The following is a 57,671-nucleotide window of genomic DNA, read 5'->3' as shown; positions in this document are numbered from 1 at the left end:
CACCGACGTGGACGACCCCCTGCTCGAGCGGGCCGAGGCGACCGGAACCGACTGGCGGTCACTCGGCGAGCGCGAGATCGAGCTGTTCCGCTCCGACATGGAGGCGCTGCGCATCCTGCCGCCCCGCGAGTACGTCGGGGTCACCGAGACCATCGGGGAGATCGCCGAACTGATCACCCGGCTGGCCGAGCGGGGGGCCACGTACGAGATCGACGGGGACGTCTACTTCTCGGTCGCCTCGGCGCCCAAGTTCGGCGCGGTCTCCGGCTACTCCGAGGAGACCATGCTGGAGCTGTTCGGCGAGCGCGGGGGCGACCCCGGCAGGGAGGGCAAGCGCCATCCGCTCGACTGGCTGCTGTGGCGGGCGGAACGGCCGGGAGAGCCGTCCTGGGAGTCGCCGTTCGGCCGCGGCAGGCCCGGCTGGCACATCGAGTGCACCGCCATCGCCCTGCGCAACCTGGGCAGCGGCTTCGACGTCGCCGGCGGCGGCTCGGACCTGATCTTCCCCCACCACGAGATGGGCGCCTGCGAGGGCCACGTGGCCACCGGCGAGTGGCCGTTCGCGCGGGCGTACGTCCACGCGGGCATGGTCGGCCTGGACGGCGAGAAGATGTCGAAGTCCAAGGGCAACCTCGTGTTCGTCTCCCGGCTGCGGCAGACGACCGACCCCATGGCCGTGCGGTTGGCCCTGCTGGCGCACCACTACCGCGCGGACTGGGAGTGGACGCCGGACCAGCTCGCCGCGGCCGAGGAGAGGCTGGCGCGGTGGCGGGCGGCGGTGGCGCGTCCGGCGGGCCCCGCGGGCGCGCCGGTGCTGGCGGCGGTGCGCGAGCGCCTCGCCGACGACCTCGACGCCCCGGGAGCGCTCGCGGCGATCGACGCCTGGGCGGCGGAGGAGGGCGACGACGCCTCCGCTCCGGCACTGGTGCGCGACGTCGCCGACGCGCTCCTCGGTGTCGCCCTCTGAAGCGCGTTCCCTGAAGGGCGCCTTCTGAAGGGCGCCCTTCGGACCGTTCTTCCCGAAACCCGCTACGGCGCGGGGACCAGGTCGCGGGCGTCCGGGCGGTCGACGAAGACGCCGGTGGTCACCGCGCCGGCGCGGAGGGCGGAGCCGGCGAAGTTCGCCTCGACCGCGCGGCGCTCCGCCGCGCTGGGGTTGGCGTTGGTGCAGCTCACCGGGGCGCTGTGACCGGACATCAGGTCGGTGCACAGGCCGGTGCGCCGGTCGGGCAGCCCGAGGATGTGGCCGATCTCATGGGTGGCGATGCGCAGGGGGTAGTAGCCCTCGGCGGTGGCCTCCCTGCCCATCCAGATGGTGCCCCGGCCCAGCCCGGTGACGCTCGTGCGGGGCCAGCCGTCGTCGGCGAGCACCACGAAGTCGGCGGGCGTGCCCGCGACGAGCCGGACGTTGGTGACGGCGGCGTTCCAGACCTGCGCGGCCTGGTCCATCACGGTGCGGAACTCGGCGGCCCGGCTCGCGTCGTACCGCAGCACGCGTACGGCGGCCGCCGCCGATTCGCCGGCCGGCGCGGCCGCCCGGGCCGGCGACACCGTGAACAGCACGGCCAGTCCCAGGAGCAGGGCCGAGACGGTCCGGACGACCCTTGCCGTTCGCATCGGGGACATGTGCATCGGGGTCTCCTCGGTCGGGGGACGACCACCGCGAGGCGCACCGGGAGCGTCGACGCGCATTCTCGGGTGGGGCTCCCGCCAACGTACGTTCGGCGGGCACGGCGGGGGACAGGCCAGTTTTCCCCTACTTCGGTGATATGGGAGGCTTCGCTATCCGAGCGGCACCCGCGGCGCCAGCCAGGGGAACACGACGTACCACAGCGCGGCCACGGCGACGCCGGTCAGCAGCAGCACGACGGCCAGCCGGAGCGCGGTGCCTCCGGGCAGCCGCCGCCAGAGGAATCTGTACACGCCCGATCTCCCTCACTCAGCTTCGGCGTTCCTCGCGGCGGACGAGCACGCTCTGGACGACCAGGCGCTGCGCCGCGGAGAACTTGGGGTGGCAGGTGGTCATGGTCATGAGCGCGGTGGTCGGCCGCCGCCCGGGGTGCCCGGGGACGGGGTCGACGACGTCGACGTCGCCGGGGTCCACGACCTCCTTGCGCGTCACCTGGTAGGTGTAGCGGGCGTCCCGCGCGTCCACCACGATGTCGTCGCCTGGCCGCAGCTGGTCGATCCGGTTGAACGGGGCGGCGTAGGTGGTGCGGTGCCCGGAGAGCACGAAGTTGCCCACCTGACCGGGCAGCGCCGAGCCGGGGAAGTGGCCGGGGCCCTTGCGCAGCTCCGCCGGGCCGACGCCCTCGACGACGGCGAACCGGTAGTGCGCGCCCAGCCGCGGGATGCGCAGCAGCGCCAGGGCGTCGCCGAGCCGCACCGCACCCACGCCCGGGCCCGCATGCGCGTCATGCCTGGCGAAGACCTCGCCGAGCCGTCGCTGCAGGTCGCGCTGCTCCCGCTCGGTTTCCGCGCCGGTGCCCCACAGCAGGTACGCGTAGAACAGCAGCAGGACGAGCCCCGCGGGCAGGCACAGCTCGCCGATGACCCACGTGACCGCTCTCACAGCTCCGTCGTCTTCTCCGCGCACGCGACCGAGTATGGCCTTCACGCGCCTTACGGCGACGGACTCACGGAGGGCGTTGGTGAACTCTTTGGCACGCCTGTTCTGCCGCGGTCAACGAAGCGAAAACCTGGACGATCCTTCGGTAAGCACCGTGCGGCGTGACGGAGCGGCACTTCGCCGGGCGCATAGAACAGTCGAGCAGCGAAGTTTCGCTGGCAATCCGGGCAAAACGCTCAATTGATTGAGCGGCCGTTATCGGGAGTTCAAAGTGGCGCGAACCAAAATACCTATTTTCCTGGCGGCGGCGGTCGCCGGCGGCTTGGCCCTCGGGATGCCCGGGGCCGCGGCGGCGCAGTCTGTCGGCTTCACCGTGCTGCCGTCGGGCGACGGCGTCTATCCGCCGAGGCCCATCAAGGTGGAGAACGTCGTGGATCCGGGTGTGCGGCCGGTCGTCCAGAACAACGAGCAGACGGAGCCGCAGACCGTCTGCGAGGGCAACAACTGCAACAACAACGGCTGGTTCTGGCCGCAGCAGAATTGGCAGGGCTGGAACTGGCCGCAGGCCTACACGACCAACGACACCAAGACCGGCAACGCGCAGCCCATCGTCGCCCCCGGCGGCGCGGGCGCGGGTGGTCCCGGCGGGGTCATGCCGGTGCAGAACGCGGTGCAGAGCGCCCAGGGAGCGCCCGAGGGGGCCGCCGAGGAGGCCGAGCCCACCGAGGAGGAGTCGGAGGAGGTCCCCGAGGAGGAGACCACCGAGGATGAGACCTCCGAGGAGGAGGCGCCGCCCGGCATGGGCCCCGAGGAGAACATGGGCGGGGGCGGTCCCGCACCGGAAGCGGCCGGCCCGGCGGGCGGCGGTCAGCTGCCGTTCACGGGCGCGCCGGCGGGCGTGGCCGCCGTGGGCGCGGGCCTGCTGGCCGTCGCCCTGGGCTGCACCCTCGTCTCCGCGCGACGCCGCCGGTCGAGCGGTGCCGAGTAGGAGGAATCGCCGGTTGGCCGTCGTCGGCCTGCCGTCGCTCGCCCTCGGCCTCGTGCTGGCCGGGGGCTGGGCGGCCCACCTCGGGCTGAGCGTGCGCGACCATCTGGAGGCGACGCGGGCCGCCCTGCTCCGGCTGCGGCCGGGCGGCATCGGGTCGGCCCGCTCCGTCGCCGCGACGCTCGCCGAGGCCCGCGCGCACGCGGCGGAGGCGCGGCGGCTGACCGGCGGTCCCTACTGGGCGATGCTCACCCACCTTCCGGTGGTGGGCGACGGCGCGGCGACGACCCGGGGGCTGGCCGCGTCCGTCGCGGACATCACCGACGTGCTCGCCGGGGTGGAGCGCACGGCCACGCCGTTCCTGTCCGCGAGCGCCAAGGCGCCGGGGGACCTGCGGGGCGCGCTGGCCGCCCTCGATGCGATGGCGCCGGTGCTGCGCGACGGCGCCGCCCGCGTGGAGTCGGCGAGGTCCCGCGTGATGGGCACTCCGGCGTCGACGGGGCTGGCGGCCCTGGACGGGGCGCGCGACACCGTGATCCGCGAGGCGGGACGGTTGCACGGCATGCTGAGCCAGGGGGCGGAGGCCGCCGCGCTGCTGCCGCCCATGCTGGGCCGCGACGGTCCCCGCCGCTACTTCCTCGCGTTCGAGACCAACGCCGAGGCCCGCGGCACCGGCGGCCTCGTCGGCGCGTTCGGCATCCTCAAGGCGGACGGCGGCGGGGTGTCCGTCGCGCGGCTGTCGGCCAACACCGGCATGGCGGCGAGCGCGAAGCCCGTCGTCGACCTCGGCCAGGGGTTCGTCTCGCGGTACGGGCGGGGCGCGACCACGACGCTGTCGGTGTCCAACCTGTCCCCGCACTTCCCCTACGCCGCGGCCACCTGGACCGGGCTGTGGCGCCGGCAGACCGGTCAGGAGCTGGACGGGGCCATCGCGACCGACCCGGTCGGCCTCTCCTACATCCTGGGGGCCATCGGGCCGGTGAAGCTGCCCGGCGGTGAGACGGTGACGGCCGGCAACGTCGTCGATCTGACGGAGCGGGAGGCCTACGCCCGCTACACGGACCCCGCGGAGCGCAAGAAGTACCTCATCAGGATCGCCGGCGCGGTCAGCGAGGCGCTGACCGGCCGGCTGGGGGAGCCCACGCGGTTGCTGCCCGCCTTCGCGCGCATGGTGAGCGAGCGCCGGCTGACCGTCTGGAGCCGGGCCGAGGACGAGCAGCGCCGTCTCGCGGCGACCCCGATCGGCGGGGTGCTGCCCGAGCGGCGCGAGCCGTACGCCGGGCTGGTGGTCAACAACTCGGCCGGCACCAAGCTCGACTACTACCTGGACCGCTCGCTCACCTACGAGCTCGGCCCGTGCCGCCCGGACGGGATGCGCACCTCGCGGGTGCGGGTCCGGCTGACCAACGACGTGCCGCGCGGGCCGCTGCCCGCGTACGTCACCGGCCGGCTCGACGACCCGCGGCGTCCCCACGCCCCCGGCTCCAACGTGCTGTGGGTGTCGCTGTACGCCGGGCTCGGGGCGAAGGCGACGGCGGTCCGGCTCGACGGCCGGCCGATCTCGTTCTACTCGGAGACCGAGCGGTCGCACCCCGTCTACTCCAAGGTGCTGGAGTTCGCGCCCGGCCAGTCGAGGACGCTGGAGTTCGACCTGCTCGAACCGTACTCGGCGGCGGCCCCCGTGGTCCCGGTGCAGCCGCTCGTCCGCCCGCAGCGGACGCTGGTGACGGCCGACGCCAGGGGTTGCGGGCCCTCCTGAGCCGCGCCTCCTGAGACCACCAGTGGGGTAACCGACAGGAACCGTAAAAGCCCGGCGTGCCGCGAACGGCGGCGCGCCGGGCTCGGCCTAGCGTCCCGCACATGGAGCGTACGCATCCGCCGGAGGGCTCGGGGACCTTCCGCATCCTGTTCGTGTGCACGGGCAACATCTGCAGGTCGGCCATGGCCGAGCGGCTCACCCTGGCCGCGCTCGGGCCGGGCTCGCCGATCCTCGTGGGCAGTGCGGGCACCCACGCCCGGGCGGGACTGCCCATGGCCGAGCGGGCGTGCGGGGTGCTGCTGCGGCTCGGCGGCGATCCCGAGGGCTTCGCCTCACGCCCGCTCACCGCCGAGGCGGTGGCCGCCGCCGATCTCGTGCTGGCGGCCTCGTCCGAGCACCGCGCCGCGGCGGTGGCCCTGCATCCCGTCACGGCCGCGCGCGCGTTCACCATCGTCGAGTTCGGCGCGCTGGCTCGCGCGGTTCCGCCCGGCAGGGTGCTGGGCCACGGCGATCCCGTACGCCGGGCGCGGGCCCTGCTGGAGGAGACCGGAGTGCTGCGCGGGCTGGTCCGGGTGGAGCGGCCCGACATCGCGGACCCCTACGGAGGCTCCCGCAGGGCCTACCGGGAGGCGGCCCGCCGCATCGCGGATGCGCTCGCCGTCCCGATCCGCCTGCTGACGCACGCGCCGGCCTGACCCCGCCGGTCGCCTGGCCGCGGTGCGCGAACGCGTGGGGCCGCGTCACACGACGCGGCCCCACGCACGTGGTTTCGTACCGCTACACCGGCACGGGCGCCTGAGGCTGCGGCGTCTGCGACGCGGCCTCCTGGTCCGCCGAGTCGTACCCGTATCCGTACCCGTAGCCGTAGTAGGAGCCCTGCTTGGCGGGCACGAAGTTCAACACGGTGCCGACGAGGCGGGCGTTGATCGACGACATCAGCTCACCGGCCCGGAGCACCTGCTCGCGCCGGGTCTTGCCGTGCCGCACGACGAGCAGCGCGCCGTCGCAGATCGCGCCGAGGGCGGCGGCGTCGGTGACGGGCAGCAGCGGCGGCGCGTCGATGATCACCATGTCGTACTCCTCGGTGAGCTGGGCCAGCACCGCGCGCATGCCCCGCGAGCCGAGCAGCTCGCTGGGGTTCGGCGGGATCTGGCCGCTGGGCAGCACGGAAAGGCCCGGCTGCCCCCACGTCTGGATGACGTCGTGCAGCCGCGCCCGCTCGATGAGCACGTCGGTGAGGCCGGTGCCGCCCTCGATGCCGAGGTAGCGGGGGATGCTGGGGCGCCGCAGGTCGGCGTCGACCAGGACCACCCGCCAGCCCGCCTGGGCCATGGTGATCGCGAGGTTGGCGGACGTGGACGACTTGCCCTCGCCCGGCAGGCAACTGGTCACGACGAGCGACTTGGGCTGCCTGTCCACGCCGATGAACTGGAGGTTCGTCCGCAACGACCGGAACGCCTCCGCCCGCGACGACCGGCCCTGGTCACGCAGGATCAGCGGATGGCGCCGAGCGTCCCGCTCGTAACCGATGACCCCGAGGATCGAACTCCTGGCGACCTGCTGCAGCGTCTCGGCGGTCTTGACGGTGGTGTCGAGGCGGTCGCGCAGGACGAGGCCCGTGACGGCCGCGAACAGCGCGATCAGCGCGCCGAGCGCCATGTTGGTCAAGGGCTGCGGGGCGACCGGCTCCTTGGGGACCTCGGCCTCGTCGACCACCGTGACCCGGATCGTGGGCGGGCTCTTCGGCGTGGGCCGCTCGATCCGGTCGATCAGCCCGGCGAACGCGGCGCCCAGCGCGTTCGCCCGGGCGGCCGCCCGCACCGGGACGCTGTCGGCGACCGTGGCCCGCAGCAGCGTGGTGTCGGGGATGGCGTCGGCCGTGATCCTGGCCTGCAGGTCGGCGACGTCCTCCCCGCGGGCGATCCGGCCGACCACCTGGCGGCTGGTCAGCAGGGTGGCGTACGACTGGACCCGCTGCTGGGACAGCGCCCCCGCCTGGAGCGCGGTCGACAGTCCGCCCTCCCTGGCGTCGGCGGACACCAGCATCGTGATCGACGCGAGGTACCTGGGCGGCGTGTTGACGGTCACGACGTGGGCGGTTCCCACACCCGCGAGCACGGCAAGCAGCAGGAGCGGCCAGTATCTGCGCATCAGCCGCGCGTAATAGAGCAGTTCCATCGGTGTCAGCCCCTTACAGGGATAGAGGTCCGGGGACGGGCCGGCGGATAGACCGGAACGCGCTGCGGCAGCACGACGGCGACGCAGGCGGCGGCGACGCCGCCGATCGCCGCCGCGGCCGGCGCGATCCAGCCCAGCGTCATCGCCAGGTCGACCAGGCCGGCGGCGGCCGCGAGCGCGGCGAGCGCGAGGGCCGTGAGCCGCTTGCCGAGACCGAGCCGGTGCAGCCGGTGTGAAAGGTGGTCGGAGCCGCCCTGCAGCAGCGGCCGGCCCGCCCTGCGCCTCGACAGCAGCACGATCCCGGTGTCGACGGTCGCGACGAAGGTCGGCAGGAGCAGGCCCGCGACCGCCGTTCCGGTCCCGGTGCCGGTGATGATCAGTGCCGCCGAGGACGCCAGCACGAATCCGATGAACAGCGAACCGGCGTCGCCCATGAAGATCCGCGCCGGCGCCCAGTTGTACAGCAGGAACCCCAGGGCGGCGGGGGACAGGGCGGCCAGCAGCAGGCCGATCTCCGGGCGCCCGGACACGAAGGCGGCGGCGGCCAGGAGCGCGGTGCTGACCACGGTGACGGCGCCCAGCGCGCCGTCCATGTTGTCGAGCAGGTTGAACGAGTTGGTCACCACGACGATCCACAGCAGGGTGATCGGCGCGTCCGGCCAGGCTCCGGTCACCGGCGCCACGACTCCGCTCGTCACGGCCACCCCCGCCGCCAGCGCCTGTACGGCCAGCCGGGTCGGCGGGGGGAGCGGCGCGACGTCGTCGATCAGCCCGAGCAGGGCCATGGCCACGGCGCCGACGAGGATGCCGGCGATCCGCTGGCCGGCCGCGCCGGCGAGCGCCGCCGGGGGGACGACGGTGCACAGCATGATGGCGATCCCGCCCAGGTAGGGCGTCGGCCGCCGGTGCGACTTGTGCCCACCGGGCCTGTCGGTGAGTCCCCAGCGCAGCGCGAGGCGCCGCAGCACGGGGGTCGCCGCCGCGCAGCCGGCGAAGGCGCTGATCGCGGTGACCAGGGCGGTGGTGCCGTTCACCGGCCCGGGGCCGCGAGTTCGGCGCGGGCGTCGGCGATGGTCTCCAGCAGGATGTCGTCCAGCGACAGGGTCGGCGTCCACCCGGTCAGCGCGCGCAGCCTGCCGGTGTCGGGAACCCGGCGCGTCATGTCCTCGAAGCCCGTGCCGTACGCCTCGGCGTACGGCACGAGATCGACGCCGGACGTGCTCCCGGTGAGCTCGACGATCAACTTGGCCAGCTCCAGGATGCTCACCTCGTCGCTGGAGCCGACGTTGAACGTCCCGCCGACCGCGCGCTCGTCGTCCAGCAGCAGGAGAAGGGCCCGCACGACGTCGCGTACGTGCGCGAAGCAGCGGGTCTGCGTGCCGTCCCCGTGCACGGTGAGCGGCACGCCCGTCAGCGCCTGCCGGACGAGCCGGGGTATGACCATGCCGTACGCCGGGCTCTGCCGTGGCCCCACCGTGTTGAACAGCCGGACGACGACCGTCGGCAGGCCGCGCTCGCCGTGGTAGGCGTTGGCCAGGATCTCCTCCACCGCCTTCGCCGTGCTGTAGGCCCAGCGGACGACGCCCGGGCTGCCGAGGATCCGGTCGGACCACTCGGGGAGCGGGCCGGCCGAGTTCTTCCCGTAGATCTCGCTCGTGCTGGTCACCAGGATCTTCCGCCGGTAGCGGTGTGCCGCGCCGATGACGATCTCGGAACCGCGGATGTTGGTGGTGAGCGAGCGCAACGGTCGTTCGACGATCAGCTTCACCCCCACGGCGGCGGCAAGGTGGACCACCACGTCGCACTCGTGCACGAGTTCGTCCACCACGAGTTCGTCCAGGACCGAGCCCTGGACCACGCGCAGCCGCGGGTCGCCCGCGTGGTGTGCGAGGTTGGCCGGGCGGCCGGTCGACATGTCGTCCAGGACGACGACCGAGTCGCCGCGGGCGAGCAGGGCATCGGTCAGGTGGGATCCGACGAAGCCGCTCCCGCCCGTGATCAGATAGGTGTTCCCGCTTGACGTGGTCAAGGCCTTCTCCCAGCAAGTGGAGGTTGACAGGATCGCAATAGGACTTCGTGCGCAAAGGTGGTAGGTCAGGCGCCCGAGGCGCCGGACGTCTTCTCGAACCAGGTCACGGTGAGGCGGAGGCCCTCCTCCAGCGGCACCGGCCGGATTCCCGGGAACCGGTCGAGCAGCAGGCGGGCCGACGCCTGCGACTCGCGGATGTCGCCCGCGCGGGGCGGCAGGAACTCCGCCTCGACCGGCCGGCCGAGGACGGCGGCCAGGGCGTCCTTGAGCTGGAGCAGTGACACGCGCGTGCCGAAGGCCAGGTTGACGGGCGTGGCGCCGGTGACCCGGCGGACGGCGGCGTCGGCGATGACGTCCACCACCGAGCCCACGTAGGTGAAGTCACGCGCCTGCCGCCCGTCGCCGTGGATCGGGACCGGCCGCCCCGCCAGTGCGGCGCCGACGAACGCCGGGATCACCGCGGCGTACGCGTGCCCGGCCGGCTGGAGCGGGCCGTACACGTTGAAGAACCGGAACGGCAGCACCGGCAGGCCGTAGCTGGCGGCGTACGCCAGCGCGTACGCCTCGGTGGCGAGCTTGCTCGCGCCGTACGGGCTCAGCGGCCGGGCCGGCAGGTCCTCGTGCTTGTACGCCTCGGTGCTGTCGCCGTACACCGAGGAGGACGACGCCAGGATCACGTGCGGGCGGGTGGCCCGGCACGCCTCGAGCACGTGCAGCGTCCCCGTCGCGTTGACGGCGTGCGAGGCGAGCGGGTCCTTCACCGACCGGGGCACCGAGGGCCGCGCGGCGAGGTGGATCACGTGCGTCGCGCGGGGCACGAGCTCGGCCAGCAGGTCCCGGTCGAGGATGCTTCCGGTCACGAGATCCGCCCCGACGTCGGCGAGGTTGGCCGCGTCCCCGCTGCTCAGGTCGTCCAGCACGGTGACGCTCTCGACCTCGGCCCGGGTGGTCAGCGTCCGGCAGAGGTTGGCGCCGATGAACCCGGCGCCTCCGGTGACGAGGACTCTCATGCGATGCTCCTTGGGAACGACGGGCTGGACGCGGCGTACAGCGACCGGTAGAGCGCCTCGGTGTCGGCCACCAGGCGCTCGACCGCGAAGGACTCCGTCGTCCAGCGGCGGGCGGACTCGCCCATGCGGCGGGCGAGCATCGGGTCGGTCAGCAGCCGGAAGACGTGCTCGGCCAGCTCGTCCGCGTCCGGGGCGGCCAGCAGGCCGGTGTCCCCGTGCTGGACGACCTCCTCGACGCTGCCCACGCGGGTGGCGACGACGGGAGTGCCTGCCATGCCGGCCTCGATCAACGTCAGCGGCGTGCCCTCGTTGTCGGAGGTGAGCAGGACGACGTCGGCCGCCGCGTAGACGGCCTCGACGTCCGCCCGCCACCCCAGCAGGTGGAAGGCGCCCGGTGCGGCGGCGGCGGCCCGCTCCACCTCGTCCGTGAGCTCGCCGCCGCCGCAGACGACGAACCGGCAGGCGGGCAGGCGGGAGAGCACGGCCCGCGCCACCGCGAGGAACCGGTCGGGCCGCTTCACCCCGGTCAGCCGGCCGACGAAGGCGACGACCGGCGCGTCCGGGGGAAGGCCGAGCTCCGCGCGGGCGGCCTCCCGGCCGGGCACCCGGCCCAGCCGTACACCCGGCGGGATCACGACGTACTGCCCGGGCCGGCCGATCCCGGCCGCGAGGAGGTCGTCGCGCACGTTGGCGCCCACCGTCACCAGCCGGTCGGTCATGGTGGCCAGCCGCCGCTCCGCCCACACGTAGAGGCGGCGCTTGGCCGGCGAGAAGTAGCCGTTCAGCAGATGCCCGTGGAAGACGTGCACGGTTCGCCCCCCACCCCAGGCCGAGCCGGCCCGGGCGAGGCGGGCGGCCACCCGGCCGAGCGCGCCCGCCTTGGCCGTGCGGGTGTGCACGATGTGCGGCCGGAAGGCGCGCATCTCCGCGGCCAGTCGCAGCAGCGCGCGGCAGTCGTCGCCGGGCCGGATCGAGCGGCCCAGGCCGGGGACGCGGTGCACCCGCGCCGCCGTCTCGCTGAGCCGGTCGCCCTCGGTCTCCTCGACCTGCCCGGTGTAGAGGCGGTGGTCGAACTCCTCGGTGTTCAGCCGTTCGCACAGCCCCAGGATCTGGGTCGCCGGGCCGCCTATGTTCATGCGCGCGATGATTTCCATGACCCGAATTCGGCCGTCCGGTCTCACCACGGGCTCTTCGGTGATGAGCCTGTTCACGTCGGAGAAGCTAACCCGCGATTTGAGCTTTCCGCCGACACCGTCACGGCGGCGGCGAAGCCTTTTCGCATTCCCTACCGAGGCATGATCGAGGACCTCGGGGGCGCTTCGACGGAAAAGTAAAGCGACGGTCCGAACCGGGGGCCTGTACAAAAGAGTGGCAAGGAGTCCACCGGCCGCCCGCGCCGTGGCCCCGGCGTCGCGCCCGTGCTCGTCAGGCTTGCCCCCATGGCCAAGACAGCGCCCGCCACACTGCTGCCACGGGCGGGGGACACCGCCCCTCTCCGGGAGCGCGACGGAAGGCCGGGTCGTCTCGGCAGATGGCTGCCGGCGGCGACGGCGACCGTGTTCACGGCAGGCGTGGCGGTGTTCTACGGAGTGTCCGCGCGGGACCTGCTCGTCTTCGCGGCCTATCTCATCGCCTGCGTGGCGCTGCCGGGGACGCTGCTGGTGCGTGCCCTTTATCGGGGCCGCCGCACGCTGGCCGAGGAGATCGCGCTGGGCGTCGCGCTCGGCTACGTCGCCGAGGTCGTCGTCTACGCCGCCGCCCGGGCCGCCGGGGCGCCGCTGCTCGTCCTGGCGTGGCCGGCCGCCACCTACGCGGCCGTCGCCGTGTCCGCGCGGCTGCGCCGTCGCGTGTCACACGCGCCGAGGACGCGCGCGCCGCTGTGGTGGTCGTGGGCGCTGTCGCTCGCCGTCGTGGTCCTGGTCGCCTGGAGCGCGGTCACCTTCTACCGGCAGGCGGCGCTCACCTGGCCGCTCATGGCGGCCGCCAACGTCGACCTGCCGTACCACCTGGCGCTGATAGGCGAGCTGAAGCACCACATGCCGCCCACCGTGCCCATGGTCGCGGGCGAGCCGCTGCTCTACCACTGGTTCGTGTACGCGCACTTCGCGGCGGCGAGCTGGGTGACCGGGATCGAGCCGGTGGTGCTGCTGTTCCGCCTCGGCATGCTCCCCGTGCTCGCCGCGCTCGTCGTCCTGCTCACGATGATCGCGCGGCGCGTCACCGGTTCCCGGGCCGGAGCGCTCGCCGCCCTCGCCGGCACGTTCTTCGTCGCGGCCCCGAGCCTGTATCTGGGCGCGTCCACAGGGGTGTTCACCTGGCGGGTCCTGTCGTGGACGAGCCCGTCGCAGACGTTCGGGGCGCTGCTGTTCGCGCCCGTCGTCCTGCTGGTGGCCGATCTTCTGGAACGTCGCGGGGGCGTCGGCCGGTGGGTCCTGCTGGGCGCCTTCCTCGTCGGGGTCATGGGTGCCAAGGCCACGCAACTGCCGCTGCTCGCCGCCGGGCTGACGGCGGTGGGCGCGATGGAGGCGGTCAGGCGGCGCCGCCTTCCTGCGGCGCTGCTCGGCGCGGCGGCGATGACCGGGGCGTGCCTGCTCTACGCGCAGTTCGTGCTGTTCGGCGGCGCGCGCAACGGGATGGTCGTGGATCCGCTCTCACTCATGCGCTTCACGTGGGGAGAGCTGACCGGGCGGCCGGGGAGCGGCACGGCGCCGCTCGGGGGCGCGCTCCTGTACGCGCTGTGCTGGACGGTCGTCTGGTTCGGGGCCGCCGGGCTGATGCGCCGGTCGCGGGCGCCGATGGGTCAGGGACCGTTGCTGCTGACCGGCATGGGGGTGTCGGGCCTGGGGGCGGTGGTCGTGTTCGGGCACTGCCAGATGAGCCAGATCTACTTCCTGGCAGGCGCGATCCCCTACCTGGCGATCGTCGCGGTCCGCGGGCTGTCCGAGGTGCGGGCGAGGGCGGGGCTGACGAAGACGGCGGTGGCGGTGGCCGTCGGCACCGGGGTGCTGGTGGAGGTCCTGCTCCGGGTCGTCTTCGGCGTCGTGGTCCCGCTGGAGCCCGGCCGTCCGGAGGTCCTCCTCTTCCGGCCGTACGCCGCGCTGGCGGTCGCCGTCGCGTCGGCCGCCCTCGTGCTCCTCGTCAGGGGATGGGGCCGCGCGCGGGTCTGGGCCTTCGTGGTCTTCATGGTCAGCGCCGTCGGCCTGCCCGGCGCGTGGATCGCGCGGGCCGTCCCGTACGGCGGGGGCGGGGGCGCGGGCGCCGCCGCCCACCGGGCCGGGGCCTCCGCCGAGGCGGTCCCCGCCGGGACCGTGGCGGCGGCCCGGTGGCTGCGGGCGCACTCGGACCCCGGAGACCTGATCGCGACGAACGCTCACTGCCGGTGGGGATACCGGAACCCCTGCGACAGCCGTCATCTCTGGCTGGCCGCGCTGGCCGAACGGCGGGTGCTGGTCGAGGGCTGGACGTACACGTCGTCGAACATGGCGCGCTGGCGTCCTGGTCTGCAGGTGCAGAGCATGCCGTTCTGGGATCCCGAGCGGCTGCGGGACAACGACGCCGCGTTCCTCACCCCCTCCCCGGCCGCGAGCAGGCGCCTGCGCGACCGTTACGGCGTGCGCTGGCTCGTCTTCGAAGGGCTGGGCGGAAATCCCGGGGGCGCGCCCGCATATCGCGCCGGCGACTACATGATCTACCGTGTCGGGTGAATTCCCGGACGCCGTTGCCCGCTTGTTTTCCTCAGATATTCCAGTGGCGCTCCGGTCGTCGAATAAAGCGCCCGCGTATCCTTCGACCATGAATATTCGCGTCGTCGCCAGAAATGCCGCCCGCCCCTCTTATCTCCCCGTGATGACGCGGAAGATATGGTCTCGGCTGAGCCATGGGCACGACCGGGAGAGGAAGGCCGCGCGCGCCTGGGCGGCGAAACACGCCGAGGACATGGATGCCTGGGGGAACGGCGTCGACCCGGTCCTGTGGCGGGAGGGCAAGGAGTTCGCCGAGTCCCTCGCGGACCTCGCCCGGTCGCGCATGGAGGCGCTCGCCGCGGCGGGGGTGAACCTGGGCGGCGCGGGCGGAATGGAACTGCTCTACCTGCTGACCAGGGCCGTCCGGCCCGCGCTCGCTCTGGAGACGGGGGTGGCGGCCGGCTGGTCCACCGCCGCGATGCTGGCCGCGATGCGGGTCAACGGAGCCGGCCGGCTGATGTCCAGCGATTTCCCGTTCTTCCGGCTCGCCAATCCGGAGCGCTATATCGGATATGTCGTGCCGAACGATCTGAAAAGCCGGTGGACCTTGCGGATAAAGGGCGACCGCCGCAATCTCGAGGAATTCCTGTCCCCGGACACGATGGTCGATCTCGTCCACTACGACTCGGACAAGACCAGGCACGGGCGGGAGTTCTTCCTCCGGCGGGTGCGGTCCCACCTGACCGGCAGGCACGTGCTCGTGATGGACGACATCCAGGACAACCTGGTCTTCCGGGAGTACGCCGAGCGGCAGCCGCTCTTCCGCGTCTTCGCGTACGAGGGCAAGTACATCGGCGTCACGGGCTCGGGGCTGCGGGCCGTCGAGCGCCGCTAGCACCCCGATGGAACGCCTTTCGAGGGGATCGAGCGCGATGCGCGGTGTCCATGTCTGTGAAGTGATCAAGACGCTCGACGTCGGAGGCGCGGAGGTGCTCCTCGTCGAGCGGCTGCTGGCCGCCTCGCGGCAGGCGCACCGCTACACGGTCGTGTGCCTGACGGCCTCCACCGCAGAGCTGACCGAGCGGCTCAGGTCGGCGGGGATCGAGGTCGTCGACCTCACCGCCTGCCCGCGCCCGTTGCGGCTGGCGCGCCTGCTCCACGAGGTCAGGCGCCTGCGGCCGGACGTCGTGAACCTGCACTCGCCGCTGCCCGGGGCGCTGCTGCGGCCGGTGTCGCGGCTGTGGCGGCCGCGGCCGGTCCTGGTCTCGACGGTGCACAACGTGCGCTACCGCCCGGTGACCATGCTGCTCGACCGGCTGACCGGGTGGCTGGACAGCCGGACCGTCGCGGTCTCGCCCCAGGTCGCCCGGGCGCGCACCGGCAGGCGCGGTCGCGCCCCGGCCACGTGCGTGCACGGGGTGCGTGTGGCGGAGCAGCGGCAGCGGGCCGCGCTGGCCGCCGTCACCCGGCGGGAGTGGGGTGTCCCCGACGACGCCTTCCTCGTCGTGAACGTCGCGAACTTCCGGCCGCAGAAGAACCACGGGCTGCTGGTCGACGCCGCCGCCAGGGTCGTCGCGGCCGAGCCGCGCGCCGTCTTCCTGCTCGCCGGGTCCGGCCCGGAACTGGAGCCGACGGGCCGCCGCATCGCCGCGCTCGGGCTCGACGCCGCCGTCCGGATCGCCGGGCACGTGCCCGACGCGGGTCGGCTGATCGCCGCCGCCGACCTGCTCGTCCTCAGCTCCTCCTGGGAGGGGCTGCCGGTCGTCGTCATGGAGGCGCTGGCCGCGGGGGTTCCCGTGGTGTCCACCGCCGTCGGGGGCGTGCCCGACCTGATCGAGACCGGGCGCAACGGCATCCTCACCCCGCCGGGCAGCGCGGACGCGCTCGCCGAGGGCATCCTGCGGGCGATGCGGCCCGCCACGCTGGCCCGGCTCAGGGCGGGCGCCCGGGCGAGCGCCGACCTGGTGGACATCAGGCGGGCCGCGGAGTGGTTCGACGCGCTGTACGCCGAGGCGTGTTCGACGGACGCGGGGTGACGCCGGTGGAATACATCGTCGTCATCGCCGCCGCGGTGCTGCTCGTCGTCGTCGTGCACGCCAGCCTCACGCCGCAGGTGGCGTGGCGAGCGCTGCCCGTGCTGCTCGCCGCCTTCGCCGTACGGCTGGCCGTCCACATCCTGCTGATGCGGTCGGGCCTGGGATACGGCGGGGACAACTACTCCTACGAGGCGAGAGCGCTCGGCATCGTCGAGCTCTGGCACCGGAACGGCGTGCACTACGTCACCTCCGACGAACTGGGCTCGGTCTACGGTGTGGCGGTCCCATGCCACGTCTTCGCGCTGATCATGTATCTGTGCGGCGGGAAGGCGCCCCTGGCCTGCACCTCGGTCGTGGCGTTGCTCGGCTGCGCGCTGTGCGTCGTCCTGTACAGGTTCGCCCGGCTCCTCGGCGCGGACGAGCGGGCGGCGTTCCGGCTCCTCGTGCTCACGGCGTTCCTGCCGGGGTTCCTGCTGCACACCTCCGACATGTTCAAGGACGGCTTCAACGCGTTCCTCGTGGTGGCGTGCCTGGGCCTCGCCGTGTCGAACCTGCGCCGCTTCGACGCACTCAAGATCGTCGCGCTCGGACCGCTGCTCTGGGCGCTGTGGAACGTGCGTCCCTACATGGTGTTCATGTGCAGCCTGCCGCTGCTCGCCGGGGTCTTCCGGGTCAAACGCGCGCTGTCGGGCCGGAGCATCGTCGTCTTCGCCGTCGTGCTGATCCCGGTCCTCGTCCTGCTGCAGGGCCTCGACCAGAGCGGCGGGCCGCTCGGCACGATGCAGGCGCAACTCGACCGCGGGCAGTCGGAGCACACCCGGCTCGCCAACGCCGAGGGCGGGTCGGGCGTCGTCTTCGACGACGGCGGCAACGCGTGGAACGACCTGGGACCGAAGCTGGCCTACACGCTGCTGTCGCCCTTCCCGTGGGCGAGCGGGAGCATGGCACTCCAGCTCGGCAAGATCGACACGCTGATCTGGTACTGGCTGCTCTTCTGCGCCGTCCAGGGAGCGCGCCGTCTGTGGCGCCACGACCGCAGGATGCTCCTGATCCTGCTGCTGTTCCTGGTGCCCGCCTCCATCGCGTACGCGACGACCATGTCGAACATCGGCCTGATCTTCCGGCAGCGCATCCCGATCGTGATGGTGACGAGCCTGCTCTCGGCGATCGCGTGGAGCAGGACGCGGCCGTACGCCGGGCCACCGGAGGAGCGCGCCGCCGGTCCCGAAGCTTCCGGCTCACTCGTACGCGGAACGTGAGGTCGTCCGATGGCACCGACAGACGAAGGCAAAGTGCGGCGCGTCGTGCTCTTCATCGGGCACCTCGGGCTCGGAGGCGCCCAGCGGCAACTGTGCCTGCTCGCGGAGCGGCTGCGGGACAGGGGGGTGGAGGTCCACGTGTTCGTCATGTCCAGGGGCGGCCCGCACGCCGAGGACCTGCGCGCGGCCGGGATCGACGTGCACTGCCTGGGCTTCTCCCGCAATCCGAAGGGGATCGTCCCGCCGCCGGGCAACCTGCGGGCGTTCGCCCGCCTGGTCGGGCTGCTGCGGGATCTCCGGCCCGAGGTCCTGCACGGCTACCTGTGGGAGTGCTACCTGCTGGGGACTCCCGCGGCCCGGCTGGCGCGGGTGCCGGTGGTCGTCACCGCCCGGCGCACCCAGGGCTACCTGCGGCCGAAGAAGCCGTGGACGGCCGCGATCGAGCGGGTGGTGAACCGGATGAGCGACCACATCGTGGCCAACTCGGCGGTGATCGCCCAGGGCACGCGCGAGGTCGAGGCCGTTCCCGGCCGCAAGGTGAGCGTGATCTACAACGGGCTCCCGCCCTCGGCCTTCGACCGGGTCGAGCCCGAGCCCGTCGACACCGCGCTGCCCGTGGTCGTGTGCGTCGCCCGCCTCAGCGAGAACAAGGGGCAGCGCTTCCTCGTCGAGGCCGCCGCGCTGCTCGCCCGCCGGGGCCGCCCCTGCACCTTCGTGCTCGCCGGGGACGGCCCGGAGCGCGAGCGGCTCGAGCGGCAGGCCGCCGAGGCGGGTGTCGACGTCCGTTTCCTCGGCTTCCGCCAGGACACCGCGGCGCTGCTGGCCCGCGCCGACGTGGTGGCCCTGCCCTCGACGGCGGAGGGCCTGAGCAACGCGGTCATGGAGGCGATGGCGGCGGGCAGGCCGATCGTCGCCACCGCGGTCGGAGGCACGCCGGAACTGCTGCAGGACCGGGGCGTCCTGGTGCCCGCCCGGGCGCCGCGCGCCCTGGCGGACGGCATCGCCCGGCTGGTCGACGATCCGGCGCTCGCGGCCTCGCTGGGCGCGTCGGCCCGGGCCTGGGCGTGGCGGAACCTCGACATGGAGACCGTGACCGACGAGCACCTCGACCTGTACCAGCGGCTGCTCACGGCCCGCCGGGGGAGCTAGGGCGTGCGGAGTTTCCTGCAGACCATGGCCAGCCAGGCGTTCCCGCTGGCCATGGCCGCCGTGGCGGGCGTCTTCCTCACCCGCGGCCTGCAGCCCGAGGGGCGGGGCGTCTACGCGACCGTCACCACGACCGCGGGGATCGCCACGGTCGTGGGGCATCTGTCGGTCGGGAGGTCGCAGATGGCGCTGTGGCCGGTCCTCGACCGCCACCGGCCCCTCGTCGGCAACGCCATGGTCCTCGGGCTGGTCCTCGGCGCCGCCGCCGGCGCGGCGACCTTCTGCGTGGTGACCGTCCTGGGCCTGCCGGTCGTCCCGCAGCTCATGGTGATGGCCCTGCTCGCCGTGCCGTTCGGTGTCGCGGCGGTCAACCTGAAGGGCGTCCTGCTGCTCCAGTCCCGGGTCGGGCTCGCCAACAGATCCACCGTTCTGTCCGCGGTGGTGCTGTACGTCCCGATCCTGCTGCTCGCGGTCACGGGGACGCTCACGCTGACGGCGGTGGTCGCCTGCTGGGCCGTCTCCACGGTCCTCCCCTTCGCGCTTTTCGTCCGGCCGCTCGGGCTGCCGGCGCGAGGGGAGGCGGCGCTCGCCCGCCGGCAGCTCGCGCTGTCGGGCCGCTATCACCTGGGCGCGGTCGCGTTCCATCTCCTGCTCACCGTCGACGTGCTGCTCCTGAACGTCTGGGTGACGCCGGCCGAGGTGGGCCTGTACACCGTCGCGACGTCGCTCCTGTCCCTGTCGAGGGTGCCCACCGACGCGCTGGCGCAGATCGTGGTCGCCCGCCAGGCGGTCAGGGACGAGGCCGAGGCCCAGGCCGTCACGGCCCGGACCGTCCGGCTGAACCTCATGCTCGGGTCGGCCGCCGTCTGCTCGCTGGCGTGCGTCGCGCCCCTGCTGATCCCCACCCTGTACGGCGCGGCCTTCTCGGGGAGCCTGACGCCGCTGCTCGCCCTCGCCCCCGGCACGGTGGCCTGGTCGCTGCTGCGGCCGGTGGAGCAGTACCTGGTGCGGCTGGGCCGTCCGATGACGATGACCGCCGTCGCCGCGTGCGCCCTCGCGTCGAACGTCGCGCTGAACGCCGTGCTCATACCGCTGTGGGGAGCGACCGGCGCGGCCCTCGCCTCGACCCTGAGCTACGGCGCCATGGCGGCGGTGGAGGTCGGGTGGTTCGCCAGGGCCGCCGGACTCGGCGCCGGGGATCTGCTGCCGCGCGCCGCCGATGTGCGATGGGTCGCGGCCTCGCTGCGCGGCCGCGGGCGCGCGGCCCGCGATCTGGCGAGCGCGCGCAGATCCGCGTAGGGAGACGGCCCGCGCGTATCGACGGCGGGCGCGGAAATCACCGGAGAGGATGACGTGAGGATTCTGCATATCTCATACCGGATGCCTCCGGAACCGGGAGGCAAGGAACGCCACACCGCGCGTGTCGCCCAGGAGCAGGCGCTTCGGGGGCACCGGGTGCTGGTGGCCCTCCGGCACGGAGGGGTCCCGCCGGGCGTCGCGGCGGTGACGCCGCCGCGCAGCCGCGTGACCCGCGCCGTCGCCAGGAAATCGGATCCCCTCGCGTTCGCCATGGACTGCGCCCGCGCGCTCCCACGCCTGGGGCCGCTGGACGTCGTGCACCTGCACGGGGACCACCGTGAGGCGCTCTTCCTCGGCCCGGTCGCCCGGCGGCTGGGGGTTCCGCTGCTGGTCACCGTGCACGGCGCGCTGGCGATGCGGCATCGCGCGATCATGCCGTGGGCCTTCCGCCACGTCGCCGGGTTCACCGCGCTGGGCACCCGGCCCACGGCCGACCTGCGCAGCGCCGGCGTCCCCGCGCACGCGATCCTCACGATCTCCAGCGGGGTGGACCTGCCCCGGCTCGAGGCATTCCGGTCGCGGGCCACCCCGGAGCCCGGACTGATCGTCAGCGTGGGCAGCCTCGTCCCGGTGAAGAACCACGCCCTGACGATCGAAGCGTTCCGCCGACTGCGCGCCGTACGGCCGGGGGCGCGCCTCGTCATCGTGGGCGAGGGGCCCGAGCGCGCCCGCCTCGAACGTCTGGCGGGCGCGGAGCGGGGCGTCGAGTTCACCGGGCACCTTCCCGGCGACGAGGTCTACGGGCTGGTGAGCCGGGCGCAGGTGTTCGTGCTCTCCTCACGCAGGCTCTCCTCCGTCGGGGAGGGGGTGCCCACGGCCGCGCTGGAGGCGCTCGCCCTGGGCGCCGCCGTCGTCGTCTCCTCCGACGCCACGCTGGACCCGGTGGTGGCCGATCGTGAGGCCTACCGCGTCTTCCGCAGCGGATCGGCCGACGATCTCCTCACCTGCCTGCTGTCGGTGCTGGACGGGGACGAGGCCCGCGCCCGGATGACCGGGCGCGCCAGGGCGGCCGTCGCCCGCCTCGACTGGCCGCTTGTGGCGGCCCGTATCGAGGACTGGTACGGATCACCGTGATCGCGTGACCGATCGCGGGCGGCCCCGGTGACCTTTCCGATCTTTCGCCGGGCCGGGGACCAGATACGAATACCTCTCCAGCATCGGCGCCCGCGCGGTGACGTGCTGCGGCCGGCCGGTCCTGCGGACGAGCGGGGCCGGCGCGTACGGCGCCGCGGGCCGCCGCCCCGGAAGCGAGTGCGGCACCGAGAGCGGCACCGAACTCCCGTACGCCCGGTCGGCCCCGTAGCGCACGGCCCGGCGGGCGGCGGCCTGTGTCTGGGCGGGATCGAACAGCACGTCCACCCAGTAGTTGGAGGCGCGGTAGGTGGCGGCCGGGAACGTGTTCGTCGCGGCGTAGGTGTAGACCCCGTTGCCCCCGGACGCGGTGCTGGACGGAGCGGTGAGCGGCCCGCGGCTGTACTGGGTGGTGAAGTAGTCCCGGTCCAGCGCGTAGAACCCGCTCGGTGTGAAGTACGACGCGATGTACGTGGTGCCCGGCGTGATGTTCACGGGTGTGGAGAAGAGGGCCTGTTGCCACCCGGACGGCGTCTCGTTGGTGAACGTCACGCTCGCCAGAAGCTGGCCGTCGGTCGTCCACAGGCTGCCGACATGGACACCCGTGTTCTGGGTGCTCTTGTAGAAGCGGATCCCCCGGATGGCGCCCGAGACGGAGGACTGGAACTTGACGCCGAGCGTGACCGCCTTGGTGTCGGGCTGGGCGATGACCGCCGGTGTCGCCGACTCGTCCCACAGCGTGGTCGCCTGCGAGTAGACCACGTCGACCCAGGCGTTGCTGGCGCGATAGGTGCTGGTCGGGAACGTGCTCGTCTTGCTGTAGGTGTAGAGCCCGTTGCCGCCGTCCGTGCCGTCCGCCAGCCCAGTGATGAGGCCGTTGGAGTACTGCGTGACGAAGTAGTCCCGGTTGACCGAGTAGTTCCCGGTGTTGGTGTGGTAGGAGGCGACGTAGCTGACGTCGTTGTTCACCGGCACGGGCGTCGAGAAGTTGACCTGCTGCCACCCGGTCGCCGTCTCGTCGGTGAAGGTCGCCTGCGCCAGCAACTGCCCGGTGTTGGTCCACAAGCTGCCGACGTGCGTCCCGGTGTTCAGCGGGCCCTTGTAGAAGCGGACGCCGGAGATGTAGCCGGGGGTCCGCACGCGGAACCGGACGCCGAGCTCGACGGGCTGCTTGTCGTCCTTGGTGACGATGGCGGGCACGGTGTCCGGGGACCAGATGGAGCACGGGCAGCCCGCGTTGACGGTCACCGACCTGCCGGCCGGGGTCCGCTGGATGTTGCCGATGTCGTCCACGGCCCGCGACATGATCGTGACCGGGCCCTGGTTGCTCGTCGTCGTCCACGCGTACTGCCAGGTGGTCCGGCCGGTCGCCCGATGCCACGTGGTGCCGCCGTCGACCGACACCTCCACGCCCGCCACGACGCCTCCTCCGGTGTCGGAGGCGGTTCCGGCGATCGTCACGGTGGTGCCGCCGGGCACCGAGGCGCCGCTCGACGGGGTGGTGATCGTCGAGGTCGGGGGAGAGGTGTCGGTCGACGGGGTGGCCGGGACCAGGCCCGGCTGCAGGGTGGCCGGCTGCGTCCGCATGTCGGCGAGCAGGTTGACCGTCGCCTGCTGCATCCGGATGTCCGTCGGCGTGCCGGACCGGTCGTGGACGGAGTCGAGCCCCCACGACCACTGGATGGTCCCCGCGCCGAAGATGTACGCGCCGCTCGGGTCGCGGTAGAGGACGAGGCTGTGCGTGGCGACCCCGGCGCCGTACGTCGCGCCGAAGTCGAGCAGGAACTTGTTGGGGGTGGCCACGGTGGTGCGGGAGAGCAGCACCAGCCCCGCCGGAGAGAAGCTGTTGTCCGGCGCCTCGTCCCACTCGTAGCCGAGCGTGCCGTTGGGGAACGTGGCGACCTGCCCGGGCTGCAGGTTCGCGACCGAGGTGTTGCGCCACAGGCGCATCGGGGCGTACTCCGCCGGGACGGTGATCGCGTTGTTGACGTTGCCGTTGATCATGAAGAGCGTGCCGGTCATGGCGTTCTCCGGATAGCCGCCGTTGGGCGGCTGGGCGAAACGCGGGTCACGCCAGGTCCCGGTCCAGGTGGGACTCGGGTCGATCTTCATGTTGGCGACGGTCTCCTTGTAGCAGACCATCGTCCGGTTCGGGGTCGCCGAGGGGTCGATGCTGCTTTCCCACCTCGTCTTCCAGAACATCTCGTTGCCGGTGAAGAAGGCGATGTTGACGCCCTTGTTCTTGGCGTTGATGACGTTGTCGCGCATCTCCGAGGACCAGTACTCGGCGTGCCCGGAGGAGAAGAACACCTTGTGGTTGAGCAGCTGGGAGCCGCTGGTCACCGTGTCGACGCTGCTGGTGTAGCTCACGTCGTAGCTGTTGGACTCCAGCCACCTGATCATGGGGTATTCGGCGTTGAAGAAATAGGTCTCCGGCCACCCGGCGCGGGTGATGACCGGGCGGTTGTAGCTGACCTTGAAGGCGCGGCCCGCCGGCAGGCCCTTGTACAGGCTGTTGCCGCCGTAGGTGTTGTACGCCTGCCACGTCGCGTCGGAGGTCTGCACGAGGATGTCGGAGTTACGCGCGTCGTTCCTGACGACGAAGATGTTCTGGCTGACGCCGTTGGTGCCGTCCGTACGGACGAAGTTCGCGAGGTAGGCGCCGGAGACCGCGTCGGCCGGTACGGTCCAGGACGCCGAGACGCTCCAGTTGCCGCAGTCGACCAGGCCCGTCGTCGTGTCGTTGAGGCAGGCCGGCTGCGACTGCGGCAGCAGGACCGAGGGGTTGACGGTGGCGATCTTCCGCGCGCCCAGGCCGCTGTAGTAACCGACCCGGTAGATGTCGATGCGGTAGGAGGTGATCGAGGGGGCGTTCACCTTGAACTGCTGGGTCTGTCCCGCGTTGACGCTCATCTGGGTGGCGTAACCGGTGATCGTCGGGCTGCCCGCACCGGGCACGTCCCACTCGGAGGGTGGACTGCCCGGCAGACTGTTCTCGACGCAGATGATCGACCCTGGCGGGCACGTCTGACGGGATGCCCGGCCATGTCCCCTCCGGAGGTGCCCCCAGCCGCCGAGGCGCGGGGCCCGCGTGGGGCCGCTCGTGGGGGCGCCTGTGGTGAGCTGCGGGGAAACCTTGGCATCGGGCGTGGGCGTGCCCTGCGGCGGGCCGGAGGGCCTCGTGCTTACGATCCTCATGTCGCCCTGGCCCAGGTCTTCGGCGGAGTCTTCGGCGGACACCGGCGCCCAGGTTGTGGCGAGGAGGACGGCCGCGGCCGTCATCACGATGCCGAAGATGCGCGCGGCGCCGGGAAATCCTTTTTTCCGGGCAGCGCCGATTGTTTTCCATTCGCCTGGCATGTACAACCTCTGGTTCGCGCGGCGGAACGCCTTAAGCTGAGGACGGCTAGCGAAGGATAGCGGTGCCCGAATATCGCCCGGCGACATGCACGGAAACGGAGAGTTCCCTGCAGGGCGGATACCGTTTCGCATTTCGCGCGCCCTGCCGGCGCCGCCGGCGCGGGGCCGGGTAAACCGCCGCCAAAGAGCGGGGCAAGGGATGCCTGTGAATCGGCATACCCCGGCCTTCCGGCGGCCGGAACGCCCAGGCGGCGGTTTCTCCGCGAAAAGAATTCGCCGGGATTTCGCGCCGGCCCGGAAGTGGCCATCAGAAGCTGGATTTCTCGCTGGAAGGACGGGTTCGCGTGAATCCTCGGGAAAGTGGGGCGACGTCGCGGTCGACCGACGGGGCGGGCGCACTGCGGCGTGCCGTCGCCGCGGTGGTCGCCGGGGTGGTCGCCGGCGGAGTCATGGCGCTGGCCGCCCCGGCCGTTGCGGGCGTCGCGGCGAGTGGGACCGCCTCCGCGACCCTCGGCCACGGTCCACGAGGGCCGAGGGCGGACGCGGATTGCGGTCCCGGGCCCGGGCGCCCGCACGGTTCGGCGACCCGCGGCGCGAAGAAGGCGAAGAAGCGGCCGTGCGCGCCGCGGGACGCACGCGCGACGGACGGCCGGCACGCACGGGGAGGGGCCACCGCCGCGTTCGCCGCGCCGCCCTGGTCCTGGGACGACGAGGCCACAGAGGGCGCCGCCGCCGCTCCGCCGTCCGCGCCGCCGGGTGCGGCGGGGGCCGCCGCACCGGTCCGCCCAGGCCCTGCGGCGGCCGTACCTCGGTGGGACGACGACGGCGGGCCCCGCGACTCGGGTGGCGCCGCCGGGCCCTTCCTGTCCGCGCCGCCCTGGCTGTCCGGAGCCGGCGGGCCCGCCGGTCCGTTCGTCCCGTTCGGCTCGTCGGGCTCGTCCGGCGAGAGGGGGGCCACGGGCCCGGCCGGGCCGGCGGGGGAGACCGGCGAGCGGGGGCCGCAGGGGCCACCCGGGCCGGAAGGGCCCCGGGGCCCGGAAGGACCGGCCGGACCCGAAGGACCGGAGGGAAAGGCCGGACCCGAAGGGAAGGCCGGGCCGGAAGGACCACCCGGGCCCGCGGGGCCCGCCGGGCCGCAGGGACCGGCAGGACCGGAGGGGAAGGCCGGTCCGCAAGGACCACCCGGGCCCGCCGGCCCCACGACGAGCGTGGACTCGAGCTCGTTCGTCGGCAATCCGGGTTCGCTCCTGACGTTCCTCGGCCGCGTCCCCGGTGACGGCAGGACCCTGGTCCGGGATCCGCGCACGCACACCTGGTACGACCTGTCCCACGTCGCGGGCTACCCCGAAGGCGTACGGGCCGTCTCGGTGGACGCCGAGCTCGCGGGCACGGGCAACGACCTGTACGTCACCGTGGCCACCGCCGATCAGGTGGCGCAGACCCGGTGCACGGTCTTGCCGGCGGTCCCGGGCACCGGCGGCGTCCCCGCCTGGCCGGGCAACTGCCGTCCGTTCACCGTCCTGTCCTGACCGCCGGGGCCGGGCGGCGCTCCCGCCCGGCCCACAGGACGGCGCCGGAAACGTCCGGCGCGAAATCGGGATTCGCTTATCTGGAAATGCGATGAAAGGGGAGCCGAGCGCAGCAAAGGGAGCGGACCATATGGAAACCGCAGACACCCCGGAGTACCATCCAACTCGAGCGGGCATTTCGTAGATCTTTTTCGCCCGCGCATAGATCCTCTTCATCGGCGCGGCAATCCCCCATTCCGTGGCGGCCTTCCTCGCGTCATCGTTTGCGCATCGCATCTGTCGGCTCCCTGAGCCGATTCGCATAGAAAGTCCCCCCGCGATGTGCGCGGTTATATGGCATTCGCTCGATTATGCGAGAAAGGTAGAAAATGTACGGAAATGCGATGAAACGCGGGCGGGAGCCCGCCCGGCGGAGGACGGGTGGCGGACGCCGCCCCGGCTCCGGCGCAACCGTCCGGCGCCGCCTCTCGGCCGTCCTCACGGCTCTGCTGGCCGTCCTCGCACTGGGGGTGGCGATCCCCGGCCGCGCGAGCGCCGACCCGTCCCTGACCCTCGGCGACGCCGACACGTACGCGGTGCTGGCGGGGACGTCGGTGACGAACACCAACCTCACCTCGATCACCGGAGACCTCGGGGTGAGCCCGGGGACCACGGTGACCGGATTCCCGCCGGGCACCGTGAGCGGCTCCATCCGGACCGGCGCCGCCGCCGCAGGCGCGAAGGCCGACGCGGTCGACGCGTACAACGCCGTCAGCGCCATGTCCTCGAACGGCACGATCCCGCCCGCACTCGGCGGGACGACCAGGACCCCCGGCGTCTACGACTCCTCCGGCGGCGGCTTCACCATCAACGGCACGCTCACGCTCGACGCGCAGGCCAACCCCGACGCGGTCTTCGTCTTCCGGGCCTCCACCCTCACCGCCGCCGGCGTGAGCAATATCGCCCTGATCAACGGCGCCCAGGAGGACAACGTGTACTGGCAGCTCACGGGCACCGCGTCGCTGGGCACGTTCTGCACCTTCCGCGGGAACGTGCTCGCCTCCGGCGCGGTGTCGGTGAGCTCGGGCGCCGCGGTGTACGGACGGCTGTTCTCGCTGAACAACACGATCGGCCTGCAGGGCACCACGAGCTCCCCGGCCACCCGTGTGACGGTGCCGAACAACCCGCCCACGACCACGTCCCTGACCTCCTCGCTCAACCCGTCGACCACCGGGGACGCGGTGACCTTCACGGCCAACGTCCAGGCGCAGTCGGGGTCGATCGTCCCCGCGGGCTACGTGGCGTTCAAGGACGGGACGACGGTCATCGGCACGGACTACCACGACGACGGGCATCCCGCTCAGCTCACCACGTCGAGCCTCGCCGCCGGGCAGCACCGGATCACGGCCGTCTACCTCGGCGGCGACACCTTCAACGGCGAGGAGGTCATCCACTTCGCCCCGAGCACCTCGCCTGAGCTGGTGCAGCGCGTGTCGAGCGTCAGCCTGTGGAGCGACAGCGTGACCCCCGACCAGGCGTCGCGGAACGACCCGCAGGCCGTGGTGGTCGGCGTGAAGTTCCAGTCGGCGGTGGACGGCGTGATCACGGGCATCCGGTTCTACAAGGGCCCGCAGAACACCGGGACCCACACCGGCAGCTTATGGACGGCCGACGGCCAGAAGATCGCCACCGTGACCTTCACGAACGAGACCGCGACCGGGTGGCAGCGGATGGACTTCCCCAACCCCGTCGCCATCAGCTCCGGCACCACGTACATCGCGTCGTACCACACCACGTCCGGCTTCTACGCGATGAACCGGCCCTACTTCACCTCCGCTTACACCAACGGCCCTCTCACCGCGCTCTCCGACGGCGCGTCCGGCGGCAACGGGGTGTACGCCTACAGCGCCACCGACACCTTCCCGACCAGCAGCTACCGGGCGTCGAACTACTGGGTCGACGTGATGTTCACTCCCTCGCAGACGCTCTGGGACAACACCGACACCCCCGCGGTCGTCAACCAGCCCGACGACCAGGATGCGGTGCTCGGCGTGAAGTTCACCTCCGCGACCGGCGGCCTGGTCACCGGCATCCGGTTCTACAAGGGCCCGCAGAACACCGGGACCCACATCGGCAGCCTGTGGACGTCCGGCGGCACGCAGCTGGCGACCGCGACCTTCACGAACGAGACCGCCAGCGGGTGGCAGCAGGTCGACTTCCCCAACCCCGTCGCCATCACCGCGGGCACCACGTACGTGGCCTCGTACCACACCTCGGGGCGCTACTCGCTGACCAGGCCGTACTTCACCTCGCCGCGCACCAACGGGCCCCTGACCGCGCCCTCCGACAGCGCGTCGGGCGGCAACGGGGTGTACGCCTACAGTGCCACCGACACCTTCCCGGCCAGCACCTTCCGCTCGTCGAACTACTGGGTCGACGTCGTGTTCCAGCAGGGCTGAACGGAACGGCCGGCGCCGGGCAAAGAACGGGCAACGAAACGCCCGCGCCCGGTGTCCGGCCGCGCCCCTGCCGATCCCCTTACCCAATGCTTACGCGCGGGCAGGCCACCGCGACCCGCCGATCGACCCGTCCGGGCCGATCTCGCGGCACGGCCGGATCCCCGAGAAGGAGGAGTCCTCTCATGGCGGCAGTCGCCGATCACCGCCGGTTTCTCCCACGTGGCGCCAACGCCGTGTGGTTGTACGCGGCCCTCGTCGCGGCCCTTGTCGCGGGCGTCCTCGTCGTGATGGACGGCCGCGCCAGCGCGGACCAGCCCCCGGTGGACCTCGGCGCGGCCGAGCACTCGGCGGTGCTGGCGGCGGGCACGGTCATCAGCGCGAACATGACCCTGATCACCGGGGACGTCGACGTGAGCCCCGGCACCACCGTCACCGGCTTCCCGCCGGGCGTGGTCGAGGGGGAGATCCACGCCGGTGACGCCGAGGCGGCGCAGGTGATGGCCGACGCGACCGCCGCGTACGACGACATCTCGGATCGGGGCCCCGCCGTCACCGTGCCCGCCGAGCTCGGTGGAACCCGCAGGACCCCCGGCGTGTACGACTCGGCGGACGGGACGTTCCGCATCGACGGGACGCTCACCATCGACGCCGGGGGGAACCCGGACGCGGTCTTCATCTTCCGCGCGAGCACGCTGACCACGGCCAAGGTCAGCAACATCATGCTCGTGGGCGGGGCACAGGCGGACAACGTCTACTGGCAGGCCACCGAGGGCGCCGCCCTCGGGACGTACTCCACCTTCCGCGGCACCGTCCTGGCCCGCGGCTCGATCAAGGTCGCGGAGGGCGCCGTCATCGACGGACGGACCCTCCTCCTCGACAACACGGTCACGATCGAGGGCACCACCGAGGCGGACAACGGGATCAACCGCGCGAACACGGTCGACGCGATCGTCCCGCCGCCGACCCGCGTCACGCTGCCGTTCGACCCCGGCACCACGACCGAGCTGACCTCCTCGCCGAACCCCTCCCAGGCGAAGTTCCCGGTCACGTTCACCGCGCGGGTGCATCCCCGCAGCGGCACGCTGGCGCCGGCCGGGAGGGTGGTCTTCAAGGACAACGGCGTCGTCATCGGCACGGGCATGCAGACCGGCGCCGACACGCCCGCCACGTTCACCACCTCGGCGCTGTCGGTGGGGGAGCACCACATCACCGCCGTCTACCTCGGCGGTCTCACGGCGCAGGCCGAGGCGTGGGTGCGCTTCGCCCCCAGCACCTCGAACGAGGTGGTGCAGGTCGTCAACGTGAGGTAGCCCGGCCCCCGTCTCCGCCGCCGTCGTAAGGGTTGCGCCATGATTCGCCAACCACGCGCGGCGGCGGCGGGGCGGGGGCACGGGGCCGTTGTTCACTACGGCGGTGAGCACAACCAGCCTGAAGGCTGTCCCCTTCAACCGGACCCACGTCGCGGACAACGAGCTCGCCTACCTCGCGGAGGCGGTACGCCAGGGGTTCACCTGCGGGGACGGGCCGTTCACCGAGCGGGCCGGCCGGCTTCTGTGCGAACTGACCGGTGCCGCCCGCGCCCTGCTGACGACCTCGTGCACGCATGCCCTGGAGATGTCGGCGATCCTGCTGGACCTGCGGCCCGGCGACGAGGTCCTCATGCCGTCGTTCACGTTCGTGTCGACCGCCAACGCCTACGCCCTGCGCGGGGCGGTGCCGGTGTTCGTGGACTGCAGGCCCGACACCCTGAACATCGACGAACGCCTGATCGAGGCCGCGATCACCGAGCGGACCCGGGCCGTGGTGGTCGTCCACTACGCCGGCGTGGCCTGCGAGATGGACGCGATCGGCGCGGTGGCGGATCGCCACGGCCTGGCCCTGATCGAGGACAACGCGCACGGGCTGGGCGGGTTCTACCGGGGCCGGCCCCTCGGGTCGTTCGGGCTCATGGCGACGCAGAGCTTCCACGCGACGAAGAACGTGCAGTGCGGTGAGGGGGGCGCCCTGCTCGTCAACGACGCCGCCCTCGCCGCGCGCGCCGAGATCATCCGCGAGAAGGGCACCGACCGCAGCCGGTTCTTCCGGGGACAGGTCGACAAGTACCAGTGGGTCGACATCGGGTCGAGCTATCTGCCCTCGGACGTCCTCGCCGCCATGCTGACCGCCCAGCTGGAGTCGTTCGGCACGATCCAGCGGCTGCGCCAGGCGGTCTGGCGCGACTACCACGAGGGCCTGGCGGACTGGGCGGCCGAGAACGGGGTGGCGCAGCCGGCCGTTCCCGACGACCGCGCGCATCCGGCGCACCTCTACCACCTGCTTTTGCCCGACCTGCGCAACCGGCAGGCGTTCATCGCCCACCTCGCCGCCCACGGCGTGCAGGCGGCGTTCCACTACCAGCCGCTGCACAGCTCGCCGGCCGGCCTGCGGCACGGCAGGACCGCCCCCGGCGGCTGCCCGGTCACCGAGAACGTCGCGGACCGGCTCGTACGGCTGCCGCTGTTCGCGGGTCTCGGCGAGGACGGCGCGGCTCGTGTCGTCGAGGCGGTGCGCGGCTACGAGGTGCGCTGACGGTGGGACGGAACGCCACCGGGTTCGCACCGGGACACACACCCGGACCCACACCTGGACACACACCGGGACCGGTGCCGAAAGCCGCCCGATGTCCCGGTCCTGGTCACGATCCCCGGCCGTCCGCGGGGCGCCGTCACCTCGCGCGCTGGGCCCTGTCCGTGGCGCTCGACCGGCGGCGCGTGCTCTACCTGGGCAGCGGCGCGATGTCGGCCGTGGTGTACTACGCGATCCTCGGCGTCCAACTGGCCGCGCTCGGGCATCGGGTCCCGTATCTCCTCCTGCTCGTGACCAGCCAGTTCGTCGCCTCGGTCGTCGTCTATCCGTGGTATCGGCTGAGGGTCTTCCGCGTCTCCGGATCGTCCTGGGTGCTCGGCCACCTGCGGTTCTACGCCGTCGGGCTGGGCTTCCTGGCGGCGTCGGTCACGGGCGTTCCGCTCCTGGTGGAGCTCGCCGGGATTCCGATCATGGTGGCGCAGGCGCTGGTCATCGTCGTGAACGTGCCGCTGAGCTACCTCGTGCACAGACTCTGGACGTTCCCGGCCCGCCGTAAGAACTGATCACTAGGGGAAGGCTGCCCATGGAGGCCACTGACATCCGCCGTACGGTCGAGCTGGAGGACCGGCACTGGTGGTACCGGGAGCGGCGCGCCCTGCTCGCCCGGGAGCTGCGGCGGCTCGGGCCGCCCGGCAGGGCACTCGACGTCGGCGCCGCGGGCGGCGGCAACACCCGCGTGCTCGTGGAGCATGGGTGGGACGCGCTTGCGGCCGACTACTCCGAGACCGCGGTCGAGCTGGCCGTCCGGCGGGGCCTGCGGGCGATCCACGCCGACGCGTGCGACCTGCCGCTGCCCGCACAGTCCTTCGACCTCGTGCTCGCGTTCGACGTGCTCGAGCACATCGAGGACGACCACACGGCCGCCCGCGAGCTGGTGCGCGTGCTGCGGCCGGGTGGCCGGGCGCTGATCACGGTGCCGTGCGACATGGCGCTGTGGTCGGCGCACGACGTGGCGTCCTTCCACTTCCGCCGGTACGCCCGGGACGAACTGGCTGCCCTGCTGCGCGGGGCCGGGCTGGTCGTCGACCGCATGTGGAGCTGGAACGTGCTGATGCGGCCGATCGTGGCCTGGCGCAGGAAGCGCACCAGCGGCTCCGACGTCACGGACGTGCCGCCCCTGGTCAACCTGGGGCTGGGCGCCGTGGTCGCGGCCGAGAGATATCTGCCCGTCAAATCGCTTCCCGGAGTCACCCTGGTCGTGCGGGCGCACCGTCCTTCGTGACGGCGGTTCGCGGGACGATGGAAAGGCGATTCGCGATTTCCGCGTTTCCGGCCGGTGAGCGGGACACCCGCAAAAGAATGTCAAGGAATCCGCCCGGAACGAGGTCGCGGGCGAATTCGTGGTGCCGCCGCCGCGAGAATCGCACGCATGGCTGACACCTCGCCTCGGGAAATCCCTGCCACGGGCCCGTCCCGGTCGGATGAGAAAGCGCTGTTCGATCCGGTCGCGAGGAGCGCGGCCGGGGGAGGCTCGCCGACCCGGAGCCCGGGGGATTCCCCGCACGGGCCGATAACCGGTGCGCCGGCGAAAAACGCGCCGGACGCCCGTGCGACGGCGCGGCGGACGCTGGTGAGATGGGCGCCGGCCGTCGTGGTGCTCGCCCTGACGGCGGCCGCGCTCACCCGCTACGGCGTCCGCGTCTCCGACCTGGCCCGTTTCTGCGGCTACCTCGTCGCCTGCCTCGCGGTCCCAGGAACGCTGCTGGTCCGGGCCCTCTACCGGGGTGACCGCTCCCGGGGCGAGGAGGTCGCGCTCGGGCTGGCCCTCGGATACGGGCTGGAGGTGTTCGCCTACGTCGCGGCCCGGGCCGTGGGGGCGCCGGTACTCGTCCTCGCCTGGCCGGTCGCGACGTACGCCGCCTTCCTCCTCGTGCCCCGGCTCCGGCGGCACTGGAGAAGCGCCCCCGGCACCACCCGGTCACCGATCTGGTGGTCCTGGTCGCTGGCCCTGGTCGTCGCCTACCTGGTGGTCTGGAGCGCGGTCAACTTCTTCCGCACGCAGGCCCTCGCCTGGCCGGCGCTCGGGGCGTCGCTCCCCGACATGCCCCTCCACCTGGCGTTCATCGGGGAACTGCGGCACCACGTGCCCCCGACGATGCCGATCGTCGCCGGGGAGCCGCTGCCGTACCACTGGTTCGTCTACGCCCACTACGCGGCCACGAGCTGGGTGACCGGCGTCGAGCCGCTGGTGCTGCTGTTCCGCCTCGGCATGCTGCCGATGATGGCGGCGCTGGTCGTCCTGCTGGGCCTGGCCGCCCGGCGGGTCATCGGGTCGCGGGCCGGAGCCCTGACCGCCCTCGCCGCCGTCTTCCTCGTCGCGGCGCCGAACCTCTACATCGGCCCGGTCGGCGGCGCGCTGGTCTGGAAGCCGGTCCAGTCCTGGTCGAGCCCCACCCAGACCTTCGGCGCGCTGCTGTTCGTCCCGGTCTTCCTCCTGCTGGCGGACCTGCTCGAGAGACGGAGGCGGAACCCGTGGGAGTGGCTCCTGCTGGGGGTCTTCCTGGCGGCCGTCATGGGGGCCAAGGCGACGTACCTGCCCCTGCTCACGGCGGGCCTGACGGCGGTGGCGGTCGCCATGGCGGTGCGGCGCCGCCGCCCGCACGGCCCGGCCCTGGTCGCCCTGGGCATGAGCGTGGCCTGCCTGCTCTACGCGCAGTTCGTCCTGTACGGCGGGGTGCGCGGGGGAACGACGGCGGCGCCGCTGTCCCTGATGCGCGTGACGTGGGGCGGCGTGGTCGGCGACGGAGGGCCGCTCGGGGGACCGGTGGCCGCGGTCCTCGGGCTCACCCTCCTGTGCGTCCTGTCCGGAGCGGTCGCGTGGTGCGGGACGCTCGGCCTGCTCAGCCGGCCCCGGGCGCTCGCCCGGCCCGCCGTCGTGCTGACCCTCGGCATGAGCCTGGCAGGGCTGGGCGTGGCGCTCTGCTTCGGGCATCCCGGCCTCTCGGAGATCTACTTCCTCCAGGCGCCCTATCCCTATCTGGCGATCGTCTCGGTCTACGGGCTCGTCACCGTCGTGCGCAGGTCGGGGACGTCGCCGTTGTCCGTCGTCTGCGCCGTGGGCGCCGGGGCCGTCGCCGCCTACTGCATCCGGATCCTGTGCGACGTACGGGTCCCGCTGCCCGACGGCGAGCCGCTCGGCGTGCTCGCCCTGCCGTACGCCGCCCTGCTGGTCTTCGTGGCGCTGACGGCGGTCGCGCTGGTCGCCGCGCGGCGCGGCGCGCTGCGCTCGTTCGCCCTCACGCTCGTGGTGACCTCGGCGTTCGCCGCGCCGGCCGCCTGGTTCACCCGGATCCTTCCGGTGACCTACAAGACCCCCGTGAACGCGGCGGAGGACGCCGACCGGGCAGCACGCAGCCAGGCGATGCCGCAGGGCCTGGTCACCGCCGCGCGGTGGCTGCGCGACCATTCCCGCCCCGGCGACGTCGTCGCCACCAACATGCACTGCCGTCTCGGCGTCGACGGCCCCTGCGACAGCCGCGCGGCCTGGGTGTCGGCGCTGGCCGAGCGGCGGGTGCTCGTCGAGGGATGGGCGTACGCGACGGCGAACCTGGACCGGTGGAGCCCGGGCCAGGTGCTCTGGTATCTGCCGTTCTGGGACCGCGAGCGGCTCCAGGCGAACGAGGCGCTGTTCGCGGCGCCCTCCGCGCAGGCGGTGCGGTCGCTGCGGGACCGTTACGGGGTGCGCTGGCTGTTCGTGGACGAGCGGCTGACGGTCCCGGGCACGGAGCTCGGGAACGTGGCCGCCCCGCGCCTGCGCTCCGGGGACTTCGCCGTCTACGAGATCGCCGGCCCGGCGGCGCGGCGCTGAGCTCCCTTGAGACGCTGGGCGCTCTTGAGATACTGAGCGGCGGCCGGTCCGGTGTTGAAGATCAGGTCGAGGACGCTGACGTGGTGGTCGAACGGGGGGTGCGCCTGCGGATACTCCGGATAGCCGGAGTAGTCGAACCACCGGACCCCGATCCCGGCCCGGTCGAAGAGGCTCTCGTCCAGGTAGGCGCGGGCGGCCGGGCCGGTGAGGTACTCGCCGGCGCCCGACCTGCGGCACAGGTCCACGAGGCGCTCGGTCTTGCTCCCGGTCGCGCCGTAGTCCTCGGCGCGGCTCAGGGTCGCCGGGATGCCGAGCACGCCCAGCAGCCCTTCGAGGAAGTGCCGGTTGATGTCCGACAGCCGGTCACTTCGGCAGTCGAGGTAGAGCCGTTCGATCGCCGGCGCGACCTCCTCGAAGCAGGGGGCCTTGCGGTAGGTCTGCGCGAGCAGGAGCCAGTGCGCGCGGGGCCACTCCATGTCGCTCGCGACCACCTCGTTGATCAACCGGCTGCGCGGGCCGCGCCGTACGGGGATGGACAGCCACTTCGGGCCGGCGGCCGTCTTGATCAGGTTGCGGTTGCGCCAGTCCCTGTCGGTGTACTGCACGTCGTCGAACAGGATGAACTCGTCGACGTGCGCGATCAGGTCGAAGTATCCCTTCCAGGGGATGTAGTTCGACTGCACGATGGCGACCCGCTTCACGCGCTCCACCCCTCCGGCCCGCCCGTCACCGTCATCGGCTGCGCCGCACCGCTCTCGGCCCGGGTGCGGACGATGTAGGTGGGGCGGCCCATCCTCTCGACGTGGATCCTGCCGAGGTACTCCCCGATGATGCCGAGCGCGATCATCTGGGCGGACGCGAACAACGCGATCATGGACGCGGTCGAGGTGAAGCCCTTGACGGTGCTGTCGCCCGACCAGTACGTCCACAGGAAGACGGTCAGCAGGACGATGCCGAACGCCCCGGTCAGCAGGCCGAAGTAGGTCACCAGGCGCAGCGGGAGCGTGCTGTACCCGACGAACACGCCGATCGCGTGGCGCACGAGCATCGTGGGGGTGTAGTTGGAGCGGCCGACGAGCCGGCTCTGCATCCGCACCGGTACGGTGCCGACCCGGGTGGTCGCCCAGGAGAAGGCGATGTCGATCTGCGTGTGCGGACCACCGACGCCGTCCAGCGACTCCCGGAGGAAACTCCGGAAGGCGCGGAACGCGGAGATGTCCGCGCCGTTCTCCGCGCCGAACCGCCCGGAAAGCCCGCATTTCAGCGATTTGGAGGCGAAATCGCGAATTCGCCCGTGTGTCCCGCCGCTCGGGACGCCGTACACGATGTCGACGTCGGGCCGCAGGCCCGCCAGGAGCCGGGGAATCTCCTCCGGCGGATGCTGCAGGTCGTCGTCCATCGTCACCATGACCTCGTACCGCGCGCAGCGGATGCCCGCGACCAGGGCGTTGTGCTGCCCGTAGTTGCGGGCCAGCAGCACGGCGCGGACGCTGTCGTGCCGCTCGACGAGGCCCTGCGCCACCTCCCACGTGTCGTCGGGCGAGCCGTCCACGACGAGCACGACCTCGAAGAGGTTCGCGGCGGTGGGCAGAACGGCGAGAAGGCGTTCCACCAGGGCCGGCAGCGTCCGGGCGGATCGGTAACAGGGGATCACAACGGATACGTTGGTCATGGCGTCATTGTGATGAGCGGCCGTCGGCCTCCTCGTGCCGCACATCCGAATTTGCGGGATATTGAGAAACCCGATCCGCACCTTTCACGCTCGTTCGCAATGTGGCCTCCCGGGTCGGCGCGGGTCCGCGCATAGCATTGGCGACTGGCGGGCGGCCGAATGGGAATTCCCACGGCCCCGCCCGGGAGAAAAGGCGCCGGACGATTCCGTTCCCGTCGCGCGGCTCCCGCATGCCCGATGAGGGGAGATCATGGACGTCACATTGAGGCCGGTCCGCGAGGCGGATCTCGACGTTTTCGAAGCGGAACGGGCGACGCCCGAGGCACGGGGCGAATTCCAGTGGTACGGATATCGCCACTCCGGCGCGCTGCGCCGCCAGTTCGCGGACAACGGCCTGCTCGGCGACGACTACGGGCGGCTGGCCATCGACTCCGGCGGGGACACCGCCGGATGGGTGGCCTGGTGGAAGACGGCCTGGGGACCCGAGACGACGTGCTGGTGCTGGGCGATCGGAATCTGTGTCTTCACGGGCTTCCGCGACCGCGGCATCGGCACCGAGGCCCAGCGCCTGCTGGCCGACTACCTGTTCGCGCACACCCGGGCCGAGCGCCTCCAGTGCTTCACCGACGTGGCCAACATCGGCGAGCAGCGTGCGGTGGAGAAGGTCGGGTTCGTGCGTGAGGGCGTCCTGCGGCGGGCCCAGTGGCGCGACGGCGGCTGGCACGACCAGGTCCTCTACTCGCTGCTCCGCGGTGAGCTGCGATGAGCCGCCCACCGGATATCGCGGAAGGACGGGAACAGCGGTGAAGGCACTCGTCCTGGCGGGCGGCAAGGGCACGAGGCTGCGCCCGCTGACCCACACCTCGGCCAAGCAGCTCGTCCCCGTCGCCAACAAGCCGGTGCTCTTCTACGGGCTCGAGGCGATCAGGGACGCCGGCATCACCGACGTGGGCATCATCGTCGGCGACACGGGCCGGGAGGTTCGCGAGGCCGTCGGCGACGGCTCGGCGTTCGGGCTCGACGTCACCTACATCCCCCAGGAGGCGCCGCTCGGGCTGGCGCACTGCGTCCTCGTCGCGCGGGAGTTCCTGGCCGGTGACCCGTTCGTCATGTACCTGGGCGACAACTTCCTGGTCGGCGGCATCCGCGGCCTGGTCGACGCCTTCCGCGCCGAGGAGTGCGACGCCCGCATCCTGCTCACCCGGGTGGCCGAGCCGCAGTTCTACGGCGTGGCCGAGCTCGGTCCGGACGGGGAGATCGTCGCGCTGGAGGAGAAGCCCGAGCACCCGCGCAGCGATCTGGCGATCGTCGGGGTCTACACGTTCTCCCCGGCCATCCACGAGGCCGTACGCGCGATCAGGCCGTCCGCGCGGGGCGAGCTGGAGATCACCGACGCGATCAAGTGGCTCATCGACACCGGGCACCGCGTGCGGTCGCACTTCGTCACCGGCTACTGGCGCGACACGGGCCGCCTGCAGGACATGCTGGAGTGCAACCGCATCGTGCTCGAGGCGGTCGAGCCCGACGTCGCGGGCACCGTGGACGGGCTGTCGGAGGTCAGCGGGCGCGTGGTGATCGCTCCCGGCGCCGTGGTGGAGGGCTCGGTCATCCGCGGCCCGGTGGTGATCGGCGCCGACACCAAGATCATCGGCTCGTACGTCGGGCCGTACACCTCGATCGGCGAGGGCTGCGTGATCGAGGACACCGAGGTGGACTACAGCATCGTGCTCGCCGACTCGGCCATCAGGGGCGTCCGCGGCATGACCCACTCGCTGGTCGGCCGCAACGCGGAGGTCACGAAGGCGACCGGGGTGCCCAACGCCTACCAGCTCATGATCGGAGACCACAGCAAGGTGCAGGTGCGCGCGTGAAGATACTCGTCGCCGGCGCGGCCGGCTTCATCGGCTCCCACTACGTCCGCTCGCTGCTGTCGGGCGTCTATCCCGGCTATGAGGACGCCCGGGTCACGGTGCTGGACAAGCTCACCTACGCCGGCAATCCGGCCAACCTCGCCCCGGTGGAGTCCGACCCCGCCTTCACGTTCGCGTACGGCGACGTGTGCGACGCGGACCTGCTGCGCGAGCTGGTCCCCGGGCACGACGTGGTCGTGAACTTCGCCGCCGAGACCCACGTCGACCGGTCGATCACCGGTGCGGGCGACTTCGTGACGACCAACGTGCTGGGCACGCAGCGGCTGCTGCAGGCCGCCCTGGAGGCGGACGTCCGCACGTTCGTCCAGGTGTCCACCGACGAGGTGTACGGCTCGATCGACGAGGGGACGTGGACGGAGGCGGAGCCGCTGCTGCCGAACTCGCCCTACTCGGCGGCCAAGGCCGGGGCCGACCTGCTCTGCCGCGCCTACCACCGCACGTACGGGCTGGACGTCCGGCTGACCCGGTGCTCGAACAACTACGGGCCGTACCAGTACCCGGAGAAGGTCATCCCGCTGTTCGTCACCAACCTGATCGACGGGCGGCCCGTGCCCCTGTACGGCGACGGCCGCAACGTGCGGGAGTGGCTGCACGTGGACGACCACTGCCGGGGCGTCCAGCTTGTGCTGGACAAGGGGGAGCCCGGCGAGGTCTACAACATCGGCGGCGGGGTCGAGCTGAGCAACCTCGACCTCACCCGCCGGATCCTGGACGCCTTCGGCGCGGGATGGGAGATGGTCGAGCAGGTGCCCGACCGGCCCGGGCACGACCGGCGCTACGCGCTGGACAGCGGCAAGATCAGGGCGATCGGCTACGAGCCCCGGGTGGACTTCGACGAAGGACTCGCCGGCGTCGTGCACTGGTATCGGGACCACCAGGACTGGTGGCGCCCGCTCGTGAACCGTCGCGGCTGAGGACGGCCACATCATGACAGACAAGGGACGGGGGTCCTTGATGGAGAAACTGGTCGTGGTCGGGCAGGGCTACGTCGGCCTGCCGCTGGCCGTACGCGCCGTGCACGCCGGGTTCGACGTGGTGGGCGTCGAGGTGGACGAGTGGCGGGTCAAGCGGCTCAACGCCGCACAGTCGTACGTCGAGGACATCGGCGACGACGCGCTCGCGGCGGCGCACGCGACGGGCCGCTACCGGGCCAGCGCGGACTACGCCGACGCCGAGGGCTTCGACGTCTGCGTGATCACCGTGCCGACGCCGCTGACCGACGGCGTGCCCGACCTCAGCCACATCGCGTCGGCCGGCCGTTCGCTCGCCCCACGCCTGCGGCCGGGCGCGACCGTGGTGCTGGAGTCGACCACCTATCCGGGGACGACGGAGGAGTACCTGCGCCCGATCCTGGAGGAGGGATCGGGGCTGCGCGCGCCGGGCGACTTCCACCTCGGCTACAGCCCCGAGCGGATCGACCCCGGCAACGCGCGGTGGCGCTTGGAGAACACGCCGAAGGTCGTCTCCGGTCTCGACGACGCCGCCCTCGCGCGGGTCCGCGACTTCTACGAGGCCGTCGTCGAACACGTCGTCCCCGTGTCCTCGCCGCAGGTGGCCGAGTTGTGCAAGCTCCTGGAGAACACCTTCAGGCACGTCAACATCGCCCTGGTCAACGAGCTGTCGGTCTTCGCCAGGCAGCTCGGCATCGACGTGTGGGAGGCCATCGACGCCGCCTCGACCAAGCCGTTCGGCTACATGCGCTTCACCCCGGGGCCCGGCGTCGGCGGCCACTGCCTGCCGATCGACCCGTCGTACCTGTCCTGGAAGGTCAAGCGCAGCCTGGGGCACAACTTCCGGTTCGTGGAGCTGGCCAACGACGTCAACGACCACATGCCCGCGCACGTCGTCGACCGGCTGGTGCTGGCGCTGAACGACCGGCGCAAGGCCCTGAACGGCAGCCGGGTGCTCCTGCTCGGCCTGTCGTACAAGAAGAACACCGGCGACTGCCGCGAGTCCCCGGCGCTGGAGGTGGCCAAGCACCTGCGCAAGCTGGGCGCGGACGTGCGCGCGGCCGACCCGCACGTCGACCTCGCCCTCGTGCCCGAGGGGGTGGCGATCGCCGACGCCTCGCCGCGGGAGATCGCGGCGGCCGACGCCGTCGTGGTCCTCACCGACCACGACTGCTTCGACTACGCCCTGGTCCAGCGCGAGAGCGCCTTCGTCTTCGACACCCGCAACCGCTGCCGGGGGCCGAACGTCGAGCGGCTCTGACGGCCGGGCTCGTCGAAGGGCCGCTAACCGCCGCCGGTGCGCGGCGGCAGGTGCACGGTCATGAGCAGCTCGCAGGGCTCGGCGCCGCCGCCCCGGTAGGTGTGGGGGACGCCACCGTCGAACGTGGCGGTGGCCCCGGCGGGGACCTGGTGTTCCGCGCCGTCGAGGACGAGGGTCAGGCGGCCGCGGATGACGCTGACGGTCTCCACCACCCCGTCCGGGTGGGGATGGCTGGGATACGCCTCGCCGGGGTGCAGGCGCCAGCGCCACACCTCCACCGGCGCCGGGCCGCTGGTGGTGAGCATGAGGCGGGCCTCGCCGCCGTGCTCTCCGGTCCACAGCGGCTCGGTGTCGGCGGCCTCCACGATCTGGATGTCGCGATGCCGCCGGCCCTCGGTGAGGGCCGACACCGACATGCCCAGGGCGTCGGCGAGGCGCACCAGCGTGGCCAGGTTAGGGTTGCCCTGCGCGTTCTCCAGGCTGACCAGCGCTCCCTTGCTCACCTGCGCCCGGGCGCTGAGCTGCTCCACGGAGAGGCCCGCCCGCAGCCGGGCCGCCTTCACGTTGGACGCCACCGCCCGCAGCGCCGCCGCCGTATGCCCCACCGCTTGCCATCCCTCCTGTCGGTCACTCTATTGTACCTTACGGTCGTTCCACTGAAAGGTATGCGTTGTGACCGCTCTTCTGCTGGCCCTGGCCAGCTCTCTCGCGTACGGCTGCGCCGACTTCCTCGGCGGGCTCAGCGCCCGCGGCGCGCACGTCCTGCGCACCGTCGTCATCGCGGCTCCCGCGAGTCTCGCCGTCGAGCTCGCCTTGTGGCCCTTCCTCGGCGCGCACTGGAGCCCGGCCGCGCTGGCCTGGGGCGCCGCGTCCGGAGCCGCTTCGGCCGCGGCCTTCGCGCTGCTCTACCGCACCCTGGCGATCGGTCCGATGAGTGTGCTTTCCCCCATCACCGCGCTGGTCTCCGCCGTCCTGCCGGTCGGCCTCGGCCTGGCCCAGGGCGAACACCTCACCACCTACGCCCTGCTCGGCCTCCCGCTCGCGCTGATCGCCGTCGTCCTGGTCAGCGCGGGCCCCGGTGCGGGCGCCTCCCGGCCCAGCCGCACCACCCTGCTGCTGGCCCTGGGCGCGGGCGCCGCCATCGCCGCCCAGCTCATCTGCCTCCATCAGGCCCCCGCCGACAGCGGCCTCGCTCCGATCATCGCCGGTCGCGCCGTCTCCTCCGTCCTCGTCCTGACCGCGGCCGCCCTGCTCCGCGAGCGCCTCGGCGACCGGCGCCCCGCGCCCGCCCTCTGCGCCGCCGCGGGCATGCTGGACTCCCTGGCCAACCTCGCCTTCCTCCTGGCCGCCCGCAGCGGAGACCTCGCCGTCGTCGCCGTCATCACCGCGCTCTATCCGGCCGGCACCGTCCTGCTGGCCCGCGTCGTCCTGGCCGAACGCATCCACCGCAGCCAGCTCACCGGGCTCGGCGCCGCCGCCGTCGCCGTCAGCCTCCTCGCGCTCAACTGATCGCGGGCTGCCGTCAGCGGGTCAGGTCGTGCGGGCCCACGGCGGGACCGTGCTCCAGCGGCAGGTCGCCGATGAGCGCGACTCCCTCGTACGGACCCTCGGGCAGCGCGAGACGCGGCGGCCGGGGCTCGCCCCGCCCGGACCCGCGCCCGCCCAGGCGGCGCGCGACGTCGTCGCGCAACTGCGGCAGGTACGCGTAGAGGCGGTCGCCCGGGCATGCGGTCCGGTTGAGGTCGCGGTGGCCGACGATGGCCTCGTGTGGGTCGAGCGCGTAGGCGTCGCACAGCCAGGCCAGCAGGGCGGTCAGCGCGGACAACTGGCGGGCCGGGGGCAGGCAGGAGGTGTAGGTCCCCTCGGTCTCGATGCCCAGCGTGTGGTCGTTGTGGTCGGCCGCCTGCGCGCCCATCACGTGCTTGCCCGCCTCCACAGCCGGCAGTGAGCGGTTGCGGCCCTCCATGACGTATCCGCCCCGGCTGACGGTGAACTGCTCGCCGATGTCCTCCCAGCCGTTGTGCTTCATGTGGTAGCGCTGGATCGTCCGGGACAGCCGGAAGGCCGCGTCGAGGTCGGTCGCGCCCGTGTTCGCCGTCGCCGTGTGGTGGACGACGAGCCGGTCGGGCGCCCGGTCGAGCACCTCGGCCTTGCTCCTGGGCGGATCGGCCTTCCAGTCCGACCGGGTGTACACGCGTGGCCGCCGCGGGCGGTTCCCGGCCCAGACGGGCGTGGCCGTCGCGACGAGCCCGCCCTGCGCGGTCAGGATCGCCGCGGGCAGGCACGCCGACCAGAGGAGCCCCGTCGAAAGAAACGCGCGGCGTGAGACCGCTGGCATCCGTCCTCCCCGAGTGCGCGCGGGCCCTCGGGGGCCCTCGTCCGGCGGGAGGCGGCATCGATATCCCCTTTCCCCGCCGCGGATATTCCTGCGCGCGGAAAACCGGTCACATGTCAACCGAAATGTCCGTGCCATGCCGCAGGGGAAAACGCCGCAGTCCGGTCATGGAATGGCGCTACCGCGATCGCGGGAATTTCCCGAAATACCCGCGTACGGGCCGTGGCGGGGGTGCTGACCTTGCGTGACGACGGCCGGTCCGGGCGCCGTTCGCCCGGCGTCACGCGGACGAAACGAGGGCCGCGCGAGAGGCGGGCCCGTGTTAACCCGATGTTGCCTCCGTTATGCGTGTGGATTGCATGTTTCGCGGGTGCGGCACATGTAACGGCCGCACGGTCACGCTTGGTCAAAGTGCGTAACGCGCTCTTCCTACCTTCGTTTCCGGCCCCAGCCGACAGACGATGCGGGAGGAACGATGACGGCGACGCAGGCGGCGCGCACGGCCCCGGAAGTACCCCGGAAGGGCCGCTGGATCGGTGACTGGCGACCGGACGATCCGGTCTTCTGGGAGAGCACCGGCAAGAAGGTGGCCCGGCGGAACCTGGCGTTCTCGATCCTGGCCGAGCACCTGGGCTTCACGCTGTGGACCGTCTGGAGCATCGTCTCGGTCAAGCTCGGCGCCTACAAGTTCTCCACGGACCAGCTGTTCTGGATCGTCTCGCTGCCCAACCTCGTGGGCTCGGCGCTGCGCATCCCCTACACGTTCGCGCCCGCCCGGTTCGGCGGCCGGAACTGGACGGTGGTCAGCGCGCTGCTGCTGCTGGTGCCCGCCGTCCTGCTCGCGGTGGCCGTGAACGACCCGGGCACGCCCTACTGGGCCTTCCTGCTCATCGCGGCGACGGCCGGGCTCGGCGGCGGCAACTTCGCCTCCAGCATGGCCAACATCACCTACTTCTTCCCGCAGAACAGGCAGGGCGCCGCCCTCGGCCTCAACGCGGCCGGCGGCAACATCGGCGTCAGCTCCGTGCAGTTGCTGATGCCGCTGGTCATCGCCGGGTTCGGACTGGCCGCGGCCGGACTGTTCTGGGTGCCCTTCGTCCTGGCCGCCGCCGCCGGGGCGTACTTCTGCATGGACAACCTGACCTCGGCCAAGGCCGAGCCGAGGGAGATGGCCAAGGCGGCCGGCCGGGCGCAGACCTGGATCATGTCGGTCCTCTACATCGGCACGTTCGGCTCGTTCATCGGCTACTCCACCGCGTTCCCGCTGCTCATCAAGTCGCAGTTCCCCGAGCACGCCGCGCTGACCTCGCTGGCGTTCCTCGGCCCGCTGGTCGGGTCACTCATCCGGCCGGTCGGCGGCTGGCTGTCGGACCGCCTCGGCGGCGCCTCGGTGACGTTCTGGAACTTCGCCGCGATGATCGCCTCGGTTCTGCTCGTCTGGCAGGCCATGTCGGCCCGCAACTTCGTGCTGTTCTTCGCCGCGTTCATGCTGCTGATCGGCACCGCCGGCGTCGGCAACGGCTCCACGTACCGGATGATCCCGGCGATCTTCCGGGCGAAGGCGGTGGCCGGCGTCGAGCCCGGCACCCCCGCGTACGAGGAGGCGCTCGCGACCGGCAAGCGCGACGCCTCGGCGGCCATCGGGTTCATCTCCGCGGTGGGCGCCTTCGGCGGGTTCTTCATCAACCGCGGGTTCGGCAGCTCCATCTCCGCCACGGGCGGCGCGGGGGCGGCGCTCGCGGCCTTCGCCGCCTTCTACGCCGTCTGCTTCGCGCTCACCTGGTTCTGCTACATGCGCACCCTGGGAGCGAAGTCGGCGCCGAGCCTGGCGGCCGCCCGGGTCTGAGACGCGGCCTCTCGCGGGCGCCCGCGCGGCGCCCGCCTTTTTCCGGACTCATGCCTCACGAGCGGCGACAGCACAAGTGAGCTTTCGAGACGACGGGGTCTCTCACACGCCGCGCTCGCCGAAGTTAGCGCGGTTGGCGCCTTGTAGCACAGCGGTAACAGAAGGGACCCAGCGGTGAAACCGCCTGTCAGCACCATCGGATCCATGCCGATCTCACTACACGCTCCCGATCCTGTGATGTCACAGGCCGCCGTGGGCACGACCGTGGGCTCGGCCACCCACTGCCCGTACTGCGCGCTCCAGTGCGGCATGTACGTCGGGAAGGGCGAGATCACCCCGCGTGAGGACATCCCGGCCAACGCCGGCGGCCTGTGCCAGAAGGGCTGGACGGCGGCGGAGCTGCTGACCTCGCCGGACCGGCTCACCACCCCGCTGCTGCACGGCAGCCCGGTGAGCTGGGACGAGGCGCTCGACCACGTCGCGGCCCGGATCGAGGCCATCAGGGCGGAGCACGGGCCGGACGCCGTGGCGGTGTTCGGCGGCGGCGGGCTGACCAACGAGAAGGCCTACCAGCTCGGCAAGTTCGCCCGGGTCGCGCTGCGGACCAGCCAGATCGACTACAACGGCAGGTTCTGCATGTCCTCGGCGGCGGCTGCGGTCAACCGGGCCTTCGGCATGGACCGGGGGCTGCCGTTCCCCATCACCGACATCGCCCGTGCCGGTGCCGTCCTGTTCGCCGGGGGCAACGTCGCCGAGACCATGCCCCCCTTCGTACGGCACCTGACCGCGATGCGCTCCGGAGGCGGCCGGCTCGTCGTCGTCGACCCGCGCCTCACCCAGACCGCCAAGATGGCCGACCTGCACCTGCAGGTCACCCCGGGCACCGACCTCGCGCTCGCGCTCGGCCTGCTGCACATCGCGATCGCCGAGGGGTACGCCGACCTGGACTACCTGGCCGCCCGCACGACCGGCTTCGAGGAGGTGCGCACCTCCGTGTCGGCCTGGTGGCCCGAGCGGGTGGAGCGCGTCACCGGCGTCCCGGTCGCGCAGATGCGCGAGGCCGTACGGATCCTCGGGGAGGCGGAGCGCGCGATGGTGCTGACCGGCCGGGGCGCAGAACAGCACGCCAAGGGCACCGACACGGTCACCGCGTTCGTCAACCTGGCGCTCACCCTCGGGCTGCCCGGCCGTGAGGGCTCCGGCTACGGCTGCGTGACCGGCCAGGGCAACGGCCAGGGCGGCAGGGAGCACGGCCAGAAGGCCGACCAGCTCCCCGGCTACCGGAAGATCGACGACCCGGCGGCGCGGGCGCACGTCGCGGCCGTCTGGGGGATCGACCCCGCCGGCCTGCCCGGCCGCGGCCGGTCCGCGTACGAGCTGCTGGACGCGCTCGGCACGCCGGAGGGACCGAGGGCGCTGCTGCTGTTCGGCTCCAACCCCGTCGTCTCCGCGCCGCGCGCCGGGCACGTCGCCCGGCGGCTGGACGCGCTCGACCTGCTCGTGGTCTCCGACTTCGTGCTGTCGGAGACCGCGGCCATGGCCGACGTCGTGCTCCCCACGACGCAGTGGGCCGAGGAGGCGGGCACGATGACGAACCTGGAGGGCCGGGTCCTGCTGCGCCGCCAGGCCGCAGCGCCGCCGCCGGGCGCGCGCAGCGACCTGGAGATCCTTCACGGGCTGGCCGAGCGGCTCGGCTGCGGCGAGAAGTTCCCCGCCGACCCGCGCACGGTCTTCGACGAGCTGCGCCGGGCCTCGGCCGGGGGCGTCGCCGACTACTCCGGCATCACCTACGAGCGGATCGCGGCCGAGACCGGTGTGTTCTGGCCGTGTCCCGAGACGGCGGGGGACCCCCACTCCGATCCACACCCCGGGACCCCGCGGCCGTTCCTGGACGGCTTCGCCACTCCCGACGGCCGGGCCCGCCTGGTGCCGGTGGACCACCGTCCGCCCGCCGAGGACGTGGACGAGGAGTTCCCGCTCTACCTGACGTCGGGGCGGGTGCTCGCCCACTACCAGTCGGGGGCGCAGACGCGCCGCATCCGCCCGCTCACGCAGGCGTCGCCCGAGGTGTTCGTGGAGCTGCACCCAGACCTCGCGGAGCGGCTGGGCGTCGCCCCCGGCGACCGCGTCCGGGTGCGCAGCCGCCGGGGCGCCGCCGAGGGCGTGGCCCGCGTGAACGCCTCGATCCGGCCGGACACGCTGTTCATGCCGTTCCACTGGGAGGGCGTCAACCTGCTCACCAATCCGGCGCTCGACCCGGTGTCGCGGATGCCGGAGTTCAAGGTCTGCGCCGCCGCGATCGAGCGGTGCGCGGAAGACGGGGAGCGTGTCGCGTGAGGCTCGTCGTGGTGGGGAACGGGATGGCGGGCTCGCGCCTGGTGAGCGAGGTCCGCGCCCGGGACAAGGACGTGAAGATCACGGTGTTCGGCGCCGAGGCGTGGCAGCCGTACAACCGGGTCCTGCTGTCGAACGTGGTGGCCGGCACGTCGAGCCCGGACCAGGTCCGGCTCCTCGACCCGCGCTGGTACGCCGACCACGGCGTGACCGCCCGCCTCGGTGTCGCGGTCACCGCGATCGACCGGGACTGCCAGACGGTGGTCGCCGCCGACGGGACGCGAGAGCCGTACGACGTGCTCGTGCTCGCCACGGGCAGCGAGCCGGTCGTCCCGCCGATCCCCGGCGTGGAGCGGGCGACGGCGTTCCGCACGCTGGACGACTGCGAGCGGATCAGGGAGGCCGCCGCGAGCGCGCGCAGCGCGGTCGTGGTCGGCGGCGGGCTGCTCGGCATCGAGGCGGCGCGCGGCCTGGCCGGCCGGGGCGTCCCGGTGACGCTGCTGCACCTGGCCGGGCACCTGATGGAGCGCCAGCTCGACGAGGAGGCCGGGCTCATCCTCCGCGAGACGCTCGGCGCGCTCGGCGTCGCCATCCGCACCGGCGTCACCGTGAGCGCGATCCGGGAGCGGCACGTCGAACTCGCCGACGGCGAGCTGATCGACGCCGATCTGGTCGTGCTCGCCTGCGGCGTGCGCCCGGTCGTCGGGCTCGCCCGGGACGCGGGGCTGGAGGTCGAGCGCGGCGTCGTCGTGGACGACGAGCTGCGCACCGACGACCCGTCGATCTTCGCGATCGGGGAGTGCGCCCAGCACGCCGGCCGGGTCTACGGACTGGTCGCCCCCGGCTGGGAGCAGGCGTCGGTCGTGGCCGACCTCGTCACAGGCGCCGACAAGGGCGCGCGCTACCGGGGCTCGCGGCTGGTCACCCGGCTGAAGGCCAGGAGCGTGGAGCTCGCGGCGATGGGGGAGACCCAGCTGACGGAGGACGAGGCGGAGATCGTCCGCTTCTCCCACCGGCACAAGGGCACCTACCGCAAACTCGTCATCCGGGACGGCCGGTTGGTCGGCGCGATCCTGCTGGGCGAGACCTCCGCGGTGGGCACGCTGACCCAGCTCTTCGACCGGGGAGGTCCCCTGCCCGGCGACCGCACCGGGCTGCTGTTCCCCGATCTCGCGGGCGTGGGCGGCGCGGCGGTGGCCGACAGCCCCACTCGGATGCCGGATTCGGCCCGGGTCTGTCAGTGCAACAACGTGACGAAGGGCCAGATCAGGGCGTGCTGGGAGTCCGGCGCGCGGGACGTGGAGGCCGTGGCCGCCGCGACGAGGGCCACCACCGGCTGCGGGAGCTGTCGCGACGCGGTCGAGGGCATCGTCGGCTGGCTGTGTGAGCAGGAGGGCGTAAGCGCATGAGGGACCGTAAGCGCATGAGACTCGTCGTTGTCGGACACGGCCCGGCGGCACACCGCCTGATCGAGACGCTCGACGGCCGGGGCTTCGACGGGACGGTCACCGTTTTCGGGGAGGAGCCCCGCCCGGCCTACGACCGGGTGGCGCTCACCTCCTACCTCAGCGGCAAGAGCGTCGAGGACCTCACCTATCCGGTTCCGGACCGCGTCACGCTCAGGACCGGCGTCCGCGTCACCGCGATCGACCGCGCGAACCGCACCGTCACCACCGACGCCGGCGACAGCGAGCCGTACGACGTGCTGGTGCTGGCCACCGGGTCGGCGCCGTTCGTGCCGCCGGTGCCGGGCCGGGACCTGCCGGGCTGCTTCGTGTACCGGACGATCGACGACCTGGACGCCATCAGGGACGCGTCGCGGGACGCCCGGGCGGGCGTGGTCATCGGCGGCGGCCTGCTCGGCCTTGAGGCGGCCGACGCCTTGCGCGGGCTCGGCCTGGACACGCACATCATCGAGATGAGCGGCTGGCTCATGCCGCGCCAGGTGGACGAGGGCGGCGGCTCGGTGCTGCGCGGGCACATCGAGGGGCTCGGGCTGACGATCCACACGGGCGCGGGCGTGCGCTCGATCGAGGCCGGCCCCGACGGCCGGGTCACGTCGCTCGTCAAGCCCGACGGCGAGGCGATCGAGGCGCAGGTCGTCGTCTTCTCCGCCGGCATCCGGCCGCGCGACGAGCTCGCCCGCGACTGCGGCCTGGAGGTCGGAGAGCGCGGCGGCATCGTGGTCGACGAGGGCATGCGCACCTCCGACGAGCACATCTACGCGATCGGCGAGTGCGCCCTGGCCGGCGGGATGGTCTACGGCCTCGTCGGGCCCTGCAACACGCAGGCGGAGGTGGCCGCCGAGCGCATCCTGGACGGGTCCGCGGCCTTCACCGGCGCCGACATGTCCACGAAGCTCAAGCTGATGGGCGTGGAGGTCGCGCAGTTCGGGGCCATGTCGGGCGCGCTCGACGTCACCTACATGGACCCCGTGGGCGGCGTCTACAAGCGGCTGTTCATCAGCGACGACGCCACGACCCTGCTCGGCGGCATCTGCGTCGGCGACGCCTCGCCGTACAACGCGCTGCGGCCGTTCGTCGGCAAGCCGCTGCCCGGCGCGCCGAGCGACCTGCTGTTCGCCGGCGCGGGCAAGGCATCGGTCGACCTGCCCGACGACGCGCAGGTCTGCTCCTGCAACAACGTCACCAAGGGCAGGATCTGCGCGGCCATCGCCGATAAGGGCCTGACCGACGTGCAGGGCATCAAGGACTGCACCCGGGCCGGCACCACCTGCGGAAGCTGCGTGCCGATGCTCAAGCAGATCCTGGTGAAGTCGGGCGTCGACGTCGGCAAGGCGCTGTGCGAGCACTTTCCGCACAGCAGGGCCGAGCTGTTCGACATCGTCAACGTCCGGGGGATCACGACGTTCTCCCAGCTCATCGCCGAGCACGGGACCGGCCGCGGCTGCGACATCTGCAAACCCGCGGTCGCCTCGATCCTCGCCTCCCTCGGCCGCGGCCACATCCTCGACGGCGAGCAGGCCGCGCTGCAGGACACCAACGACCAGTTCCTGGCCAACATCCAGAAGAACGGCACCTACTCGGTCGTCCCGCGCATCCCGGGCGGCGAGATCACCCCGGACAAGCTCATCGTGATCGGCGAGGTGGCCCGCGAGTTCGGGCTCTACACGAAGATCACCGGAGCGCAGCGCATCGACCTGCTCGGGGCCCGGGTCGAGCAGCTGCCCGCCATCTGGCGCCGCCTCGTCGACGCCGGCTTCGAGTCCGGCCACGCGTACGGCAAGGCGCTGCGGACGGTGAAGTCCTGCGTCGGATCCACCTGGTGCCGCTACGGCGTGCAGGACTCGGTGGGCCTGGCCATCGCCCTGGAGCTGCGCTACCGGGGCCTGCGCTCGCCGCACAAGCTGAAGTCGGCCGTCTCCGGCTGCGCCAGGGAGTGCGCCGAGGCCCGGTCGAAGGACTTCGGCATCATCGCGACCGAGCAGGGCTGGAACCTCTACGTGGGCGGCAACGGCGGCTTCAAGCCCCGCCACGCCGACCTGCTCGCGTCCGACCTGTCCACCGACGACCTGGTCAGGACCATCGACAGGTTCCTGATGTTCTACATCCGCACCGCCGACCGGCTCCAGCGCACCGCCGCGTGGCTGGAGAACCTGGACGGCGGGCTCGACTACCTCCGTGAGGTGATCATGGAGGACTCGCTCGGCATCTGCGCGGAACTCGACGCGCAGATGGAGCGGCACGTGTCCACGTACGTCGACGAGTGGCGCGCCACCATCGAGGACCCCGACAAGCTGCGCCGCTTCGTCAGCTTCGTCAACGCCCCCGGCGTTCCCGACCCCTCGATCTCCTTCGAGACCGAGCGCGACCAGATCAAGCCGGTGCTTATCCCACTGGAGGTGACCCGCACATGACCATCCTCGACGAGACCCCGGCCCTTGCCGGCCACTGGACCCCGGTCTGCTCCTACACCGACCTGCTGCCCGAGCGGGGCGCGGCGGTGCTCGTCGGCGACCGGCAGGTGGCGGTCTTCCGCACCTTCGACGGCGCCCTGTACGCCCTGGGCAACCTCGACCCGTTCAGCGGGGCGTACGTGATGTCCCGGGGCATCGTCGGCACCAGGAACGGCGAGCCGACCGTGGCCTCGCCCATGCACAAGCAGGTGTTCTCGCTGGTGACGGGCGTGTGCGCGGACGACCCGGGCGTCGCCGTACCGACCTATCCCATTCGAGTCACCGACGGAACCGTGGAGGTGAGCGTGGTATGACCGCGCTGGTGGACCCCGCACTCGTGGACGGTGCCCCGATGAGCCTGGAGACGGCGCCGGACGCGCTGGCCGGGTTCACGATCGGGGTGACGGCGACCCGCCGCAGCGAGGAGCTGGCCGCGCTCCTCGAACGGCGGGGCGCCCGGGTCGTGCGGGCGCCCGCGATCCGCATCGTGCCGCTCGCGGAGGACGCCGGGCTGCTCGCCGCCACCCGGGCCTGCCTGGAGGCGCCCGTCGACGACGTGGTCATCACCACGGGCGTGGGGTTCCGCGGGTGGATGGCGGCGGCGGAGGGCTGGGGCCTGGCCGCCGACCTGAACGCGCACCTGGGCGGCGCGCGGCTGCTCGCCCGCGGCCCCAAGGCGCGCGGGGCCGTACGCGCGGCCGGCCTGGTGGACTTCTGGACGCCGGCCACCGAGTCGTGCGAGGAGGTCAAGGAGTACCTGCTCGCGCAGGACCTGCACGGCCGCCGCATCGCCGTGCAACTGCACGGCGAGCCGCTCGACGGCTTCGTCGCGGCGCTGCGGGAGGCGGGGGCCGAGGTGATCGAGGTGCCGGTCTACCGGTGGCTGCCCTACCGCGACACCTCGCCGCTGCGCCGCCTGATCAGCCAGGCGATCACCGGCTCGGTGGACGCGGTGGCCTTCACCAGCGCGCCCGCCGTGCTGGCCATGCTGGGCGCCGCCCGCGCCGACGGGCTGGAGGACGCGCTGCTCGCCGCGTTCGGCACCCGCGTGGTCGCGGCCTGCGTGGGCCCGGTCACGGCCGGGCCGCTGACCCAGCGCGGCGTGCCGGTCGTCCAGCCCGACCGGGCCCGCCTCGGCGCGCTCGCCCGGACCCTCGCCCGCCACCTGCCGGAAAGCGGCGTCACGCGGCTCGTCGCCGGCGGGCACGAGCTGGAGATCCGCGGCCACGCCGTGGTGGTCGACGGCGAGCTCAAGCCGCTGCCGCCCGCCCCGATGGCCGTGCTCAAGCGGCTCGCCGAGCGTCCCGGGCACGTGGTGAACCGGGCCGACCTGCGGGTCGTGCTGCCCGGCGGCCCCTCCCGCGACTCGGCCGAGCACGCGGTCGAGATGGCCATCACCCGCCTGCGCCGGGCGCTCGGCCCCTCGGGCATCGTCGAGACCGTCGTCAAGCGCGGCTACCGCCTCGCCTGTGGCCGGGACGAGCGGTGACCCCGACTCTGGTGATGGCCGCGCACGGGGCGCGCAGCGGCCACTGGGAGTCGGTCATGGACTCCCTGGCGGCCCGGGTGCGCCGCGCCCGGCCCGGCGCGCCGGTCGAACTCGCTTTCCTGGAGATCAGCGCGCCGCTGCTGTCCGACGTGCTGTCGCGGGTGGCGGGACCGGTCGTGGTGGTCCCCATGCTGCTCGCCGGGGGATACCACGCGCACATCGACCTGCCGGCCGTCGTCGCCCGCACCCGGCCCGACGCGGTCGTCGCCGGGCAGCTCGGACCGCACCGCCTGCTGACCTCGGTGCTGGCGCGCCGCCTGGCCGCGGCCGGCCTGCGGCCCTGCGACGCCGTGATCCTGGGCGCGGCCGGCTCGTCCGACCCCGCCGCGCTCGACGACGTCCGCGCCGCCGCCCGGCTGCTGTCCGTACGGCTCTCGCGTCCCGTCACCGCCGCCTTCGCCTCGGCCGGGACGCCCACGCTCGCCGAGGCGCTGGAGCGCGTCAGGGCCGGCCTCGCCCCGCGCGTCGCCGTCGCCTCCTACCTGCTCGCGCCCGGCTTCTTCCACGACCGCCTGATGAGCGGCGGCGCCGACCTGGTCAGCGCGCCCCTCGGCGTGGACGACGACCTGGCCGCCCTCGTCTGGGCCCGGTTCGACGAGGCCCTCGCCCGGCCCGGCGCGGCCGTTCCGCCCGCCCCCGCGTCCTACGCCGCCGGCACCCGGAGCTGAACGGACCACTTCCACGCCTTCCGGGCGCCTTTCCTGGCGCCTTTCTCAACGCGTTCCGGGACCGCCTCGCGCGCTGCCTCCTGCGCCGAGGATCATGAGATCGTCAGGGCCGCCGCCCCCGCGGGAGCGCACGCAGGGAGATGTGCGCGGAGCCGGAAGCGCACCACCATGATCCGCATGTCCACATCCGGTCCTTCGTGAGCAGGCCCGTGGCTTCCACATGAGCCACCGATCTGTCCACCAGGGGACCGGCAGCGTTCCGGCGTGCCCGTGACGCGCCGGAGTGGACCGCGGCCCGCGCTTCCTGAGCGGCGAACCCGCCGCCGCGCCCTCCGAACGAGGAGGCCATATGAGCCTTGACGATAAAGATCAGGCGAGCACCCAGGGCGTCATCGCCGTCGGCGGTCCGGCCGTACGCCCGGTGCCGCCGGCCCCGCGGCCCCCGGCCGCCGGGGAGTTCGACGAGACGCGACGCCTGCCCTCCGGCGAATGCCTGCCGGACCTGCTCCGCGAGCACGTGCTGGCACAGCCGGGCCGCACGGCGTGCGTCTACGGCGGCGAACGCCTCACCTATCGCGAGCTGGCCGAGCGCAGCGGCGCCCTGGCCGCCCGCCTGCGACGTTTCGGCGTGGCCGCCGACGACTGCGTCGGCCTGTTCGCCGAGCCGTCGATGGAGCTGATGACGGGCGTCTGGGGCATCCTGTGCGCCGGCGGCGCGTACCTCCCGCTGTCCCCGGAGTACCCGGAGGAGCGGCTGCGCTACATGATCGAGGACTCCCGGACCTCGGTCATCCTGACCCAGCGGGCGCTCGCCGCGCGCCTGGCGGAGCTGGCGCCGAGGGGCACGACGATAGTCGCCCTGGACGAGGCCGACGGGCCCGCGGCGGCGGCCGGCGACGCGGACAGCGCCGCCCGCATCAGTCCCGGCGACGCGGCGTACGTCGTCTACACCTCCGGAAGCACCGGCAGGCCGAAGGGCGTGGTGATCGAGCACCGCGCCATCGTCAGTCAGATGCGGTGGCTGAACGCCGTCCACGGGATCGACCGGGACCAGGTCATCCTGCAGAAGACCCCGTTGAGCTTCGACGCGGCGCAGTGGGAGATCCTCGCGCCGGCCTGCGGCAGCACGGTCGTCATGGGAGCCCCCGGTCTCTACCGCGACCCCGAAGCGCTCATCGACACCGTCGTCGCGTACGGCGTGACCACCCTGCAGTGCGTCCCGACCCTCCTGCAGGCGCTGCTCGACACCGAGCGGCTGGGGGAGTGCACGTCGCTCACCCGGCTCTTCAGCGGCGGGGAGGCCCTTTCCCGGCGCCTCGCGCTGCACTGCCTGGACGTGCTGCCGGACTGCGAGCTGGTCAACCTCTACGGGCCGACCGAGTGCACCATCAACTCCTCCAGCTTCGTCGTCGACAGGCGGGCCGTCGCGGACGGCCCGCAGACCATTCCGATAGGCACGCCGGCGCACGGCACCCGGTTCCACCTTCTCGACGGCGACCGCCTGCTGACGACCCCGGGTGAGATCGGCGAGCTGTACATCGGCGGCGTCCAGCTCGCGCGGGGGTACCTGAACCGGCCCGACCTGACCGCGGAGAGGTTCGTCACCGGCCCGTTCGGCGACGGACAGGAGTCCTCCCGGCTCTACCGGACCGGCGACCTGGCGTACTGGAACGGCGACGGCACCCTCCAGTTCGCCGGCCGGGTCGACAACCAGGTGAAGCTGCGGGGGTTCCGGATCGAGCTGGACGAGATCAGGCTGGGCATCGAGAGCCACGACTGGGTCAGCAACGCGGCGGTCGTCGTCAAGGACGACTCCGCCACCGGGGGCCGGCAGCTCGTCGCGTACGTCGAGCTGAATCCCAGGGAAGCGGCCCTGATGGACCAGGGCGAGCACGGCGCCCACCACCTGTCGAAGGACAGCAGGCTCCAGGTGCGGGCGCAACTGTCGGACGGAGGATGCCGCGACGAGGCGGAGATCCGCGGCAAGGCGGTGACCCGCCTGCCCGGCGCGACGGCGACGGCGCAGCAGCGCAGGCGGGTGTTCGCCCGCAAGACCTACCGCTTCTTCGAGGGCGGCGACGTCACCAAGGACGACATCGTGCGGCTGCTGGAAAGGACGGGCACGGCCACCCGTCCGCGCGGCCTCGACAGCCTGGGCCTCGCCGAACTCGGCGAGATCCTGCGGTATTTCGGGCAGTTCTCCAGTGACGAGCGGATGCTGCCGAAGTACGGCTACGCGTCCCCCGGGTCCCTCTACGCCACGCAGATGTACCTGGAGATCGGCGGCCTCGACGGCGTGCGGCCCGGATACCACTACTACCACCCGGTCCGGCATCAGCTGATCCTCATCCGGGAGACGGCGGCCGCGGCGACGCCGCGACTGAGAATCCACTTCGTCGGCAAGCGGCGGGCGATCGAGCCGATCTACAAGAAGAACGTCCGTGAGGTCCTGGAGATCGAGGCTGGCCACATGGTCGGGCTGTTCGAGGAGATCCTCCCGGAGCACGGCCTCGACATCAGGGCCGCCGGCTACCTGCCCGAGACGAAGGACCGGCTGGAGTGCGCGGACGAGGACGACTACCTCGGCACGTTCGCCGTGGTGCCGTACGCCGGGCCGCGGCCGGAGGACTCGCTCGACGTCTACGTGCAGGCCCACCCCGGCCGGGTCCGGGGACTGGACGAAGGCCTCTACCGGTACGCGGCCGGCGACCTGCACAGGATCTCGGGCGACATGATCCTGAAGAAGCACGTCGTGGCCATCAACCAGGAGGTCTACCGGCGGTCCCGCTTCGGCGTCGCACTGGTCGGAAGGACCGGCCCGGACTGGCTCGGCTATATCGACCTCGGCCGCAGGCTCCACCGCCTGCAGATGAACGACCTGGGCCTTGGCCTCATGTCGTCCGGTTACAGCTCGAAGACCGGTGACGACCTGCCGTCGGCGAGGCGCATGGAGAGCATCCTGCGGGCCTGTGGCCGGGAGCCCGGCCCGTTCTACTTCGCGGTCGGCGGCCGTGTCAGCGAGGAGCAGGTGCTGAGCACGGGGATGAAGGAGGACGCCGTCCACATGAGGGGCCCGACGGAGATCATCAGGGACGACCTGATCGGGTTCCTGCCGGACTACATGCTCCCCAACCGGGTCGTGATCCTCGACCGACTGCCGCGCACGGCCAACGGGAAGATCGACACGAAGGCGCTGGAGGCGCTGGACCTGGGCGGCCCCGGCGCCTCCGGCGAGCCCTTCGTCGCCCCCCGAACGGAGGACGAGGAACGGATCGCCCGCGTGTGGGAGAGGGTGCTGAAGCAGGAGAAGGTCTCCGTGCGGGACGACTTCTTCGTCTCCCGGGGAAACTCGCTGACCGCGATGGCGCTCGTCAAGGGAATCAACCGGGAGTTCGGCTGCTCGCTCCCGCTCCAGGTGGTGTTCCGGGCGCCGACCGTGGAGAAACTCGCGATCGAGGTCCGGGCCGGCGGCGCGGGATCCTCCTCGCGTCTGGTCAGGCTCAATTCCACTGGCTCCGGAAATCCCGTCTTCTGCTGGCCCGGTCTGGGTGGTTATCCCATGAACCTCCGGTCGCTGGCCGAGGAGATAGGGGTTGACCGGCCGTTCTACGGCCTTCAGGCTTACGGAATAAATAAGGAAGAGGTTCCGTATTCCACCGTCCAGGAGATGGCCGAGGAGGATATTCGGGCCATAAGGAGGGTCCAGCCGGAGGGGCCGTACGCGCTGTGGGGGTACTCCTTCGGCGCGCGCGTCGCCTTCGAGGTGGCCCGCCGGCTCGAAGAGACGGGCGAGCAGGTCGAGCGCCTGCTGCTCATCGCTCCCGGGTCGCCGCGGGTCCCCGCGGGCGGCGATCCGGGCGGTGGTGACGAGCCCGTCTACACCAACCGGAAGTATCTCTCGATTCTGTTCTCGGTCTTCGCCGGGCGCATGGACGGGCCATTGCTGGAGGACTGCCTGAAGGAGGTCGGGGACGAGGACGGCTTCGTGTCGTTCGTCGGCACACATTTCCCGGATATCGAATCCGACCTGGTCCGGAGAATCGTCCGGACCGTGGCCCGGACGTATCAGATGAGAAACCGGACCGGAGATGGAGCGCGGCGCCCGGTCCACGCGCCGGTGACGATTCTGAAAGCCCGGGGTGACGAAACGTCGTTCGCCGAGAGCGGGCACGGATGGTTTTCCGGGACGCCCTCCGTCGTCGCGCTCGACGCCGATCATTACGGCGTTCTCAAGGGGCCGGGCCTGCGGGAGCTGCGGCGGGCCCTGCGCCGGGTGCCCGGCCTGTAATTCCACCGACACCAGCTGTTCGCCCCGGTGAACACGAGGAGGCGAAGATGCCGCACGTCAACATCAAATACTTCGCG

The 57,671-nt window shown here is 72.4% G+C and carries 45 protein-coding genes (2 of these 45 running past the window's edge); 32 read left to right on the top strand and 13 right to left on the bottom strand.

Annotated features, from left to right (window positions below):
- Window positions 1–967, top strand: the 3' portion of a protein-coding gene (mshC, locus tag Msi02_RS24975) for a cysteine--1-D-myo-inosityl 2-amino-2-deoxy-alpha-D-glucopyranoside ligase (protein ID WP_204050506.1). The gene continues 245 nt to the left of window position 1, outside the view; the window shows 967 of its 1,212 coding nt (coding positions 246–1,212); its start codon lies beyond the left edge, outside the window; the stop codon is at window positions 965–967.
- Window positions 968–1,029: 62 nt separating this feature from the next.
- On the opposite strand, the gene Msi02_RS24970 is transcribed toward mshC, so the two are convergent.
- From Msi02_RS24970 to Msi02_RS24960, 3 genes are all read right to left on the bottom strand, one after another.
- Entirely contained in the window at window positions 1,030–1,617 is a 588-nt protein-coding gene (locus Msi02_RS24970; RefSeq protein ID WP_204050505.1) for a snapalysin family zinc-dependent metalloprotease, read from the bottom strand.
- Between the two features lie 165 nt (window positions 1,618–1,782).
- Window positions 1,783–1,923, bottom strand: a complete 141-nt coding sequence (locus Msi02_RS24965) for a hypothetical protein (protein WP_185949321.1) — start codon at window positions 1,921–1,923, stop codon at window positions 1,783–1,785.
- A gap of 16 nt (window positions 1,924–1,939) precedes the next feature.
- Complete coding sequence (locus Msi02_RS24960) at window positions 1,940–2,572, bottom strand: class E sortase (protein ID WP_204050504.1); 633 nt, start codon at window positions 2,570–2,572, stop codon at window positions 1,940–1,942.
- Between the two features lie 268 nt (window positions 2,573–2,840).
- On the opposite strand from Msi02_RS24960, the gene Msi02_RS24955 reads away from it, so the two are divergent.
- The 3 genes from Msi02_RS24955 (at window position 2,841) to Msi02_RS24945 (ending at window position 6,008) form a co-directional block, all read left to right on the top strand.
- A complete protein-coding gene (locus Msi02_RS24955; protein WP_204050503.1) occupies window positions 2,841–3,557 on the top strand; it encodes a hypothetical protein in 717 nt (238 codons plus the stop codon).
- Between the two features lie 13 nt (window positions 3,558–3,570).
- Entirely contained in the window at window positions 3,571–5,313 is a 1,743-nt protein-coding gene (locus Msi02_RS24950) for a DUF4012 domain-containing protein (RefSeq protein WP_204050502.1), read from the top strand.
- Between the two features lie 101 nt (window positions 5,314–5,414).
- Window positions 5,415–6,008, top strand: a complete 594-nt coding sequence (locus tag Msi02_RS24945; RefSeq protein WP_204050501.1) for an arsenate reductase/protein-tyrosine-phosphatase family protein — start codon at window positions 5,415–5,417, stop codon at window positions 6,006–6,008.
- 82 nt (window positions 6,009–6,090) lie between these two features.
- Here Msi02_RS24945 and Msi02_RS24940 read toward each other — a convergent pair whose 3' ends face one another.
- The 5 genes from Msi02_RS24940 to Msi02_RS24920 all read right to left on the bottom strand — a co-directional run bounded on the left by Msi02_RS24940 (window position 6,091) and on the right by Msi02_RS24920 (window position 11,684).
- The gene (locus tag Msi02_RS24940) at window positions 6,091–7,491 is read right to left on the bottom strand and encodes a tyrosine-protein kinase domain-containing protein (RefSeq protein WP_204050500.1); all 1,401 of its coding nucleotides are present in this window, start codon (window positions 7,489–7,491) and stop codon (window positions 6,091–6,093) included.
- Window positions 7,492–7,496: 5 nt separating this feature from the next.
- Window positions 7,497–8,525, bottom strand: coding sequence for a glycosyltransferase family 4 protein (locus Msi02_RS24935; RefSeq protein WP_204050499.1), 1,029 nt, complete (start codon window positions 8,523–8,525; stop codon window positions 7,497–7,499).
- A complete protein-coding gene (locus Msi02_RS24930; RefSeq protein ID WP_204050498.1) occupies window positions 8,522–9,520 on the bottom strand; it encodes an NAD-dependent epimerase/dehydratase family protein in 999 nt (332 codons plus the stop codon). Before Msi02_RS24930 ends, Msi02_RS24935 begins: the two co-directional genes overlap by 4 nt.
- A 65-nt stretch (window positions 9,521–9,585) precedes the next feature.
- Window positions 9,586–10,530 carry an NAD-dependent epimerase/dehydratase family protein gene (locus tag Msi02_RS24925; RefSeq protein ID WP_204050497.1) on the bottom strand — a complete coding sequence of 315 codons (945 nt, stop codon included), beginning with the start codon at window positions 10,528–10,530 and terminating at the stop codon, window positions 9,586–9,588.
- The gene (locus Msi02_RS24920) at window positions 10,527–11,684 is read right to left on the bottom strand and encodes a glycosyltransferase (RefSeq protein WP_239108678.1); all 1,158 of its coding nucleotides are present in this window, start codon (window positions 11,682–11,684) and stop codon (window positions 10,527–10,529) included. The genes Msi02_RS24925 and Msi02_RS24920 overlap by 4 nt, the downstream gene beginning before the upstream one ends.
- 285 nt (window positions 11,685–11,969) lie before the next feature.
- On the opposite strand from Msi02_RS24920, the gene Msi02_RS24915 reads away from it, so the two are divergent.
- The 7 genes from Msi02_RS24915 (at window position 11,970) to Msi02_RS24885 (ending at window position 21,087) form a co-directional block, all read left to right on the top strand.
- On the top strand, window positions 11,970–14,234 hold the full coding sequence (locus Msi02_RS24915; RefSeq protein ID WP_204050496.1) for a hypothetical protein: 2,265 nt from the start codon (window positions 11,970–11,972) through the stop codon (window positions 14,232–14,234).
- Between the two features lie 142 nt (window positions 14,235–14,376).
- A complete protein-coding gene (locus tag Msi02_RS24910) occupies window positions 14,377–15,108 on the top strand; it encodes a class I SAM-dependent methyltransferase (RefSeq protein WP_204050495.1) in 732 nt (243 codons plus the stop codon).
- 37 nt (window positions 15,109–15,145) lie between these two features.
- Complete coding sequence (locus Msi02_RS24905) at window positions 15,146–16,249, top strand: glycosyltransferase (protein WP_204050494.1); 1,104 nt, start codon at window positions 15,146–15,148, stop codon at window positions 16,247–16,249.
- Window positions 16,250–16,254: 5 nt separating this feature from the next.
- Window positions 16,255–17,508, top strand: coding sequence for a hypothetical protein (locus Msi02_RS24900; RefSeq protein WP_204050493.1), 1,254 nt, complete (start codon window positions 16,255–16,257; stop codon window positions 17,506–17,508).
- A gap of 9 nt (window positions 17,509–17,517) precedes the next feature.
- Window positions 17,518–18,657 carry a glycosyltransferase gene (locus tag Msi02_RS24895; RefSeq protein ID WP_204050492.1) on the top strand — a complete coding sequence of 380 codons (1,140 nt, stop codon included), beginning with the start codon at window positions 17,518–17,520 and terminating at the stop codon, window positions 18,655–18,657.
- A 3-nt stretch (window positions 18,658–18,660) separates the two neighbouring features.
- Window positions 18,661–19,953, top strand: coding sequence for a lipopolysaccharide biosynthesis protein (locus tag Msi02_RS24890; protein WP_204050491.1), 1,293 nt, complete (start codon window positions 18,661–18,663; stop codon window positions 19,951–19,953).
- Between the two features lie 81 nt (window positions 19,954–20,034).
- Entirely contained in the window at window positions 20,035–21,087 is a 1,053-nt protein-coding gene (locus tag Msi02_RS24885; RefSeq protein WP_204050490.1) for a glycosyltransferase family 4 protein, read from the top strand.
- On the opposite strand, the gene Msi02_RS24880 is transcribed toward Msi02_RS24885, so the two are convergent.
- A complete protein-coding gene (locus Msi02_RS24880; RefSeq protein WP_239108677.1) occupies window positions 21,079–23,997 on the bottom strand; it encodes a DUF4082 domain-containing protein in 2,919 nt (972 codons plus the stop codon). The two genes, Msi02_RS24885 and Msi02_RS24880, sit on opposite strands and share 9 nt — an antisense overlap.
- Before the next feature lie 791 nt (window positions 23,998–24,788).
- On the opposite strand from Msi02_RS24880, the gene Msi02_RS24875 reads away from it, so the two are divergent.
- The 7 genes from Msi02_RS24875 (at window position 24,789) to Msi02_RS24845 (ending at window position 34,844) form a co-directional block, all read left to right on the top strand.
- The gene (locus Msi02_RS24875) at window positions 24,789–25,973 is read left to right on the top strand and encodes a hypothetical protein (RefSeq protein WP_204050489.1); all 1,185 of its coding nucleotides are present in this window, start codon (window positions 24,789–24,791) and stop codon (window positions 25,971–25,973) included.
- 383 nt (window positions 25,974–26,356) lie between these two features.
- A complete protein-coding gene (locus tag Msi02_RS24870; protein WP_204050488.1) occupies window positions 26,357–28,411 on the top strand; it encodes a DUF4082 domain-containing protein in 2,055 nt (684 codons plus the stop codon).
- Between the two features lie 182 nt (window positions 28,412–28,593).
- A complete protein-coding gene (locus Msi02_RS24865; RefSeq protein ID WP_204050487.1) occupies window positions 28,594–29,721 on the top strand; it encodes an ice-binding family protein in 1,128 nt (375 codons plus the stop codon).
- A gap of 103 nt (window positions 29,722–29,824) precedes the next feature.
- Window positions 29,825–30,979 carry a dTDP-4-amino-4,6-dideoxygalactose transaminase gene (gene rffA, locus Msi02_RS24860; protein WP_239108676.1) on the top strand — a complete coding sequence of 385 codons (1,155 nt, stop codon included), beginning with the start codon at window positions 29,825–29,827 and terminating at the stop codon, window positions 30,977–30,979.
- Between the two features lie 161 nt (window positions 30,980–31,140).
- Window positions 31,141–31,539 (top strand): GtrA family protein, encoded by a 399-nt coding sequence (locus tag Msi02_RS24855; RefSeq protein ID WP_204050485.1) that lies wholly within the window; start codon window positions 31,141–31,143, stop codon window positions 31,537–31,539.
- A 20-nt stretch (window positions 31,540–31,559) separates the two neighbouring features.
- Complete coding sequence (locus tag Msi02_RS24850; RefSeq protein ID WP_204050484.1) at window positions 31,560–32,258, top strand: class I SAM-dependent methyltransferase; 699 nt, start codon at window positions 31,560–31,562, stop codon at window positions 32,256–32,258.
- Between the two features lie 348 nt (window positions 32,259–32,606).
- Entirely contained in the window at window positions 32,607–34,844 is a 2,238-nt protein-coding gene (locus Msi02_RS24845) for a hypothetical protein (protein WP_204050483.1), read from the top strand.
- Here Msi02_RS24845 and Msi02_RS24840 read toward each other — a convergent pair.
- Both Msi02_RS24840 and Msi02_RS24835 read right to left on the bottom strand, forming a co-directional pair.
- Window positions 34,811–35,545, bottom strand: a complete 735-nt coding sequence (locus Msi02_RS24840; protein ID WP_204050482.1) for a WbqC family protein — start codon at window positions 35,543–35,545, stop codon at window positions 34,811–34,813. The two genes, Msi02_RS24845 and Msi02_RS24840, sit on opposite strands and share 34 nt — an antisense overlap.
- Window positions 35,542–36,561 (bottom strand): glycosyltransferase family 2 protein, encoded by a 1,020-nt coding sequence (locus Msi02_RS24835; RefSeq protein ID WP_505745418.1) that lies wholly within the window; start codon window positions 36,559–36,561, stop codon window positions 35,542–35,544. The genes Msi02_RS24840 and Msi02_RS24835 overlap by 4 nt, the downstream gene beginning before the upstream one ends.
- Before the next feature lie 205 nt (window positions 36,562–36,766).
- Between Msi02_RS24835 and Msi02_RS24830 the strand changes: the two genes are divergently transcribed.
- From Msi02_RS24830 to Msi02_RS24815, 4 genes are read left to right on the top strand one after another with little or no spacing between them, the layout of a single operon-like run.
- Window positions 36,767–37,282 (top strand): GNAT family N-acetyltransferase, encoded by a 516-nt coding sequence (locus Msi02_RS24830; RefSeq protein ID WP_239108675.1) that lies wholly within the window; start codon window positions 36,767–36,769, stop codon window positions 37,280–37,282.
- 37 nt (window positions 37,283–37,319) lie between these two features.
- Window positions 37,320–38,387 carry a glucose-1-phosphate thymidylyltransferase gene (locus Msi02_RS24825; RefSeq protein WP_204050480.1) on the top strand — a complete coding sequence of 356 codons (1,068 nt, stop codon included), beginning with the start codon at window positions 37,320–37,322 and terminating at the stop codon, window positions 38,385–38,387.
- Window positions 38,384–39,361: a dTDP-glucose 4,6-dehydratase gene (gene rfbB, locus Msi02_RS24820; RefSeq protein WP_204050479.1), complete on the top strand. Its 978-nt coding sequence runs from the start codon at window positions 38,384–38,386 to the stop codon at window positions 39,359–39,361. Before Msi02_RS24825 ends, rfbB begins: the two co-directional genes overlap by 4 nt.
- Before the next feature lie 13 nt (window positions 39,362–39,374).
- Entirely contained in the window at window positions 39,375–40,658 is a 1,284-nt protein-coding gene (locus tag Msi02_RS24815; RefSeq protein WP_239108674.1) for a nucleotide sugar dehydrogenase, read from the top strand.
- 23 nt (window positions 40,659–40,681) lie between these two features.
- On the opposite strand, the gene Msi02_RS24810 is transcribed toward Msi02_RS24815, so the two are convergent.
- Complete coding sequence (locus Msi02_RS24810; protein WP_204050478.1) at window positions 40,682–41,263, bottom strand: XRE family transcriptional regulator; 582 nt, start codon at window positions 41,261–41,263, stop codon at window positions 40,682–40,684.
- Window positions 41,264–41,330: 67 nt separating this feature from the next.
- Between Msi02_RS24810 and Msi02_RS24805 the strand changes: the two genes are divergently transcribed.
- Window positions 41,331–42,167, top strand: coding sequence for an EamA family transporter (locus Msi02_RS24805; protein WP_204050477.1), 837 nt, complete (start codon window positions 41,331–41,333; stop codon window positions 42,165–42,167).
- A gap of 13 nt (window positions 42,168–42,180) precedes the next feature.
- Here Msi02_RS24805 and Msi02_RS24800 read toward each other — a convergent pair whose 3' ends face one another.
- Window positions 42,181–42,996 carry a peptidoglycan recognition protein family protein gene (locus Msi02_RS24800; RefSeq protein WP_204050476.1) on the bottom strand — a complete coding sequence of 272 codons (816 nt, stop codon included), beginning with the start codon at window positions 42,994–42,996 and terminating at the stop codon, window positions 42,181–42,183.
- 472 nt (window positions 42,997–43,468) lie between these two features.
- Between Msi02_RS24800 and Msi02_RS24795 the strand changes: the two genes are divergently transcribed.
- From Msi02_RS24795 to Msi02_RS24755, 9 genes are all read left to right on the top strand, one after another.
- Window positions 43,469–44,839, top strand: a complete 1,371-nt coding sequence (locus Msi02_RS24795; RefSeq protein ID WP_204050475.1) for an MFS transporter — start codon at window positions 43,469–43,471, stop codon at window positions 44,837–44,839.
- 237 nt (window positions 44,840–45,076) lie between these two features.
- The gene (locus tag Msi02_RS24790) at window positions 45,077–47,176 is read left to right on the top strand and encodes a molybdopterin oxidoreductase family protein (protein WP_239108689.1); all 2,100 of its coding nucleotides are present in this window, start codon (window positions 45,077–45,079) and stop codon (window positions 47,174–47,176) included.
- Complete coding sequence (locus Msi02_RS24785; RefSeq protein WP_204050473.1) at window positions 47,173–48,582, top strand: FAD-dependent oxidoreductase; 1,410 nt, start codon at window positions 47,173–47,175, stop codon at window positions 48,580–48,582. The genes Msi02_RS24790 and Msi02_RS24785 overlap by 4 nt, the downstream gene beginning before the upstream one ends.
- 14 nt (window positions 48,583–48,596) lie before the next feature.
- The gene (gene nirB / locus Msi02_RS24780) at window positions 48,597–51,050 is read left to right on the top strand and encodes a nitrite reductase large subunit NirB (protein ID WP_204050472.1); all 2,454 of its coding nucleotides are present in this window, start codon (window positions 48,597–48,599) and stop codon (window positions 51,048–51,050) included.
- Window positions 51,047–51,403, top strand: coding sequence for a nitrite reductase small subunit NirD (gene nirD / locus Msi02_RS24775; protein ID WP_204050471.1), 357 nt, complete (start codon window positions 51,047–51,049; stop codon window positions 51,401–51,403). The genes nirB and nirD overlap by 4 nt, the downstream gene beginning before the upstream one ends.
- Window positions 51,400–52,578 carry a uroporphyrinogen-III synthase gene (locus Msi02_RS24770; RefSeq protein ID WP_239108673.1) on the top strand — a complete coding sequence of 393 codons (1,179 nt, stop codon included), beginning with the start codon at window positions 51,400–51,402 and terminating at the stop codon, window positions 52,576–52,578. Before nirD ends, Msi02_RS24770 begins: the two co-directional genes overlap by 4 nt.
- Complete coding sequence (locus Msi02_RS24765; protein ID WP_239108672.1) at window positions 52,575–53,306, top strand: sirohydrochlorin chelatase; 732 nt, start codon at window positions 52,575–52,577, stop codon at window positions 53,304–53,306. Before Msi02_RS24770 ends, Msi02_RS24765 begins: the two co-directional genes overlap by 4 nt.
- 349 nt (window positions 53,307–53,655) lie before the next feature.
- Window positions 53,656–57,594, top strand: a complete 3,939-nt coding sequence (locus Msi02_RS24760; protein WP_204050470.1) for a non-ribosomal peptide synthetase family protein — start codon at window positions 53,656–53,658, stop codon at window positions 57,592–57,594.
- A gap of 47 nt (window positions 57,595–57,641) precedes the next feature.
- Window positions 57,642–57,671 carry the 5' portion of a tautomerase family protein gene (locus tag Msi02_RS24755; protein ID WP_143737309.1) on the top strand. Its footprint extends 195 nt past the window's final position, so only the first 30 of its 225 coding nucleotides appear in the window; the start codon lies at window positions 57,642–57,644; the stop codon falls past the right edge of the window.

It is taken from the genome of Microbispora siamensis (assembly GCF_016863095.1).
In the GTDB taxonomy this organism is placed as follows: domain Bacteria; phylum Actinomycetota; class Actinomycetes; order Streptosporangiales; family Streptosporangiaceae; genus Microbispora; species Microbispora siamensis.
The sequence above is the reverse complement of the archived record's forward strand: the minus strand, read 5'-3'. Positions and strand labels throughout refer to the sequence as shown.

Excerpts from the sequence above, each read along its gene's own strand:
- Msi02_RS24790 (WP_239108689.1), top strand. The coding sequence starts at position 45,077 with ATGTCACAGGCCGCCGTGGGCACGACCGTGGGCTCGGCCACCCACTGC.
- Msi02_RS24835 (WP_505745418.1), bottom strand. The coding sequence starts at position 36,561 with ATGTGCGGCACGAGGAGGCCGACGGCCGCTCATCACAATGACGCCATG.
- nirD (WP_204050471.1), top strand. The coding sequence starts at position 51,047 with ATGACCATCCTCGACGAGACCCCGGCCCTTGCCGGCCACTGGACCCCG.
- Msi02_RS24920 (WP_239108678.1), bottom strand. The coding sequence starts at position 11,684 with ATGGAAATCATCGCGCGCATGAACATAGGCGGCCCGGCGACCCAGATC.
- Msi02_RS24870 (WP_204050488.1), top strand. The coding sequence starts at position 26,357 with ATGAAACGCGGGCGGGAGCCCGCCCGGCGGAGGACGGGTGGCGGACGC.
- Msi02_RS24770 (WP_239108673.1), top strand. The coding sequence starts at position 51,400 with ATGACCGCGCTGGTGGACCCCGCACTCGTGGACGGTGCCCCGATGAGC.
- Msi02_RS24915 (WP_204050496.1), top strand. The coding sequence starts at position 11,970 with ATGGCCAAGACAGCGCCCGCCACACTGCTGCCACGGGCGGGGGACACC.
- Msi02_RS24815 (WP_239108674.1), top strand. The coding sequence starts at position 39,375 with ATGACAGACAAGGGACGGGGGTCCTTGATGGAGAAACTGGTCGTGGTC.
- Msi02_RS24850 (WP_204050484.1), top strand. The coding sequence starts at position 31,560 with ATGGAGGCCACTGACATCCGCCGTACGGTCGAGCTGGAGGACCGGCAC.
- Msi02_RS24945 (WP_204050501.1), top strand. The coding sequence starts at position 5,415 with ATGGAGCGTACGCATCCGCCGGAGGGCTCGGGGACCTTCCGCATCCTG.
- Msi02_RS24925 (WP_204050497.1), bottom strand. The coding sequence starts at position 10,530 with ATGAGAGTCCTCGTCACCGGAGGCGCCGGGTTCATCGGCGCCAACCTC.
- Msi02_RS24885 (WP_204050490.1), top strand. The coding sequence starts at position 20,035 with ATGCCTCCGGAACCGGGAGGCAAGGAACGCCACACCGCGCGTGTCGCC.
- Msi02_RS24910 (WP_204050495.1), top strand. The coding sequence starts at position 14,377 with ATGACGCGGAAGATATGGTCTCGGCTGAGCCATGGGCACGACCGGGAG.
- Msi02_RS24970 (WP_204050505.1), bottom strand. The coding sequence starts at position 1,617 with ATGCGAACGGCAAGGGTCGTCCGGACCGTCTCGGCCCTGCTCCTGGGA.
- nirB (WP_204050472.1), top strand. The coding sequence starts at position 48,597 with ATGAGACTCGTCGTTGTCGGACACGGCCCGGCGGCACACCGCCTGATC.
- Msi02_RS24865 (WP_204050487.1), top strand. The coding sequence starts at position 28,594 with ATGGCGGCAGTCGCCGATCACCGCCGGTTTCTCCCACGTGGCGCCAAC.
- Msi02_RS24800 (WP_204050476.1), bottom strand. The coding sequence starts at position 42,996 with ATGCCAGCGGTCTCACGCCGCGCGTTTCTTTCGACGGGGCTCCTCTGG.
- Msi02_RS24760 (WP_204050470.1), top strand. The coding sequence starts at position 53,656 with ATGAGCCTTGACGATAAAGATCAGGCGAGCACCCAGGGCGTCATCGCC.
- Msi02_RS24880 (WP_239108677.1), bottom strand. The coding sequence starts at position 23,997 with ATGAGCGTCAACGCGGGACAGACCCAGCAGTTCAAGGTGAACGCCCCC.
- Msi02_RS24895 (WP_204050492.1), top strand. The coding sequence starts at position 17,518 with ATGGCACCGACAGACGAAGGCAAAGTGCGGCGCGTCGTGCTCTTCATC.
- Msi02_RS24795 (WP_204050475.1), top strand. The coding sequence starts at position 43,469 with ATGACGGCGACGCAGGCGGCGCGCACGGCCCCGGAAGTACCCCGGAAG.
- Msi02_RS24940 (WP_204050500.1), bottom strand. The coding sequence starts at position 7,491 with ATGGAACTGCTCTATTACGCGCGGCTGATGCGCAGATACTGGCCGCTC.
- Msi02_RS24905 (WP_204050494.1), top strand. The coding sequence starts at position 15,146 with ATGCGCGGTGTCCATGTCTGTGAAGTGATCAAGACGCTCGACGTCGGA.
- Msi02_RS24830 (WP_239108675.1), top strand. The coding sequence starts at position 36,767 with ATGGACGTCACATTGAGGCCGGTCCGCGAGGCGGATCTCGACGTTTTC.